Raw genomic sequence first — 57,671 nt, forward strand, 5'->3', positions numbered from 1 at the left:
GCCTGAGTTGTATAAGACTCACCTGGTTCTTGACCAGCAAAATGAGTAAATTGTCCTAGACCTTGAGCAGAAGCCTCAGCTTCGTTCACACCTACTCCTTCAGCACTACCTGGTGCTTTAGAACAAGCAGCAACTAAAACAGCACTCGCTACAAGCAGACCTAATTTACAAAATGATCCGGCTTTCATCCTCAATCTCCTTCGTTCTTTTTATTATTGATAAATTTCAAAATCCCATATAGGGCTCATGGGGGCACATTGTACAATTCTTTTTATTTTTTGGCTACAGTACTATGTGATCATAATTAACCAGATTGTAGTCTTGGTGCAGTGTCACGAGTTCGGATCTTTTGGGAGATCTCGAGCCTAGCGAGGGACCTCCATGCTGTGGCACCTTGTTTCCAACAGAGACCCCTCGCTAGACTCGCGATGATACTGCTCTAATGTTGTATATGAGATACCACAAATTGTGCGAGAATTGCAGTAAACTGTTGCGTTGCCTTATTGGCTGCGATGACACCGCCATAGGGGGTATCACTAGGACAGGGGATCTGTAAGTTGATAATCCGCGAAGCGAGCACTTTATTATCACTAACATGAGTCAAAACCATTTTGCCTGAAAATTCGAGGACACTTGGTTTTTTAAGGAAATTTTGTTCCAGTGCAAGCAATTGGGTATCCAATCGATAATCTACTCCTAAGGTATACGCATTGGATGTAACTGCTTTAAAAAGATTTGTTCGTTGTAAACTTTGTAGAATTAAAGGATATAGCATATCAGCGGGAGGATTTACCCATGCGTTGTTTGCAAAAGGCTCAAGCGCATAAGGTTTTTTAATATAAAGCATTTGTTCCGTTTGATACCCTGCAGCAGCTTCAGTTGCAGTAACCAACAAAGTAATGGGCATAGGTTTTTTGGCCAACTGTTTCGTGCTGTATGCACTTAATTGATATTGATTTTTTACAGAGACTTTTACTGGTGAGCATGCACTGAGCAACACCACGCTAAAACTCACAAGAAAAACAGTCAACTTTTTCATCATTTATTCTCCAGGCCCAGGTTGTGGCGGTTTACTTCCACGAATAACCACAGCAGGGTTCTGACGCATTTCACTGCTCACTTTTTCTAAATTTGCAGAAATGGCATTCAATCGGCGTAATAAAATTACGGCTGGTGGAAGAGCTTCTTGGGAAATTTTATCTAACGTGTTTCTTCCTGAGCCCATCGTTTTTGATACACTATTCCCGGCGTTACTTAAACTTTCTGCCATGGTATCAAACTTAGAGATTCCTACTTTTAACTCATCGAGTATATGGGGAAGATCGCGACTCGCTTTAGCCAGATTATCCATAAAAACATTAAGATTCTTGCCATTACGCTCAAGATTTTTAGAAAAATGATCAATATTAGTTAATATATGATTTATGTGTTTTGCATTTTCTTCGTTAAAGATACGTTGTGCTTCGGAACTTACAACACCTATATCTTCAGATACTTTTTTCAAAATGCTATCTAATTGATTGAAAACAGAAGGTTTTGAGGGAATAACAGGAAAAGGTTCGCCAGGCATTTTTAGAATTGGAGTCAAATCAGAAGTGCTTGCGCTCAAACCAATATAAGTAACACCAGTAATTCCTTGAGAATTTAATGTTGCATAAGTACTTGTAGTAATTGGTGTATCTTCTTCAATATCCAATAAAATTTCCACTTGTCTTGGATCGCTTTGATTTAATTTTATTTCTTTTACATATCCAACTTGCACTCCATTGAATTTTACAGGGGCATCTTTAGTTAGACCGGAAGCTGCTTCATGCATGAAAACAGTGTAAGTTGTATACTTTTTTTGATTAAAACCAACAGACAACCACAACATGGAAGACACGAGGCCCACGAGCAATATGAGTACAAATATACCTACAATGGTGTAATTGGTTTTCGATTCCAAGTATCCTGTCTCCAGTTATGCTTACATTTTACTAAAATAACCAGCAATGATTTTATTCTTATTTTTCATTAAATCATCAATTGGCTCCACACTTAAAATTTTTCCATCCCCAATAAAGGCTACGCGATCAGTAGTTCTTTTTAAAGATTCTATATCATGACTCACCATGACTATAGTCAGTTTTAAAGAGTCTCTTAAAAAAACAATCAACTCATCGAAAAGTCTTGCACTTAATGGATCCAAGCCTGTAGTTGGCTCATCCAAAAACAATAATTCCGGATCCATAGCAATGGCTCGTGCCGCTGCTGCTCTTCGTTGCATCCCTCCACTTAATTCCGAAGGCAACTTGCCCGCCGCCTCTTTGGGTAACCCTACTAAAGCGATTTTTAGCAAAGCTAATTCATACATGAATTCATAATCCAAATTAGTAAATTCTTGCATGGGAAACATGATATTTTCCAGCACATTCATTGATGAAAATAGTGCACTGTGCTGGAAAAGCATTCCCCAACGACGTCGAATCGAGAATGATTGTTGCAAATCAAGATGACGAATGTCTTGGCCAAAAACTTTAATGACGCCTGCTGTAGGCTTCATTAACATTAGCAAGCTACGTAATATCGTTGTTTTTCCGCTTCCAGAACCACCAATAATCGCTAGAATTTCCCCTTTTTCTACGGTCAAATTTACATCCGAGTGTACCCATTGCCCCCCGAGGTAATTTTTTAAACCTTTAATTTCGATAATGGGTTCACTCATCTATAAATGCATCCGGCTATAAATAACTGAATAAATTGCATCCGCAATAATAATCAGAAATAATGCCTGCACTACACTCTTAGTAGTTTGGCTCCCGATATTTTTTTCCGTTCCCGCCTCAACTCGAAACCCTTGGAAGCAACCAACCAAAGCAATTAACAATGCAAATGCTGGCGCTTTATAAAGACCTAAATTCAACTGTGAGAGCCCAACAGAGTCTCTTAATCGCTGTAAAAAATCAACAAAACTTATACCCAGTTGATTCTTGGACATAATCATTGCACCTAAAATACTAAAAATATCAGACCAAAAAATCAATAAAGGAAATGCAATCAATAATCCGATTACTTTCGGAAGCACTAATAATTCAGTAGGAGAAAGTCCCATGGTTAGCAGCGCATCGACCTCCTCATTGAGTTTCATACTGCCAATTTGGGCTGTAAACGCAGAACTGGTTCGTCCAGCAACAATAATTGCGGTAATGAGTGGTGCAAATTCACGAAAAATGGCCATGCCCGATAAATAGGCAATGAAGATGTTGGCGCCATAGGTTTGCAATTGCAATCCCATTTGGTAAGCCAAGACCACACCGATTAAAAAAGAAAGTAAGGCGAGAATAGGTAAAGCTGTGACGCCGGTAGCATGTATATTTGACATAATGCTTGGTAATTGAAATCGACGCAAATTGCCAAATGCTTCGATAATTTTAGTTGTTAAATCGCCAACTAAATTAAGAAGTCCATCAGCTTGTCGTAGTTTATTTTCTGATTCTTTGCCTAACTGATAAAATAAATTTTCTTTGGGTTCGGAGGGAATTTGATAACCTAAAAGATCTTTTTTTGATTTAATTAAATCGATGAGTTGCTGTTGGGCTTCGGTAAAATCAGTCAGTTCCACCTTATTTTCTTGTTGCTCGAGTGCATCAATGCATTTAATCAGAGCCAACCCCCCTGCACTATCAAAATGACTCATTCCTTTTCCGCTAATGATTATTTTTTCTCTTTTGGGCAACTCGCCTTCACTAAATCTTTTTAATAAATTCCCAATTTGCAAAACAGACCATGCACCCGTACAGTGAAATCTGGCAAGTTCCTTATCAAAAGTGATTTGCGCGTTGCTTTGTACCATAGTCATTTTTTTTGAAAAATAACCTCAAGAATAATATGAATGTTCTGGAAGAGCAAAAACAATTGAAGATGGTACCACAAGAACAAGTTATTCGGATAGGGTAAAAAATGCAGCCTGGGTGAGCTGGCAAAACCCAGATTTCACTACTTTATTCATTTTGCTGAGTAACCAGTTAGGAAGAATCCTAGATTTTCAAACTGCATTTTGTCATTCCCGCGTTGGGAATTTGTTCTCAATAAAGCTACGGGAATGACAATCGATCTGTTCAACAAGGTTAAGAAATTAAAGAAACAGCACTAATTGTGTTACTGAGTTCATCAATTTTCTTGCCTCCATCAGCTGCGGGTTTAAATATTGAAAATTCCCCAACACGAATTGATGAGCCAACACGATCAAGTCCTCTATTAATGAGCTTGGCCAGATCATCCAGGAATTCTTCCCACCAACCACGATGTGACTTAAGCGTTTTTACATGTTCGTTGTCTTTGCTCAGAAAGACTTGGCTTTTTGATTTAAAAGCTTTTAAATCTCCATCAGAAATGAATTGATTAACGAGTTCCGTTATTTGATCATAAATGCTTTTTGCAGCAGTCGCAGCTTGTTTATATTGCGTTACCTTATCTGGATTTTTCTTATATTGCTTCACTTTCTCTTCATATTTTTTGCACTTCGTATGAAGTGTTCTTAATTTAACAGTCACATCATGGACTAGTTGGCTACGACGTTTCCTGTTTCTCAGCTCACCATGATTTTCCTCAAGCGGTTTGTCATGCTTCTTAGCAACCGGTTCAGTTTTTTGTTGATCATCCGCAGGAACTTCCTTGCTTATTCTTTTCTTCGGTATGTCAGCCTCATCGTTCTTTATTCTAGGGTCTGCAGCTTTAGTCTGGGTTTGGAAAGACACACTGTTTTCACTTGCTAACCGCATGACTTCATTAACTTCATCCAGCTTTTCATCGCTTTTTGGAGCCCAATCTACCGATAATTTTTCAGGAGTAACTTCAGTTCTGCTTTCGTCTGCTTTTTCACGTTGCTCATGAGCGCTCGACGAGTGTTCATTTTGAATTTGTGGTGTATATCGTTGCTTTAGATTTTGAGTTAATTCATTAATCTGAACATCCAAATCACTGATAATTTTTCGATGATGTTCAGTTAAATTAACTGTTAGAGGGTTTTTTATTTTTTTCTCTTTATATTTTTCTAAAAAGCTATTTAACTCTTCTAATGATTTACACCTTTTCAATTGTCCGATGAGTATATTTCTCATGTTTTGAGCTGTGTTAAAAGCATTTTCTTCTTTTCTACTCTTTCCCATAACATCTCCCAACAATTTAACCAAATTAAATGCGTGCAATTTACTCTTAATGACAAATAATTACTAGGAAAAATAAATTAAAAAACAATGCCTTGATATAAAAAAACATTGAAAGGTCTTTTTTTAACCATAAACTCAAAGCGATTCTTTGTTTTCCGCACTTCTTACACAGCTAAGTTTCATAAAATAAAATCCTACAACTTACGTGATTTTAAAGTAGTTTGCTGTTCCCTTTTATGATAAAATTGGCTTTATTTTTTTCAAGACAGTAAAATCGGGTATGCAAGACAACTACAGCCTATTTGAACAACGCAAACGAGGCATTATAAAAACTTGCTTTAATGCCGGCTATTCAAAGGAGAAAGCATGCCTTTAACTTCTAATACTGATGAGCTTTTTCGCGGATTTTCCAAACTAACACGAGAAGAACGTTTTAAACGCTTATTAGCCTTAGGGGCAATAACATCTGAAGACATCGCATTTCTTAAAAGTGGTGGCGTCAAAGATTTGAATTTGGCAGATAAACTGATTGAAAACGTCATTGGTTATTTTCAGCTTCCTCTAGGTGTAGCCACTAATTTCAATATCAATGGTCAAGATTATGTAATTCCTATGGCTGTTGAAGAAACATCAATCATCGCGGCTTTGTCTAAGTCCGCCAAATGGATTCGACAATGCGGCGAAATAAAAACCTGGGTTCACGGCGAATGCATTTTAGGCCAAATTCAATTGGCAAAAGTGAACGATTTTTCTAAATTCTCTCAGATTTTTCATGAAAACCGCACGTACTTAATCAATAAAGCGAATAAAGATGTAGCGGACAACATGGTGAAACGTGGCGGCGGTGTTATCGATCTGCAATTACGTCAGCTCAAAAGAGAAGATAATCAGGATATGGCGGTAATTCATTTAACTATGAATAGTTGTGACGCTATGGGAGCGAACATTATTAATCAAGTACTTGAGTACTTGAAAACGCCTATAGAGCAGTTAACTGGTGAAGAAGTCACCATGTGTATTTTATCTAATTTGAATGATCAAAAGCTAACAACGGCTCAAGTAACTATCCACACCATTGAACCCGTTCTCGGTCAAAAACTGCAGGAAGCATCGCTTTTTGCTGAAATGGATCCTTATAGAGCAGCTACTCATAACAAAGGGGTAATGAATGGTATTGATCCCGTATTAATTGCGACTGGTAATGATTGGCGTGCGGTTGAAGCGGGTGTACACGCCTACGCAGCACGCGATGGCCAATACCGAGCAATTACTCGTTGGCGCTTTCACGATGGGATACTGACAGGACAGCTTACTGCACCAATTATTGTAGGGACCATTGGTGGTGTTACTTCGTTGCATCCGACTGCAAAAATGTGTTTGCGAATGATGAACATTTCTTCAGCAAATGAATTATCGCAAATCATTGCTGCAGTAGGTCTCGTACAAAATTTAGGGGCAATTAAAGCCTTATGCACCGAAGGGATTATTCAAGGCCACATGAAATTACATATTGATAACCTGCTCTTGGCTGCCGGAGCCAATGAAAATGAAATGCCCGTACTTAAAGAGCATTTGCAAAAATGGTTGGATTTGCACAAAAGAATTAGCCTAAACAATGCCCATGATTTACTGGCTAAAATCAGACAAACACCAATTGCTGTATGAAATGGCTAATTCCTGCAAAAACCTTTTTATTAGGTGAATATGCTGCTTTAGTGGAGGCCTCTGCATTTGTTATAACGACTTCTCCCTGTTTTGAACTGATGCTCCTATCGCAGAATGATTTATTGGGAATCCACCCCGAATCTCCAGCTGGGCTTTGGTGGCTAAAACAAAATTTCGAATCAGGCCTTTTATGGAATGATCCTTATGCAGGTCGAGGCGGTTTAGGTGCCTCCAGCGCCCAATTTTTGGCAAGCTACTTGGCGGGTTGTTTCTTGAATGACTCCATAGCTGATTTAAATAAGATGCTTGATGCCTATTATGAATCCTCATGGGCTGGAAAAGGTTTAAAACCAAGCGGATATGATGTAATAGCACAATCACAACAAGGGTGTGTTTATATTAATAAACAACGAAAACTAGTGAAATCCTATGGTTGGCCCTTTCACGATCTGTCTTTTTTTCTCATTCACACCGGAGTGAAACTGGCGACCCATCATCATTTGCAAGATACCACCCTGCCCGATCAGATTGATTATTTATCCTGTCTGGTAGATACAGCCCAGCAAGCATTCGAGCAAGAAGACTCCCCAAAATTGATTCAGACTATAAATGATTACCATCAAAAATTAAGCGAATTAAATTTGGTAGCGGAACACAGTTTAAAATTTATTAATGAATTTAAAAAATATCCTGAGATACAAGCAATCAAAGGCTGCGGTGCATTAGGTGCTGATGTTTTATTACTTCTTACCTCCTTGGATAAGGCTTCGATTCTTGCTGAGAAGCTAAAATTGCAGAACTGGACCATCCTGGCTACAGAAAAAAACATTTGTTTTCAAGCCCCACAAATTAAAGATCCCTTTTTTGATTAAGCTATTTTTGCTTAAAAAAAGTATTTGTGTCTCATAAAAACAACAAAATTATGAGAAACATCATAAAAAGACTTGAAATTCTGTGCTAATCCGGTATTATTCCAGCCTCTTTAGGGCCGTTAGCTCAGGTGGTAGAGCAGGAGGCTTTTAACCTCTGTGTCATAGGTTCGAATCCTATACGGCCCACCAGTTTTAGAGTACAGTTTTAAAAAATATTTTGTCCTGCGGGCCGTTAGCTCAGGTGGTAGAGCAGGAGGCTTTTAACCTCTGTGTCATAGGTTCGAATCCTATACGGCCCACCATTTCTGGTTACTAACCTTCACGTTTAACCAGAACCTAATATGACAAAATACATTAAATCCATGCCCCATTGCGCTCGTAGCTCAGCTGGATAGAGTACTTGGCTTCGAACCAAGGTGTCGGGGGTTCGAGTCCCTCCGAGCGCGCCATTTATAAGCAAGCACTTAACTCTTTTTTATGTCCAAAAAACCAGGTTACTGTGACCAAAACGTAGCTAAACACGTTCAGCCGCAGCTCTTAGAAGCGCACTTGAAAGGTGTGCATAACGCAGTACCATTTCATAATGAGGTGGTCTGATAGATCTGTACACCCCAGTTAAGAGATAATGGTTAACTGGAAAAAGTAATGCCGCTAGGAAAGAAACACCCAAAAGAATTTAAACTTGATGTGATTCGCTTGTTATTAGATCAGGGTTATGGAGTCACGAAAGCCGCGAATACTTTAGGCATCGCTCAAGCGCTATTAAGCCGTTGGATAAAAGAACATCAAGAGCAAGATAGCCAAGCCTTTCGAGGCAATGGGGAAATTAACTGCCGAGCGATTAGAAATACGCCGGCGGCAAGGAGAAAATAAATGCCTTAAAAGGAAATCTTAAAGACGGCGGCGCTCTTCTTTGCTCAAGAAACGAAATAAAATATTCGTTTGTTGCCCAAAATAAGAAGAGCTGGCCAGTTGGTGTAATGTGCCAACTATTGGGCATTACACGGCATGGATATTACAGTTATCAGCAACACCAAAGAAATAAACCTGATGCTCCTGAGTATCAGGAGATTATTGGGTAAAAAACATAGCTTAAGCCAGCCGGTATTGTTATGGAAGCCGCATGATAAAGAATGCTTTAAATGCATTAGGCTATCCAGTCGGCCGAAGACGAACTCAAAGCTTAATGAAAGAAGCTCAAGTTTTTGTTCGCTATCGAAGGAAATACAAAGTGACAACCCATAGCAACCATAAACAACCGGTTTATGAAACCGTTTTAAATAAACAGTTTGATGTTAACGAAGCAAATAAAGCGTACATATCCGACAGACAGGGGGAACTCAATATGCAAGATATCAATACCGTAACTTATTAACGAGCAAAGGCTATATTGGCAGTATGAGTAAGACCTTTCCCGCGGCTTGCCGCAAGAAGGTTCATTTGTAGCTTTTTACCAAGGTTTCATATTAAAAGGAGATGGGTGAAAATTTACTTGTTCCTCCTCCTCTTTTTCCGTCTTTTTTGGTTCTATATCCTTATTTCGCTCAATTGCCTCTTGTTTAGAGGCTTTATTAGACAACTTGGGTTCCATTGAAAGTGGATTTGGAGCAATACTATGTTCTTTTGTGACCTCATCCTTTTCTTGTGCTTTCGGACTGGGTACGGGCACCAAATTATTTGCTAGTCTTTGGATAAATGTATCGTATAAGGCTAGTGTGGGCGTGGTCATACGAAGAGAACGTATATTTCCTTTTTCATCCTGAGTAATATGTATGCAATCATCGGAAAGATGATTTTCTTCTTTAAAATCATTGAATTCTTTGATAATCGCTTGCATGAATTTTTTTAATACATGTCGTTGCTTTGGAGTTAATTCATTAGGATCATAGTGTAATTCAAACTTAAGAGTCATTGATTCACGATCACTATCAACCAACAATTTCCCATCAGCAATTAATTTTTCAATTATTTCTGGGTCAAAACCAGACTCTAAATCAAGTTCTTCTGAACCAAATACGCCTACCAATTCATCTTCAGACCCAACTACTTTACCTGATTTAGTTGGGAATTGATCTTCACCAGGACTCGCTTTTTCCTCAGATGTCTTCTTATCAGAAGTGGCACTATCATCTTCGCTACCGCCTGCGCCATGTCCGGAACAAAGGCGCTTTGGTGCGATTTCTCTAAAACAAGTCCCGCAGCGTACTTTTGCACCTTCCTCAGCAGCCTCTTTTTTTTCTGCTTCCTTTCTAAATTGTTGTAAAGCTAATGCTATAGAGGAGGTTTGGGGTTCATCTGCCGTTATGGATTCAGGTACAGGCTGATGTTTTTCTTTGTCTTTTTTCATGTGAATACTCCAGTGCAAGTTCATAATGGTTTAATCCGAATAAAGATTTACTTATCTGTTATTATATCGAGTTAAAAAAAACCAATTGTATATAAAATGTACGAATGTATCGTGTGTTTGCTTACCTACTGATATCTATTTAACACTGAACTTAAAAATCGATTCAGACTAAATTTGTTTAGAGAGTTTTCTTATTTAAAAAGGCTTAGACAGAACGCATGAAAGATAAATCAATATTGCTTGTAGAAGATAACGTTAAGTTAGCAAATTACCTCAAAGAAAGCCTACAAGAAGCAGGTTATGATGTTTCTATTGAAAAACGTGGTGATAGAGCGGTCTATCGCATCATTCGTGAGCAACCTTGCCTAGTAATATTGGATATAATGCTTCCTGGCATGAATGGAGATCAAATATGCCATACCATTAGAGATGAGTATTTGGGGAAAATACTCATGCTAACAGCAATTAATGATACTGAAAGTGAAGTATCCTCTTTAAATTTAGGAGCAGATGACTACTTAACTAAACCTGTTGCAGACGAAGTTTTGAAAGCAAGAATAGAGGCATTGTTACGTCGACCCAATTTAGTTAATAATCAAAATCAATTTCACTTTGGCAATTTTTCTATCAATTTTAGTACTAAGAGTGTTCATCTCTTTGATGAAGAAATTTCAATAAGTAGCAGTGACTTTGAAATGCTTGCTTTGTTGGTTAAGAACCATGATAGGTTGCTGAGTCGAGATAGCATTATGTATGCTCTTTCTGGGCATGAATATGATGGGGTTGATAGAGGTATCGATTTAAAAATATCACGTTTAAGAAAAGCATTGAATGATAATAATAAAAAGCCCTATCGTATAAAAACAATCCATAAAAAAGGATATATATTTGTATCAGCGGCTTGGGAATAAATATAGATCACAGCCACCAATCTAAAGTAAGACTTATCAAAAATAGTAAAAACTTCATTTGTCTCGACCTTGGGATTTTTCGTCCAGTTATGAAGTCTTCACCAAATATATCGCAAATCTATAATCATTTACCCTCGACAAAAGTATCATTTTAGAACACCTGTACAATATATATACATTTGAGCCGAGTGTTCTTGATAAAATCAACCTATTATTTTAAGTAATAGTCGAGATGAGCCATGAAAGACGCTGCAATAGAAATCTTAATATATAAACCAGATCCAGATCATCCACTGCCTGAAAATCATAGAGGTGTGGTGATAAATCCTCACTTAAAACAACGGTTCAAGCAATTTCTTCCAATTGGCGTCTATTTAGAAGGCTCTGATTTGAAGTATTATTTTTTCGATCAGTGTGATAATTCGCCAAAAATCTACAGTAGTTTGGATGAACTCAAACGAGACTTACCGGAAGAACTAGACAATATATTTGAGAAAAACCCAAAATTATTTATTATGGGCCATGCTGGTGGTGGCGAATATGGTATGGGTAATTGCCATGGCCCAAGTGAGCAGTTATATGATGATAATTTTGATAATTTGTTACATGGTTTTAAACGAGCATTGCCCGCATATCATGGTGAAGTTTTTGTGACTTTAGAAGGTTGTAACACAGACAATCAACTTAATGCTGCAGCAAACTCACAGGAAAAAACATTTTTAGAAAGAGTATCAGTGAAATATCCAGAAATCACCTTTGGTGGAACTGGACCATGGAATGCGCAAGATGTACAGACCGGCTTCCGATCCCTTTCGCCCACATCCCCTATCACATCGATGGCAGGAAATATTTGGAAGGCTGGAAACAGTGTTATTTTTCATCATGGTCAATATCAAGTTGCCGTTCGAAAATCTTTATTTGCCTCAACAGAAACAGCTAAAGAATTAAAAGTTAACACTATAGAATATGCCCGTGCAATTCTAGGTAAAGACGAAGCCGATGAACTGATAGCAAAAATCGCTTTAAATCGAGATATTCTAAACATTCAAGATTTAAAGAAAATTGATGGTTTTCCAGAATTGCGATTTGAAGGAGAAGATATTGCAAAGTTTGTTGAACAGGAAAAGCAAATATTAGGCAAAGAACAAGAAAATTATTTAAACCGTGTCCGTGATATCTTAGATCGGGCATCCCCTATAGAACAACTGACAGATAGAGATGTACTAGAACTTCTCTTAGGTTTAAAAGAACCTTCTGTATTTAAAAGTCATGAGGACTTGCTAGAGTCAATTCTGGCTAATAAAGCTTTGTTAAACCTGGCAATGGTAAGTTGTGGAAAAGTCCTTATTGGTGGCCCAAGTAATGACAGTGTCATTGCTTTATTATTAAAACATGGCGCTGATATTAATAGTGCTGATAAAAAAAGCATGACGGCTTTGCACTATGCGGTACAGAATTTCTATAATTATAGAAAAGAGCCCTTACATCTCATTAAAAAGTTATTAGAGTGTGGTGCTAGTCTTGAAGTGCGAAATGAAAAAGGACAGACTCCTATCGAGACAGCGCAAGAACATAGCAAAGATGGACGAGTAACTGCTAGTGATAAACTTCTCGCATCTTTGAAATCTAGCAATTCGCCACCAACTCCCATAGAACTAAAACAATCTGTTAGACAAATATTTCAGATGAGTCAACACAAGGCTGATGAACTACTTTCATTACCTATTGCGAAACGTGAATATAGCAAATGTAGTGAAGGCACTCTTTATATTCCTGGAGATGTAGTGGAAAAATTGCATGGAATCTTGCAATCTGCAAAGGGGAATAATGAGCAATTATCGGCGTTTGAATCAGAGCTTAGTATGGTAATCAGTGCTCTTGAAAAAGGCATTGGAACTGGAGAAGTAGTTGATGGCGAGGAAGATGAATTTATCCCTAAACGTTTTGAAAATGCAAAACTCAAGTTAACAGCGGTTATGGACGCACTGGTTGAGATGAAACAAGAGATGGATACGTCAAAAGATGCTAAAGTTGGGGACCAACTTCTAAAACTAAAATCCTAATCGCTAAGAATATATTGGAAGCACTATGGTAAATCGAGCACCTTTTAATAACGGTGATTGTGAAGCCATGACCTTCCCTCCGTGGAGATTAACAACTTTTTTAACAATAGCTAATCCTATCCCAATATGTTTATCTCCAATTTCGGCGTCTTCGGCAATCGTATATTCAGAAAAAATGTCATCCGCACCATCATCCGGCAAGCCTGGACCATCATCGTCTACGTGGATTAAAATATGACTATTATCCAGCGAAATAGTTAAAGAAATAGTGTGTGCTGCAAATTTCATGGCATTTGTAATCAAATTGGTAACAGCATGCTTTAAAATATTTTCATCTATGTATGCTTTCAAAGAATTTAACTCATTAGAATGAAATGTAATTTCAAATGTCAAGGAAGAATAAGACTCTAATAAATTTCTTAACCATTGTATTATATCGGTCTCAGACCGTTTTAATTTCAATTCGCTTGAATGCATTTTTGAGTAAATCAAAAAAGTGCTGACAAGCCCATTCATATCTGCAATATCTTCTTGGATGCTGTTCAGCTGTTTATTGAGTAGTTCATCTTCAGTGTTTTTCCTTTTAATACTATCTGTCGCCATTTGTATGGTTGATAAAGGGGTCCTAATTTCATGCGCGACAAACCGGCACATTTGTTTATGTGATTCAATCAGTTCTTTTAATTGCTCACCCATGTGGATGATATTTATATACAGTCCATATAAAACAGAGGTGGGACCTATTTTCCGATGAAAATCAAAGTTCCCTTGACTGAAATTTTTAGTTATCTGATACACCTTTTTCATATTTCTAACAAAAAGCAATGAAAAAAAGGCAATAAGAAAAATGGATATAAAAAAGAAAGTTCCTACAAAATAATACATAACATCACTGATTCTTGCCATAACTGGCAGATAGCTTAGTGGGCCAATTTTGAGTATTCCACCACTAAAATTATAGTAGAGAATAACAATTTGTGACGAGTTTTTATTTGTTTCAAATACTAAACGCTTTGTTGATAAAGAATTAATTATATTACCTGGTAAGTGTTTACTTTTAGTTTTATAAACATGAATAGGGAAACCATATATTTTTTCTAACTGTAATAGTTCATTACTCCATGTATTTTTTGATTTTGATAATAAATGTTGAACGATTTGTTTTAAAACAGGATTCATATAATTATAAATAATTTCGTCAGGATCTGAAAAATTGTAAGCTAATGCATACGGGGTATTACCAATTTTTTTATACGCAGTATGTTCTACAATTACCTCGTTTAGAAATTGATAAGTTGTACCTGATAAAAAAATGATTTCACCATGATTTAATTGATTATTCTGCGCCAGGGTGAGTTTTAGACTGTCGATTGCTATAAGATGAATAACATTATCTGTTTTTTTCTTTATTAGTGCATCCCAGTTTGATTTCGGATTATGAATTAACTCTTTTTCTAAACTAATTAAAATTCCTTGTGACATCGTTTGGCCTGCATTAATAACTATCTTTGCCTCAACTGACTTTAAATATTTAAAAAATGCTAAAACGACAATTAAAAAAATCACAAAGAATGCAGTCAAGATTTTTAAATAGATATTAAATTTCATTACCATGTACTCTAAATAATAGATGCCTATTCACAAGATAGTACTCTGGATTATCCTTGATAGTTTAAATATTTAATTCTGGCATAATTATCCTACGTTTTGTCACTCTTTATAACTCTTGTAATTAGCCTATTTAAGGCATCCAAATTATCGATATTCGTTATGGCCTCATCAAATAATGATAAAGTCTCTGGATCGTGTGTTTCTAAATACTTGAATGCTTTTTTTGGACCTTGATAACGCAATTCTTTGAACACAAAATAATCCTCTAGAATTGTGAAGATTGACCAAATATGGCGATATTTTCCTTCTAAATCTCTAGTACACGCCCTTGCCAGCATTTTTTGATACCACACTCTACGTGCTGTAATTTCATCAGGAGGGAGGGACTCAGACAATATTAAAGAAGCTGAGATTTTTTTTAATAACTCTGTGCCAAAATGGGCTTTTTCAACAACAACGATGCCATCTGACATACATAAATGTTCATCAGAAATTGAATCAAAAGCATTTTCAGGATAAACAAAAATATCATGATAAACTTGATGTGCTTCATCAAAGCGTGCAATTCGTTGCTTATCTCCTTTTTCTCTAATCCCTGCAACATCATAATCACTGGTTACTGTGAAGTCTCCTCGTGCGCGGGAGCCATATAAAATAATTGTATGGCAATGATGTAAAGAGATTAATTCATCAACAATGAATTGCAGAACAGCATCATTTTCTAATGATATTTTCTTTTGTGTCATTTCCTTACCTTCTTACTTTGTAACTACGCCATATCAAATACTTACGTTCATTTTTCAAATTTCCAAAAAGTAGATGAATTAAACGAATCACCTGGAATCTATCGGCAAAATCTAGGTAAATTTAGGATAAGATTGGTGGCCTAGTATCACCGAGAATTGGCATCGCTGCAGCCCTTACAGGATTGGGATTATTTGCATATAGTATTTATAACAATTGCCAAGCAGTCAATTCTGGATCTTTGCTGCTCTCAAACAACCTTACTCCTATATAAAAGGGACTCGCACTATAACCAGGCATTGAATCGTGAGTTTTTAATCAATAATTCACAATTCAATGCCTTACCCCATAGGTACAAAATTAGGTTGATGCATTTGACAAGAATGACAGATATGATTATGAATTATTTCCGCCTTTACTTAAGAGCTGCTCCATTTTCTTAAGATCAGCTTGTTTGTTATGAATGGATTCCCCAACTTCTTTAATCTGAGGATCATGGCTACATTTTAATAAGTAAGCCGACATTTGCATGCCGCCATGAAAGTGATCACTCATTTCTTTTAAATACATTTTATCAAATTCTTTACCTGAAACATTCATAAACGACTTCATATCCATGGGTTTCATTCCAGGAATTTGATAATTTGCTTCAGAGGTAGTGGGTAATTTACTGAGTAGCATTTTCATTTTAACAACTTCTCTATGTTGCCTTGCGAGCATTTTCTTTGAAATAGCGACTATTTTCGGATTCTGGGATTTTTTTATAGCTAACTCCATTATTTGCATCCCTTATGCGTGATGAACAATCATCATTTGTAAGAATTCTCTTTCAAGTGCCACTATTTGTTTTTCGCCTTTAGGACAATGATTTTCCTTCATAGACATTTGTCCCATATTGGATTGTTCCATTGCGAAAGCACATGAACTCATTAGCGATATTCCTAAAAGGATTGAAAACTTTTTCATTTACCTACCTCTTGAATTGAGTAAATATTTTAGAAGTATAGATCAATACTAAAAAAGAAGTTTGTTGAATAAATCATTTATTTTCAGCTAAATGCTGATCGTTTAATTTTATTTTTACTATTCTGCTACTCCTTTGCCTAACTATAAGTGTATTTTGCCTAACAAACATAAAGGCAAATATTCTGTGACCAAACGTGTCTCAACTGTAGCGTCACTATGCTGTAATAGGCCGTAGAAGGTTCCTTACGAATTTAAGGCTTCACAAGATATGATTTATAACAAATTTAAAACTAGAGCATCAGGGTTCAGACCAAGGTGTCGGGGGTTCGAGCCCCTACGATCGCGCCATTTTTAGGCTGTTCGCTCCATAAATGATCACACCTTGTCTTGCTTCCGGTAAAAAGATAAAATACGCAACGGTGACACCCTGGGACACTAAGCAAGGATTCAGGCTTAGCAGGCAACACAATTAGTAAAGTTAACATCACCACCCTGTACTCCTATGTTGCCATTCACAAAAGCCAAGCAGATCAAGCGTACCGATATTTACAAAGTGGAAAATTAAAAGAACGCAAAGTTCATGTGCGTAAAATAAATCGATTTTTTAAAACCCTGCGAAAAACTTAACACAACAATTGGAAAAAAGAGGCAATTATTATGTAAAATCCTAATAATACAGGCCTTTGGATAGAGTAGATAAATCATTATTAATATCAGGATCACTTAGATGAAAATACAAGAAGAGCTTCATGAACGTGGGGCTCTTAAAATATCAATAGCTGTTACCCTTCTCTTAGCCATGGTAGGTATTTTATTTGGGCTATTTTCGGGTTCATTGGCTATCGTCTTTGACGGTATGTTCAATATGGTGGATACCGTTATATCAATCCTAGCCTTATTTGTCGCCCGTCTTGTAACAAGTAAGGGTAATCGGAGATTTCAATATGGTTACTGGCATATTGAACCTATGGTTCTTGTTTTGAATGGTAGTATCCTAATACTTCTTTGTAGTTATGCGATGATAAATGCAATTGGTAGTTTAATGTCTGGTGGGCATGAACTGAATTTTGATTGGGCATTTGTGTTTGCTCTTTTAGTATTTTTTTTATCAACTGGCATGTATTTTTATTTGATTAAAAAAAACCGCAAAATTAAGTCTGAATTCCTGCGATTAGACATTCAAAGTTGGTTAATGTCTGCTTTGATTTCCTCATCTCTCTTATTAGCATTTGGCATCGCTGCATTGTTGCAGGGTGGGGTCTACGCATATTTTACTCCCTACATTGATCCCCTTATTTTAGCGATTCTTACTGCTTGTTTGATTTTTGTACCTATGACTGCGGTCCGGGATGCCACAAGAGACATATTTCGCATGGCACCCTTGGATCTTGATGAAAAAATAAGAGAATTTTTAGATGAGCTTATCAAACAACGTGATTTTAAAACTTATACAAGCTACGTTGCAAAAATAGGACGAGCTCAATTTATTGAAATACATATTGTAGTGCCTATCGATTACCCAATTTCAAGTATTGAAACATTGGATGAAATTCGTAATGAAATCGCGTTGGCTATTGGAGAAGACACGCCACAACGTTGGCTAACCATTGCCTTTACTGCAAATGAAAACTTGATTTAGCAACGTTTTATTCAGGCTATCCATAAGGATATATGTGAAAGTATGCTATCAAAAATTAGAGTTAATACCAAATGAGTTCATGATTTTAGTAAATGAATCTGCAGATTAAATAGCAAGCCTGGTTGCTAGCAACAAGTTTGCTTATGGAAGTTCCAGAATAAGATACAGACTATTAACCCCGCTGCATCAAATAAAAATAAATAGCTAATTTGATCTGAAGATTCTTTAATAAGAAAGATATTCTCAAAATATCAAACGATTTCAACATCTTCTGCATGAGGCCCTTTTTGTCCTTTTACTGCCTTAAACAAAACACTGCTACCTTGCGAAAGAGTTTTGAAATCAGTCGATTGAATTGTACTAAAGTGCGCAAAATAATCTTTTCCATTATTTTCAATTAAGCCAAAACCCTTGCTCTCTGACTGGCATACCTGGGTATGAGGAAATGACTTGCATGGCGGGCAAATTGGCTGAAGGCAAAAATCTTTTGGAAGATTAAAAATTGCAAGAACACCCATCAAAAGGATAATCAAGCAAGCCACAATATTAAGATGGGGATAATGAATTGCTGTTGATACTAAACCTGTCCCTATACCTTTTCCTGATTCTTCCATTTACAAAACTTAATTATTAAATAAGGAAAACATGGTGCATTAGTATGTTGCTGTTTTTATTAAACAGCAACATGCTAACCACTTCTTCCCTCCATTGATATAATGTTTTACCTAGAGTCTTTAGTGAGTCGAAAGGACTTTCCTTCAGACTGGCACGAGTTTAAGAAAGAGAGGCATTAAACGTGTACAGTGCTTTGCAGTGCGATGTTTTCGCATAAGTAATCGATGCAATCGCTGTTTAAAGTAATATATTGCCCCCTTATTTGGGGTAGAGCCTGGATTTTTTCGATCGCCTAGGACGACAACATTCTGCAGAGGATATTGTGAAGATTTTTATATAAGTAACTCGGTCGATTCTCTATCCGATTCTAGTGCTCATTAATCGCTAGCCCATCTAAAAATGAACTAATATAGAATAAAAGAGAAGTAAATTAACCTTAGGGAGCTAAAAATGAATCATTATAGATTACGAGTAACGGATAAGGAAACAATAAAAATAATTAAAGATATTGGTGGTTACGAAAACCTTCTTGAAAATGGCCAGGATACTTGGGCTAATACTGAAGTTGACGCTAGATTGAAATTAGTGCAGCAAAACATTTTTTCTAATTTTGGAAGAAACCGGGGACAACTACACCCAAGTAAAGAATGTTATAGAGGATTAAATGATATTTGGACTGACCCTAATAAAGTCGATATAAAACTTATTTGATCCTTGATTAGGATCTTCAAAGTTTTTCTAACCTACCAGGAGTTATAGGTACCCCCTATAGAGGAATAACAATGTGACTTGATTAAGCACCATACAATATATTATATTTTCTTTGTCGTTGAATTGCCTCAATATAAGTAAACATTGCCGTCACACACCAAGTTGATGTGACAAAACACCGCTTAGTCCCTATCGGTATTTGTAATATAGTTTATTAGCCAATTAGATGTTATAATTTGATTTGTATCGTTTAATTAAACCCTCTACTCTCTTCTTATTGCCTATCTAGGGAAATTCATTTTTATCCTGTAATTTCTTTATCTCACCTTATAGTCATTAGGAGCAATTAGCTATTTATATAGGATATCTATGAGCTACCAAACGTGTCATTATTGTTTAGAAATTACAAATTATTTTTCCTTGAGAGGTAAATCACGAGCTATAAATGGAAAGTTCCTTTGCTATCAACTTTGTCCATCATGCACTCAAAAATTAATTAGTATTAATAGTTTCTCTGATAAAGAAAGCCGTCAATTTTTTATAAACGCAGTAAAAGAAAACGCTCAAAAATTTCCCCTTTATGTTGATGAATAGCGTTAAAATTAAGGTAATTTAAGAGCATATTAATAGGAAGTCGTTCGAAATTCTTTTTCAATCAGATTCGTATTGTTATTAGTAATTTGACCATTGTAATTACCAAACTCTCCATCTTGCTGGGTTAGCATCCATATTAAAAGAGAGTCTAAATTATTCCCCGAGGATTGTTTAATTTCGATGTCATCAAAATATATTTTTGCGGTATAGGTAAACATTTTTTTCTCGATATGAAAGTGTATAAGCGCAGATAAGTACGAGCGAAGAAAGGTATAATATGACTAAGCGAAGAAAGAAAATAAAATGTTTATACAATCCTTTGTTATATTATAGCATATGTAGGGTGGGTTTAGGGTTTTAAACAACTCGCATGCTACAAATTAGATTGACATTTAATCTTAAAGAGTAGTATCCTAGTCTAAGCTAGAAAGTGTCTATTTTTATACTCTCCAAATCGTCGTTTTATTCATTTAATCCCTCGTTCTGTAGTTTTTTAATTCTTGACCGGTTTCCGGCTAAATTCGCCTATACAGGCATTTAAATAAATACTTAAGGATACTTATGTCTAAAACAGTAAACGGAGTGGTTAAATGGTTTAACGAATCTAAAGGATTTGGTTTTATTGAGCAAGAAGCAGGGCCGGATGTATTTGCTCACTTTAAAGAAATTTTAAGTTCTGGCTTTAAAACCCTTACAGAAGGTCAGCGAGTGCAATTCATTGTGACTGAAGGAGCAAAAGGTCTTCAAGCACAAAATATAATAGCTCTTTAATTTAAGTAGTTAGTTTTATTGAACCACTACATCTCTTTGTAGTTGTAGTGGTTACTTGAAGCAAACATCACATAAAATAAAATGCTAGGAGTTGAACAAAACGATGCGGCATTTTGAAAAAACATGATAAAACTTTACTCAAGTTATCAAAAATCATCCACTCCGTTTATTTTCAATGAGTTAGATTATTTGTATCCAGGGAGCAAATTAATGGTAAAAATGTTCGTATTTACCATCAATTGTTCAGAAGCACTTTTATTCAGCTAACGCATCATTAAATTTGATGAAAACGGTTGATAAATCAATTCCAGCTTTATTAGCGCCACAGGCTCAGACCCTTTTTTCTGATAGCATGAAATCAACCTATCAACGGCTCGATACTAGTACTCATCATCGTTATTTTATCCCATATTGATCAGAAGGAGGATGAAAATCTGGTTTAAATTCATCGACGAATTGTAAATCGGATAGCTCAGCGCAAACTTGAACTGTACCATTTTTCTCTTGTTCATAAATATCGGTTTTATAATCACACAGTTCTTTTGAACAATACCTGACGGGTCCCATACCTCCTTGCGTATAAACTTGTAATAAATAGGCGGCTTGAGGATGTTCGCTCTTGATAGAGTTACAAAGCTCTGCAATTTGAGGGATATCCGAAAATAACTTAGCCTGGGTATGATTTGCTACGAAAACCCGCCCTCCCTTATCTAGAATGTCTACAATAGCTTTTCTAAGTTCATTAGTTAAAACACCATCATCAACAACAAAACAACCAAAAACTTCTACTGTTAAATTTGGATTATTTTTAAGGGTAAAAGTATCTTCACCCTCTTCTCCTTTATTTTCAAGGTTGTGAATACCTTTAAACATATCAGTTCCACCTAAGAAATTTCCATCAATTAGAAGTGCATGAACTTTGTTTTCTTCCGCTATTCGTTTTAAATAGGTAGGTATCGCTTGTTCCTTAGTTCGTGAATAATTAGTTCCACAACCTATACTGATAAATAGAACGTTTTCCTCAATATGGCCAAGTGAGTTCAGTAAATTTTCATAAGATTTAAGTTGTGATTGAAGTTCATGTTCACTAATGTTTGGTTCATATTCCTTTATGATTTTATGATAAGCTTCAGTATCCCATTTTGTACCTGAGTTAGAATTAGACTCTTTAAAAAACATGTGCCATCTCCATAAGTTGTACTGTTTTTATTATAGTCAACAAGTTTCATCAGGCGCATCACTTTTAGTTTTGATGACAAATATATGTTTGCAGACTGTGACTTCGCAGCAAAAAAGCTTGGAATCATTATTTTCGCCTCAACCCATTGATTTTATTGCGACAGCTAGCTAACCTTGCTGCCCTTTATAGGAGCACGGTTGCTTATGACACCAGCCCAAGAATTACCCATTTCATTGAAAAATCACAGGAAGAAGTGGAGCAAATCATTGCAATAGTTCGCTCATCAAACTTACCTGAGGGCACAAAATCTTTTGTCATAGGATGTATTAGCCTGGCTCCATGGATACCGCGATGCTTGCAGCCCGAGCCTACATGGAGAAACTGCTGTCATCCAAACAAGTCGAGCCTAATGATTCCTCCACTAGGCCACCAAGCCAGTTTGCCCCGCCTGACCCTTTCTGGCAGAGCCAAAAACCACTCGCATCATACACCAACAGTTTGACTGAGGTGTGCATTCGATTGGTAAAAACAAATACGGTACAGTTGTATGGGGTATCAGGCAGCTTTTGTCGGCATAAGGCTTTTAAACCACCATTTTGCGGTACAAGCCAAATTAAATCTAAATTTTAAGCACTGTCCTACAGCTCTAGTCTCGTTGTTGAATAACGCAGTGAATAACTTTCTCCTACACATCGAGTAACATACACAGTGGAATTCTTCTTAAGAATTGAATTACTGAGGTAGAATTTCTGCATTCCACCTCAGAAAGTTAGTTTCTATTTTAATTTCCAGGAGCCAAAATAATTTGCTTATCATTGTCAGATGATGCTCCATCTTGATGCGTCTCTTCATGGGGGATATTCCTTTTGAAAAAAGAGTCAACCTTTCTCCTGAAAAAAACCACCTTGTTAACAAAACGCTGATAATCCTTACTTCTATCCTCCATGTATTCAGCCATGCGAATGGCAGTGGCTAGCTGGGCTTTAACTTTGGGATTGATGGCTTCACTGGCATTAACCTGCTTTAACACCTCCATCAGCTCTTCCGTCGATAATTCTTTTTGGAAGTCTCGTAATGCCAAAAGTCCCTTACGTATTCGCATTAAATAGCGGGTTGGTTCACCCGCTTTAAGCGCTTTTCGAATATGCTCTGTTAACAGCAGATCAAAGTTGGTATGAAACAATCTATTTTTTAATGCCGCTCTGGGAAGGTCGGACAGAACCTTCGCTAATTGCTTTAACTCCACTTCATTGGGTGGTTGCAAAGACATTTCACCGAAATCATATAAACCCAACTGATGGTTCTGATGCCGTAATTGATTACCATGACGGTCGGAATCAAAACAACCACCCTGAAGAATGTTAATAAGCTCTACCGTGATGATTGCTTTAGCAATGGCTCGACGAACTTCCTTGTCTTCCGGAGTTTGGTCAGGAAGCTCATTGAATTCGGTTCCATAAATACGCTCGATGAATCGATAGCCTTCGCCACTTTTAATCAAATGAGCCGGTTTTAGGGTAAAAGCATGAGGTTTATCATCAACGTTCACTGTAATCGAACCTGTATATAGCTTGGCTGCAATCAGGTTTTGCTGCTCACTTAACTTCCTGTCCATTTCAATTTTCGACAATTCTTTGGCTTCCTGGATAATCGATAAAATGCTGTCCCGAATAGGCTCCATATCGATATGCGAGCAAGATTCAATAGTCTTTTGCAAGTGCATAAAACCTTCTTGCGCATTTTTTGCTGCATTTTCACGCAACATCAATAGCACCACATCCTGTCCATTTTCTAACTCTGCTTCCAGAGCTAGGTTATAAGAGGCCGAGCCTAAAAGAGCTCCGACTCGTTTAATCATTTTGCGATCGTCACGGGAAACCACTTCGCGCAGGAGCCGCCATAATTGCCATCGATGGGGTGGATTGGCTCGTCCTTTCAAGTGATCCAGATCACGGCGAATAGCCTCAGGTGTATTCGGATGACTATGAACTGCTTGAGCCAGTTTCACATAGGCAGGCCCCATGTGTTCACATAGCATGGCTAGTTTTTTACCTGCACTGGGTGATTGCCTAGCCCCACTCGACTGATTTGTGGCTACTAACATTCCTGCTAACAAATGGCTGCGAATGTATTTGTCCGCTGAGTCCAGATAAGCTTTCAGCAAGGAATAAGCAAAATTTTCTTCTTTATCTGTTTCGGCATGCGGGAATAACTTATGGGCAACGTAGGAAAAGGCTTCTTGGTAGGCATCTTCCATCTCAGCAGCTGTTTTTACTTTGCTGGCCGGAATAAGCAAGTGATCCACAATTACCGCTCGCTCTTCCAGGCTTACATCCCAGAACTGCGCGTAAAAAGTCCTTAGCATGAGCGCAGTAGTCCCTGGTTTTTCATTTTCACTTTCTTCCAAATTACCAATGTAGCCCAACAGCTTTGCAAGGTCGTTTATTTTTTGATGGCTTAATAAATAACTGGAAAATTTTTCTGTTGTTTGACGACTGATAGGAGAAGAAATAAATTCCAAAAATTCCTTGATGTCGTTTTTGTCTTCGCTTAGTTTTCGAGAAGCTGCGGCGAGGCTACTAATAGAAAAATCGATCTTTTCCTGTTGATTAGTCGATAAATATTTATCAGGCTCCAACAAAATACCTAAATGTTCAGTCACTTCCCACTGTGACTCGATGCTATTGGCCAATAGTGAAAGCATTAATGTGACATCACGTTTTGCCATATTTTTATACAGATGATCAATCACAGCGATCATCTTTTCTCTGTATTTCTGAGATTGGTCATCCTGACCATATTTATTTCTTAGGTCTTTGACTAATTGCTCAATGGCTTCATTACGCAGAGAAATAGAGCTAATCGGGAGAGTGATTGCATTTTCTACAAAGAGAAGTTCTTCCAATGCCTGGATACGCTCATCGGGATCTGATATCTCTTTTATCCGTTGGATAACCAGCCGAGCAAAATGCTCTTGCACCTCTGGGGAGGGAAAGAGCAGTTGCGAATCAAACATACGATAAATAAGGATTAAATCATTAGCTGTTAAATGGTTTGTTCCACTGGTTTCTTGAGGTAAATTCCAGAGGAATGATTTAAATAGGCAAGCACGCTCGACAGGATTAGGCACAAACTGAATAGCAAGTTTGAGTAAGGCTATTGTCTCTTTGCTTAATACCTCATAATTTCCATATTGTTGGATATGTTCCTGCAAAAAGATAGCTGCTATAGAATAGACCAGCAGCCAATTCTCAATTGTTTTATTAGTTAAAGGAAGTAACTGCCCCAAACAATCAAGACTGAATGAGTCAAAAGGCAAGCGAAAAATATGAATAAATGCCTGAGGTGGAATTTCATACAAACTCATTGAGCTCGCTCTAAGAAATTTCAGTTGTTCTTCCGTGGTAAATAAATCAAATTTTTTGTCCTGAAATTGCTGATTAATAACAAATTGAACATAGGCAGCATTATAATGTAAGGTCGATTTTACTTCATTTGAAGCCTGTAACAAGTGCTCCAGATCTCGTTTATCTTCTCGTCCCAGAAAAAAGCTTTTCACAACGGCTTGCTCCTCTGGAGTTCCATTGATGGCTATATTGGTAAATTCATTCAGCAAAAATTGAATGGCTATATTGTCAATATTGCGAGCCTTATCTTCTGAAGGTTTGATTAATACGGGCCAATTCAAATCATAATATTGTTTCAATTTCTCATCAAAAGAGGCCCCACTAAAAAACATCTCGAAGTTGACGTTAAAGTTCTTAATCACCTTATCCGATAAAAACGTCAATATAGCCTCACTATAATAACCATTATAGGAATCAAGCTCTGGGGGCAATGTAGTAATAGGTTTGGTCTCATCATAATCAAGGACGAAAGACAATAGTTTTTTGTCAGGCAATAAAGACCATACGTTGTGATCACCAGTAACGCCAAGGCGCCATAGTGTCTCGGCAATAATAGAACTCTCATCTTTTTCTGCCCATGCAAGATGACTCGACCAAGGCACCTCTGTAACCTTATTTTGCGGTGCAAAAGTATTCCACTTAATATGCTGACCAATAACTGAACCAAAAAATCGTTCGTTTCCGACAGGCATGCGCTGATGGATTTCCTCAAATTGATAGCTATGAAGTCTTGCTCGTCCCTGCGGATGCTTAAGATGATCGGTGAGGTTTTCTTGTAACGCTTTGAGTGACTCAGCTGCCTCTCTCGCTTCCTCAAAACTTTTTGCTTTAACAAACGCATCAAAGGCATCGTTTAAGACCCTGAAAGGTCCAAGTGGAGGTAGTTGGACGTTACTATTCAAATAGTTTCGACCAGTGAAATGTTGATGGACAAGAGCCAGATAAATTTGTTCAAAGGCAGGGATTCGCAAGTTAAAAGCCCGTTCAATCAATTCTTCCGCTGTTTTTTTCACTTCCGCATCATTTAAATTAATGTCCATCGCATACAAAATCTGGCAGAAATCCCGAACCTTAATTCCAACACTAGAGGTTATTTCATAGGGTAATAACTCAACGGTTAGCTCTGCTAATTTGGATTTTAAAAACTTAAGTTTCGCTACGGTACTCTGACATGCATCACATTCTTTTTTAAAGAAAATTTCACGTTGAATCGGAGCGACCGCTTTTAAAATAGTATTTGGCAAAGACGAGTGTTGTTTTTCATTGCGTTCATTTTCTTTGATAGCCAACAAGGTTAACAAATTTTTAATACGTTGATGATAATCGGCCAATGCAAGTTGATAATCATGAACCAAATAAGATTGATGGACATGACTAACATCCCATTGATGTTGCTCTTGAAAGTGAATGCTTTTCCTTAAGTAACTAATACCTGCTGTTATATTATGACACTGTTCAATCGTTAGTTTATCGAGTTTGAATTGTTCACTGGCTGAAATTTTATAATAAATTCCAACCCCTTCGTGTTTCATGTAAAGTAACTCATTGGCTAAAGCGAACTCTAATTCTTCAACTGTATAAACGCCATTTTGCATTTGCTTAAGAAAATCACTGTGAATGACAACCGCGGGTTTAGGAAGTCCGGCCAGCGTATTAACCAATTTATCGCCTGTCGTTGTAATAAAAATGTCAATGGACTCTTCGAAATTAGGAGGGCGTAATTTATTAATCAGTTCATTAAGAAATGTTTTGGTTTCTTCAAGTCCTACTTCATCCAACGAGTGCAACTGATGTTCTTCCATCACCAGTGGCCTACGTTTTTCTATGTCGCCGTTCCCTGTCATCTGATAATATTTATTTGCATCCCGGATTGCAGAACGTAGGGTATAATCATCCTCCGTAAATTGGATGGACTCCCATTTTGCCCCTTTGGGATAGGAGATATAAAAATAAGGTAAGGAGTGATAGTCCTCTGTAAGACAAGCGATCCCATTCCATGGGTCTAAAAGGATCCCCTCCCATTGGCTGATGTCATTGAGAGGGCTATCGGGATTACGGTCAAGGACTAAAAAAGTATGGCCATCTGCCGGGTTACCTTCATCATCAAGATAATCAATAGTAATTTTTTCAACGGTTGTATTACTATCAATTAAATATTCATCATATAATCTTTTAAGGGCAATGGCGGTATGTTCCTCACAAAAACCCGTACTGATTTCTGGCCTATCAAAATATTCTGCGGTGGCAAATAGAGTTGATTTTTGGATTGCTTCTCTAACCTTTTTATCACTCTTTCCTTGAAGAAGTAGAGCATTTTCTCGGTTAAATTGCTTTTGAAAGGCATCTCGATGTTCGGTCAATTCAAGAGTTTTTTTAAATCGATAAGCTAATTCTTTATCGTTAATAGTTAACTCTTCTCCTTGACATAAAATTTGTATGAAAGATTCAGCATTTTTTTCAAGATAGTCATCCATTTCAGTGAGGCTAATATCACTGCTTCCTCTTCCCAGCAGTTTTAGTGTTCTTGCAATTTGTTGGCATAAAATAGAAGACTGTTTGAGAATAATTTGCTTGAAACTTTGCCTCTGATTAGGAGTTAGATTGTGCGGCGATTTTACCTGCTTATCGAGACAAAATTCCTTAAAACGCTCATTAATAGACTCAAAAATATGGTTCTCGATTTGCTTTTGTTTTACATAGCGTTCATGCTCCTCGGACTTCTTATCATGAACTTCCAGATACTCCATTTCGTATATGCACGACTCTAATTGCTCATCTCTTGGAGTTCTTGCCCTTCTGGCCTCTTCATACGCTTTTATTTTGCTACGCTCAATCTGTTCAAACTCTTCATATCGATTCGCTGGCAAAGGAATTTTTCGATTAATTGAATCTTTAATCTCAATACATTTGTTTAATAAATTTTTTCTCAGCTCTTTGTCTTTCATATGAATCCCGCTAATAGTTAGTTTGCATAGTAGTATGTTAAAAATTTCGTTACTTTAAACATAAATAAGAACCATGAATTGAATCTTGTGAAAGTATTAAGACCATTTAGCCCACCTTTTACACCATATTCTCTTTTCAGCTTATGAACCTAAATTACGCCATTCTTCAATCTTTTTGACAACTTATTGATATTGTTGTTATTTTTATACTCAATAATGTTACACGCTATATGAAAATTGACTTGAAGAAACAGGTAGCTTTTCAAAAAGACCACCAGCTATGCCGTCTTAAGTAATGTAAGTACTCTCAACAGTCCAGGTGAGACTTAACTAATTACAGACTAGGGAAAAGAATTCAAAGGTTTGGGGGTCTGGAGGAGTTGTAGCTATTCTAAGGATATCAATAACTTCCAAAGATGGAAATTGAAATGAATGTCTTTCTCGAGAAGAGAGAGTAATGCTGTTATCGATGTTCCGCTCATACATTTTTCTATTTGGAGCTGCAATCTCTGGCTTCTTACAAATAACTAGTTCAGGATTAGTGTTACTAACTCCTAAGTTGGTGGAAGCTGGATTTAAGGCCTGGAAAAATATAATATTCATTTAGAAAACATATTTGCGCGCATTTTGTTGAATTATTGCACAGAGAGGATGTTTTAACAATATCAGAAAGGCAAAAAAGTAACAATAAATATTGATAGAATAGATTAACACCCAATACTCATCAATAGGATTGACTTATAAACTTAAAAAATAGTACCCTAGCCCGAGCTAGAAAATGTCTCTTTTTATACTCTCCAAATCGTCGTTTTATTCATTTAAACCCTCGTACGGTAGTTTTTAATTCTTGACCGATTTCCGGCTAAATTCGCCTCTACAGGCATTTAAATAAATAGCATTTTTTTATTTTTTACATCTATATATCAAAGTATTTTATTCACAAAGTTTCAACTGACGGCATTTATCATAAGAGAAAAAAAGTTATGGAAAAAATTAGTTGGTAAAAACATGACGCCCAGTGAGATCATACCTAATGTCAATTAAGCACAGAGAGAAAGCTCCATGACTCAAACAGAACAGACTTCCCAAAACCTATCATTCACTCAGCTCCCTCTTCGAGAAGAATTAATAAAGAGCCTTGCTTCTTCAAATTATGAAAATATGACCTCTATTCAAATGCACAGCCTGCCCATAATTCTTCGAAATGAAGATATTATTGCTCAAGCAAAAACAGGAAGTGGAAAGACCGCTGCTTTTGCTTTGTCCTTATTAAATAATTTAAAAATTTCTTTTTTTGGAGTACAAGCCTTAGTTCTTTGCCCTACTCGTGAACTAGCCGAACAAGTAAGTCAAGCGATTCGTCGATTAGCCTGTTTCATCCCTAATGTCAAAATTATTAATTTATCTGGTGGTATACCAATGAAGCCTCAGCTTGATTCTTTACGACATGGAGCTCATATCATTGTAGGAACACCGGGAAGAGTTCTTAAGCATTTAAAAAACGTCTCTTTAGACTTATCTCAGGTAAAAACTTTGGTTTTAGATGAGGCAGACAGAATGCTGGATATGGGTTTTCTTGATGACATTAAAAACATTATTTCGGTTTGTTCCAAACAACGGCAGACTCTACTTTTTTCTGCGACTTATCCTGAAGAAATCAAACAACTTTCAAAACAATTTATGAAAGACCCCAAAGAAGTTCGTGTAGAAACCCCTCCTGAAGAAACGGATATCGAACAACATTTTTACGAAGTCTCAAAACAAGCTCAGAAATATCCCTTATTAAAATCATTACTGCTGCACTATCGCCCCGTATCAACATTAATATTCTGTAATACCAAGCAACAAACAATGGAAGTAACAGACCAACTGATACACGAAGGCTTCTGTGCCCTCGCTTTAAATGGAGATATGGAGCAAGCCGATCGTGATCTTGCTGTCTTGCGTTTTGCCAACCAAAGTTGCTCCATTCTTGTCGCCACTGATGTTGCAGCACGAGGACTTGATATAAAGGAACTTTCTGCAGTGATTAATTTTGATCTTGCTTTTGATAACGACGTCCATATTCATCGTATTGGTCGAACTGGACGAGCAGGAAGTAAAGGCATTGCCTTAAATATTACAACACCAGCAGATGCGCAACGAATTTGCGTCATTGAAGACAATCAACCGCAACCTATTCATTGGGGAAACATTGATGAACTAAAAAATAAAAGCCCTACTCTGTTAACTCCAGAAATGGTTACACTATGTCTTGCTTCCGGTAAAAAAGATAAAATTCGCCCCGGTGACATCCTTGGGGCATTAACCAAAGATGCAGGATTAGCAGGCAACACCATTGGCAAAATTAACATCACCCCCATGTACTCCTATGTTGCCATTCACAACAGCCAAGCAGATCAAGCGTACCAATATTTACAAAGTGGAAAATTAAAAGGACGAAAAGTTAATGTGCGAAAAATAAATTAATTCTAAGCCCTTTAAGGATGAATGACTTAAATAAAATATTAGAGTACTTTGGGACTCAATGTCACAAGGATTGTCTTGGGCGTAAATGAGGCTTTTTGACATCTTTATCTTCACCTAAGATCTCAAAAAGCCCTCCGTTTGATTCAGATTGAATAGGATCTATAACCTCAACATTAATGCGTGCTTCAGTTATTTGATCTTCATTTCGCTCGATGCTTCAACGCGTTTCGTACACCAGCTCCATATTCTTTATCGACTTGATCAAATAATTTAATTTGCCGCTCAATAATGAAATCAGGAACGCTCTCCATGCTTTCGGCTATGTTTGCATAGAGTCTTTGCTTTTGTTCTTGATTAAACAAATGGAATAATTTTCTTGGCTGGCTATAATCATCAGGATCCTGGTGTCGATCATATCGATCGACATCTCCGTTGATAGGCAAAGGTGGCTCGTTGTATTTCGGATCTTCCTTTGGCCCCGAAAAACTGTTCGGCTCGTAATAAGCTTCGGAGTACTCTGTATTATTATCGTAAAAGCGTAATGAACCATCCTTGTGATAATGATGTACAGGACATTTTGGGGCATTAACCGGTAATGATTCGTAATGGGTCCCTATTCGATAACGGTGTGCATCTGCATATGAAAAAATACGCGCCTGCAACATTTTATCTGGAGAAAAACCAATTCCAGGAACAATATTGGAAGGGGAAAATGCAAGTTGTTCGATTTCAGCAAAATAATTCTCAGGATTTCGATTCAGCTCTAAAACTCCCACGTCAATTAACGGAAAATCACGCTGTGACCAAACTTTGGTAAGATCGAAGGGATTGTATTCTAAACTATTCGCCTGATCTTCAGTCATAATTTGCACACAAAACCGCCATCTTGGATAATCACCTTGGGCGATGGCTTGGAATAAATCTTCCTGAGTCGACTCCCTTGTACGACCTATCACCTCAGCGGCTTGTGCATTGGTCCAATGTTTATGCCCTTGCATGGTTTTACAATGAAATTTGACCCAAAATCGCTCATTTTTTTTATTTATAAAACTGAAAGTATGAGAACCAAAACCATCCATAAAGCGAACGGATTGAGGTAACCCTCTATCTGAAAATAAAATGGTAACTTGGTGAAGACTTTCAGGCGATAAGGACCAGAAATCCCACATTGCTGTCGGTGAACGAAGATTGGTTTTGGGGTGTCTTTTTTGTGTATGAATAAAATCTGGAAATTTATAAGGGTCACGAATGAAGAATACTGGAGTATTATTACCTACAAGATCCCAATTACCTTGCTGTGTATAGAACTTTACTGAAAATCCACGCACATCTCGCTCAGCATCTGCAGCCCCCATTTCGCCAGCCACTGTTGAAAAGCGTGTAATTAATTCTGTTTTCTTTCCTACTTCTGAAAATAAATCAGCTTTTGTGTAGGCAGTGATATCATGGGTCACTGTTAAAACGCCATACGCACCCCACCCTTTAGCATGAACTACACGCTCGGGTATTCGCTCTCGATTCTGGTGCGCCAATTTTTCAATTAATTGGTAATCTTGAAGTAAAAGAGGCCCTCTGGCTCCAGCAGTTAAAGCATTTTGATTATCACCAATCGGGTTACCACCAGTAGTGGTCAAAGTGAGCTTTTTCATTTATGAGTCCTTATCTGATTATCCCGTCCGTCCGCGGTATTAATTATTTTAATTGTAAATCCACTCAAACTAATCTTTCACTCTTGTGAGTGCACTTTTTTATTTTTTAAGCTATTGCAATAATCTGATTCAGCATGATTGCATGCAGAGAGATCATTCTTCCCTTAAGAGTTACAATATTCCATAAGTACGGCATTCTGCAACTGATTTCGCTTTGCGGCACCAATAAGCGTGGGGCCTATATAGCTACCTATAACTCCTTGAGCAAAATACCCTTGCCAAAGTTTCTTCATTCACATAAATTACCAAACAATCTGATGAAAAAGGAATTTTTTTTGAAAAAAAGGATTGCAGTAATTGGCTCAGGAATTTCTGGTTTAACGAGTTCCTATGTTTTAAGCAAAAACCATGATGTTTCCTTATTTGAGGCCAACGATTATCTTGGTGGTCATACACATACTCTATCGGTCGAAACCGAAGAAACTGTGTACTCGATTGATACCGGGTTTATCGTTTTTAACAAAAGAACATACCCCAATTTTTGTAAATTGCTTGAAGAGTTAAATGTAGCAACTCAAACCAGTGAAATGAGTTTTAGTTATCGCGCCGATCATAGGGGGCTTGAGTACAGTGGTCATAATTTAAATACTCTTTTTTCAGATCGTCGAAACCTTTTTAAATTAGACTTTTATCACCTAATCAAAGACATCATTTTATTTAATGCTGATGCAAAAAAATTCTTAGCTCGAACCAATGATCTCGAAATAACCATCAATGACTTTATCAAGGAAAACAACTACTCAGAACAATTTAGAGAATGTTATCTCATTCCAATGATGGCTGCTATTTGGTCTAAAAATAAAGAAGATACCCTAAATTGTTCTGCTATCTTTATCTTACAATTTTATAACAATCATGGACTTCTTGATTTGTTTAATCGACCGCTGTGGTATGTTATCAAACAAGGCTCAAAAAACTATATTACACCGATGCTTGAGCGGCTTAAAGATCAAGTGTACTTAAACTCCAAAGTAGAGCGAATAATACGAGAAACGAATAAGATTAAGATAATAGTCAACTCTGAAGAGCACGTCTTTGATGCGGTCGTATGCGCTACTCATAGTGATCAAGCGTTAACCATGCTCGAGAAACCTACTCCTGAAGAAATCAATATTTTATCGGCAATAAAATATACTGAAAATGAAGTAGTTCTTCATAAAGACAAAAATGTAATGCCAAAAAATAAAAGGGCTTGGGCAAGTTGGAATTACCTCGATAACCAAAGCGCTGCTCCTACACTAACTTATTACATGAATCGATTGCAATCCATTCATTCCAACCATGATTTTTTTGTATCAGTTAATCTTTCGAATGAAATTGCGGAAAATCAAATAATCCAAACATTCAACTACGCGCATCCCTGCTTGACTGTGTCTGCTTTAAAAGCTCAAAAGCAAATTAATTTGATTAATGGGATGAATAATACATACTATGTTGGAAGTTATTGGGGTTATGGCTTTCATGAGGACGGGGTCAATAGTGCGATCAATACCTGTAAGCTGCTAGGAACCTAGATGATGAACCATCTCATTTTTACAGGACATGTACGACATCGCCGCTTTTTTCCAAAAAAGCATCAGTTTTCATATAAGTTATTTATGTTCTGCTTTGATTTAGCTCAGATAAATAATACCTTCAAAGACATCAAACAGGTTTCCATAGAGAAGTTTAATTGGTTTTCATTGAAACGCAAAAATTATCTTAATGAATCGACTATCCCTCTTGATGAATACGCTCGCCAATTGGTGATGAATCGATATGGAACTTACCCAAAGGGAAAAATCTATTTATTAACCCAACTGAGTTGTTTAGGATATTGCTTTAACCCCATCAGTATTTATTTTATTTTTGATGAGGCAAATCAAAATTTGGATTATTTAATTTTGGAGGTCACCAATACTCCCTGGGGAGAACGGCATAATTATGTGTTGGAGTATTCAGCCCAACCTAAAAATGAAATTTATTCGTATCAATTTCAAAAAGAACTGCATGTCTCCCCCTTTATGTCGATGAATTATTCCTATCACCTCAATTTGAAACTAAATAAAGAAAAAATTGTGGTTCATATGGAAAATCATATTGAAGGAAAAAAGGATTTTGATGCAACATTAATGTTAAAAGCCCAAGATAATTGCTCCATTAAAAAAGTATTTTGGCATTATCCTTTAATAACATACAAAGTTTCAGCAGCAATTTATTGGCAAGCATTAAAATTATGGATTAAGGGTGTTCCATTTCATGCACATCCAAGCTCTAATAAAAGGACATCGAATGGACAAAAATAATCATTTAGCTACTCAAGGCTCAAGACTTTCCAAAAAAATTTTTTTCACGTTATTAAATGGCATCACCCACGGTTCCATTAAAGTCCATGACGTGAATGGTAGCTATGTTTTTGGTAATGAAAAAGAGAAAAATGATTCAATTGCCAACATCACCATCAACCACCCCAAAGCCTATAAATCCATTCTCATGGAAGGCTCTGTTGGTGCCGGAGCAAGTTACATTGATGGTTATTGGGATACAGATGACCTACAAAAATTAATTGCGATGATTATTAAAAATGACGCCCTCTTCAATCAGATTGAGAGTCCCATCGCCCGTTTTTTTAGTTTCATGAGAACAATAAACTATAAATTAAAAATGAACTCGATTCGTCGCGCTAAGGAGAATATTCTAGCTCATTACGACTTAGGAAATGATTTTTTTAAATTAATTCTCGACCCATCGATGATGTACTCATGCGCTCTTTATAAGCCATCGGATATAAGTTTGGAGGAAGCATCTCAGAATAAAATTCGGGCCATTTGTAACGCATTGCAACTAAAACCCAGTGACCATATTTTGGAAATAGGTACCGGATGGGGTGGATTTGCATGTTTTGCCGCTAAAGAATATGGATGTAAGGTAACGACAACGACGATTTCAGAAAAACAATACCTCTATGTCAATGAAAAAATAAATCAATTGGGCTTAAATCATCAGATTAAATTATTAAAAGAGGACTACAGAAAACTGTCCGGACAATATGATAAAGTCGTTTCAATCGAGATGATTGAGGCCGTTGGGCATAAATATTTTGATACATTTTTTCAGCAATGCCATCAGCTATTAAAACCTGGAGGTTTATTTTTCTTACAGGCAATTGTAATTAATGATCAAGCCTATGAAGCAGCAAAAAATGAGGTTGATTTTATTAAGAAATACATTTTCCCTGGGGGTTGCCTGCCCTCTGTGTATTCCATAAGTAAATCAATTGCCAACAAAACAACACTGCAATTGCTTTCATTAGAAGACATAGGCCATCATTATGTCTCTACCTTGAATGATTGGCATAAAAACTTATTAACCAATAAAAACGAGATTTTAGCACAAGGATTTACTGAATCTTTTATTCGCACTTGGGAGTTCTATTTTTGTTATTGTGCTGCTGGTTTTCAGACCAATTACATCAGCGATATTCATGCCTTGTGGCGAAAAAGACGATGAATACATTACATTACCTCATTCACACAACTGCTTATTATGTTGCTTGGTTCACTTGCATCACGCTAGCTGCTCAAGGATATGCATGGATAAGCGCTCTGATTGTGGTTGCTTGTGTTATGTTGCAGTTGTACTGGCAACATCAAACGGGAAGAACGCTAGAAGGGCTATGGCTTTTATTAGTAATAGTCATCTCTATAAGTACTCTAATTGACAGTGCCCTGGTTTATAAAGGAATAGTCATTTATTCAGCAAACCCTTTTTCCCCCTATTTTACTTCCCCTTGGATGATAACAATATGGATAAGTTTTACGGTTGTTTTATATGCCACATTAAGTAACCTATTTGATCACCTATTTTTACTCGGCTTTTTGTCATGCGTAGGTTTTGCCTTGGCATTTCGCATTGGTGCAAGCTTAGGGGCTGCTTTTTTTCCTTATGGCAGCAATACGACTTGCCTTTTCATCGGGGCGGTTTGGTCAATTGTATTGCCATTTTGCGTGTACTGTTATCAAAAGATAAAGGGTGATAATTAATGTATTCTATCAGCATTGTAGTGATTTATCTTTTTTTACAAATGAGTTTTATGTGGGGTTTGTATCGTATTCTAAAGAATCCTTCTGTTGTTGATGTCTCATGGTCATTAGGATTAATGGTTTCAGGTTTAATCTATTTAGGCTTAACCCCTTTAAGTTTTCGTACTCTAATTATTGGCTCTCTTCTCATTTTATGGGCTTTACGCCTTGCATTTTATCTATGGTACACGCGAATAAGAAAAGGACATGTAGATAAGCGCTATATTGAACTCAGTACCAATTGGAAAATTAGCCCCTCTCTTGGTTTTTTTCTTAACTTTCAACTCCAGGGGCTGCTCATCCTAATCATTTCAAGTGTATTTTTACTAATTAGCAAATCAGGACTGACTCATATTACCATGATCGATATCCTTGCATTTTGCATAATTACAGTGGGAATAATGGGAGAGACTATAGCAGATTTACAATTGCAACGTTTTAAAATACGACATAAAGGGGAAGTGTGTAACAAAGGTTTATGGAATTATTCACGTCATCCTAATTATTTTTTTGATTGGTTAAGCTGGATGGGATTCGCTTTATTTGCGATACAGTCCAATAATGGATACCTAGGCTTACTTTCCCCTTTGATGCTTTATGTTATTTTTACACGTATGACAGGCCCCATGACCGAAAGAGGCTCCATAAAATCACGGGGACAAAAATATATTTATTACCAAAAGCAAACTTCAATGTTTTTTCCTTGGTTTAAGAAAAAAAGCGGTTCTGAATGAAGGCAGCAAATAAACTACTCAGTCCACATAAGACCATGCCCCAAATAAAATCGATTATTGTGATTTTCAAAGGCCAGTTCGCAAGGATTGAGTAGTTGGTGAAATCATAGATCCCATAGGTTACAAATCCCAGGATTACTCCACCAGCGAGAGCCAGCATGTAATTCCCTTGTGCGCCGGGCAAGACGAAATAAACGATCCCTAATGCGATGCACACATAAACAACTGCTGCAGCCCACCAAATAGGAGCCATGCCTGTACCCGATTTTCGTAACAACATACCGATGTTTTGGGCATAAACCGATTTCGCAATGATGCCCAACCAAATCATATCCAACACAAAGATACATACCATTGTTAAGAAAAAGAGTCCTATAAGTTTCATTGTCGTTCCCCTATGGATAGCTAGTTTTTAGCTAAATTCTGCTCTAATAAAGATTTGGGCACTGGTTTAACATCCCAGACGATACCCATGAGTTCTAAAAGTTTGATTAGGTAATAAGTGATATCAATTTCCCACCATCGAAACCCCTGACGCGCCGATGCGGGGTAATGATGGTGGTTATTATGCCAACCTTCACCAAGCGTAATGAGAGCAAAAAACAGATTATTTTTACTGTTATCCGACGTTTCATAACGTCTTGTACCATATACATGACACAGGGAATTAATGATTACGGTTGTATTAAATAATGCTACCAAGGAAACGCTGAAGCCCCAAACCAACATTTCACCGATACCGGTGTTCCATTGTGGTGCATAAGTCTGAAGAATCCAACCGGTCACAAAAAGAGCAAAAAACAATAATGCTGGCATTAGAATGTCATAACGCTCGAGAAAAACGAGTTCTGGATATTGCTCCAAATCTCTAACTCGCTCCGGATTATAATGGTAATGTTTTTTAGTAAGAAACCAACCTACATGACTCCACCAAAACCCGTGTTGTACTGGGGAGTGTGCATCCTCCGGGGTATCAGAGACCATATGGTGCTGCCTGTGATGCGCTGCCCACCAAAGAGGACCGCGTTGGGCTGAGGTTCCTGCAAGGGCTGCAAAAATGAATTGCCAAAAGCGATTGGTTTTGAATGCCTTGTGTGAGAAATATCGATGATAAAAAGCACCAATGGTAAACAAACGAAAAACATAGAGAATCACTGCGACACTCAAGGCAATCCAACTGAAATGCACATAGAAAATCAGTAAACAGCTCAGGTTAACCAAAATAAAAGGAATCGCACGAATCCAATCGATTGTATTGTTTAATGGTTCGTTAGGATTGTAGTTATTTTTGTTCACAATCCAATTCTGTATCAAAGCTCCTAAAGACTTCATCAAATTAATCCCTAATTTTTTAAATCGAAAACATACATCAATTCAATGACTAATTATTTTTGGCGTGCTTAGCCTTTGAATAAAGAGGTATGTAATCAAAAGTCTGTGGCCCACGTTCGGATCCACATTCATCGTAAGTATTATCAGCACACAGAAAAAATTCTTCTGCCCCATATTCTGCAGCGCGGGACATTGCCTCGTCAATAGAGTTGAAATGCCATAGTTCTTTTCCTTTATGAATAAATTCATCAGAATTTTTAGCAATAATTTCCACAATATATTCATGAAGTTCAATTGGTGAGTAAATCAGAGCAATGGCTTTAGAACCACTCTTGGCCTGATTAATAAAATCTTCGCGTGTTTGATGTACCATGATTCTATTCCTCATAATAGGGTATTAGCTAAATTATAGCTGCAATTTTGCTGATGCATTGACAATCACCTAATGGTAATGTCCTTCTGTTTTACCTCTAAAAAGAAAATAGGCATATAAGGTATATGCAAGCAATATGGGTAACATGATAGCCACACCGACCAATATAAATATAAGAGTCGAAGATGGGGCTGCAGCCTCCCAAATGGTAATCTGACGTGGAATCAAATAAGGATAAACACTAATAGCTATACCGATATAAGAACACAAAAAAATGATAATGCTGTAAATAAAAGGCTTGCGTTCGTCATAAGAATTTAAAGATAAGTTTCTCCAAGCTAGAAAAATGGCACATGCGGTAATTAAAGGAAGTGGACTTAACCATAAAAAATTGGGAAATTGATACCAGCGATTGAAGACTTCAGTGCTGTGCAATGGGGTCCAGATGCTAACAAATACTAAAAAGAAACTCACAGCAATCAGTAAGCCTCGGGCATAGTGGACCATTTTACTCTGAAGTTTGCCCCTGCTTTTGATAATCATCCATGTCGCGCCAAGAAGCCCATAACCACATATTAGAGCAACACCGGTAAATAAGCTAAAAGGAGTTAACCATGTGGACTGAATAATTGCCATAGTCTGAGGATTCATTGAAAACCCTTGAACAAAACATCCCAAGATGACTCCTTGAAAAAATGCAGCGGCAATCGAACCAATCGTGAATAACCAATTCCATATAGGTTTGGATTTATCCGCTTTAAATCGAAATTCAAAGCTAACTCCACGAAAAATCAAAGCGATTAACATGAACATGATAGGGATATAAAGAACGGGCAAAAGAGCCCCATAAACCAGCGGAAATCCGCCATAAAGTATGGCGCCACCAAAAACAAGCCAGGTTTCATTCCCATCCCATACTGGAGCAATTGAATTCATCATCTTATCCCTTTCGCCTTCGCTACTGGTAAAAGGAAATAAAATTCCTATCCCTAAGTCAAAACCATCTAAGATGACATACATGACAACAATAAAGGCAAGTAATACAGCAAATATAAGTGGAAGCATTATTTTTTCTCCACATTTAAATCAGTCATGTATTGAAATGCATGATCTTCGACTCGTTCTTCCTCAATGACTTCAGGACCTAAACGAATGAGTTTCAATAAATAATACAGATAAAACCCAAAGACAACTCCGTAAGCAAGAACAAGCAGAACAAAAGAGATAATCACATCTTCGACACTGATTGCAGAGACGGCATCATGGGTTTTTAATAACCCATAAACTACCCATGGCTGTCTTCCAATTTCAGCTGTGAGCCATCCGGAAATACTGGCTATAAAACCGAGCGGTGTCAGTACAAAACACCAATAGTGGAACCATTTTGCCACATAAACTTTGTTCTTGTAACGCAGAAACATTCCAACAACAGCTGTTGCGAACATCAGAAGTCCAATGCCGACCATAATTCTAAATGAGAAAAATACTGGTGCAACTCTGGGTTGTTGGTCAGGTGGCACAGAGTCTAAACCAACCATTTTTCCATCCCAATCATGCGTATTGATAAGACTTGCAAGTTTTGGAATTTCAATAGCATAGTTATTTTGTTGTTGTGCCTGAGAAGGCCAAGCAAACAATACTAAAGGAGCCCCGTTTTGAGTATGCCAAAGCCCCTCCATGGCCGCTGTTTTAAGCGGTTGATATTCTTTAACCTTGAGGCCCACAACATCACCAACACCAATTTGAACAGGAACAAGAATCAAAGCGGCCCAAAGTGCAAAAGACATCGTTTTCTTTGCTGTCTCCACTGATTTTTTGCGAAGCAAATAATAAGAGGCTACACCCATGATGACAAAGGAAGTTGTCACATAAGAGGCGAGAATCATATGGATAAAACGCGAAATAAATGATGGGTTCATCACCACTGCCCACCAGCTAGCGACTACGTACTTCCCATCAATTAACTCATACCCGCTAGGGGTTTGCATCCACGAATTTGCTGACATAATCCAAAATGCAGATATGGTTGTACCAATGGCAACAAGAAAGGTTGCAATAAAATGCAGTAGCGGTGGTACTCTTTTCCAACCAAAGAGCATGACTCCCAAAAAACCTGCTTCAAGAAAAAAGGCGGTTAGAGTTTCATAGGCGAATAATGCACCCAAGACATTGCCGAACTGGGTTATAAACGGACCAAAATTTGTTCCGATTTGATAGGCCAGGACAATGCCTGAAACAACCCCCATTCCAAAAGTAAGTGCAAAAATCTTGGTCCAAAATTTGCAAATTTCAAGATAAACTGTATTTTTGGTTTTAAGCCAAAAGAATTCCATGATGACCAAAAATAAAGCCAACCCCAAATTCAATGTTGGAAATAAAATATGAAATCCGATGCTAAAACCAAATTGGGCACGTGATAGAATTTCAACAAGCATTTGATCACTCCACTCATTACTGTCAGAGTTTTGTAATGCAGCAGCTAAAATTAAATCAAGAAGAGTAACTAAGTGATGACATATTCAATCTGCATCTAACAATGCAGCCTAACTGCATTACTGCTCCAATAGTATATTATCGTACAAGTATAATAAATTATCAAATGCATGCTTTTTATTACGCGATATTATTGATTCTCTGGATAAAACGCTGATATTTTTTAAGCATCATTTGGATAAAAAAGATTTAATAGCAACATTGACTTCGCTAGTAAGCGATAGCAAGCTGGCTCAAACTTTTTTAGGGAAAATAATTTTCAGTTTCAGGTAATTGATAAATTATCGCCAGAGCTCTCAAAATTGCGCCTTGAAAATGAGTCTTTAAAACTTCAGGTAGATCAATTTCTTGGGAAAAAGGAACAACTGATAAGGAGAACCGAAAAGAAATTAATTTCTTTTCCAAAGACCCCTAAACGTTTAAACTTTTAATGGCTTTATGGCTTAATTATTAAAGCAAGTTACTTTCACTAACCACGCGTACAGTTTTGCTTAATCCAGAAAATATTTCATTAAATTTAGTGACACCATGTAGCGTAATTAAGGTAATTGCTGGAAAAGCTAATGAAAACACCCTCACCTCATCTTTAAAACCAAAGCAGATAAATAAAGGGATTAGCGGTAAAAAAGCAGCCCAGAAGTAATTACGATATCTTTGTGGCGACTCATTCCAGGAGTGTTTAAAAAAAATAAATAAAGGTAGAGCAATGAATGGATTTTGCAGACTTGGAGTATGCACTCCTTTAGCGACTACATTATAAAATTTAAAGAAATTGGCTGGTTTCGTCCAGAACGACATATTTTCACGAAAGTGATATTCAACGAAATTTCCAATATTAGCCTCATAACCACTCATGATATAAAAACGGCTGGCAAAACAAATAAGCAACTGCAATGCCAAATCGATGATCCGTGTCTTTAAAGTAACCTGTTCTGGATGAAGAAAAAACAGGGCAAGTGGTACCAAAAAAAATGTTTCTTTATTAAATGAAAAAACCGCAATACACACCGTACACATAATTCTCTGTTGCTTCAGTACGAAATAACAGGCACAAAATATACCGAGCAATTCTATAAAATCATAATAATAACCATAATTTTGAAAGGTCAAAGGATACAATAAGCTGAAGCTAATCATACAAACTAAAGCTTCACCAAAATTCAAATGATGCATGCGTCCTAAGAGATAAACAATAAAAAGAATCCCTATGGTCGCGAAAACAATAATCAAATACATGAGATTGTAAGTGATCGCAATCACTGGGGTCCAAGAACCCATAGACAGTGTTGAAAAATAATGTGATCGGAGAGAATCTTTTCTGTTAATTGATTGAAATAACTTTTGTTGAGTATCCAAACTCAATTGCTCAGTAAACCATTTTATCCCTTTCGGTAAAAGAGAGCGATAGACAAAAGGTTTATGAGCATCTCCATTCATCATCCTTATAAGACTATTTCTGGTATCATTTTCTTTAAATCCAACTTTTAATAAGAAGCTATTGGTAATGTTTCCGCTACATATTAGTATCAATAGAACCAGAATTGAAAATCTACAGAATCTTAGATAAAAATAGTCATTGAGCAAAATATTTCTTCTCCATAAGTGAGTAATAACGGGTAATAAGGCTTATCAGAAAACTAAAGTACCCTCTTTAAAAATATGTTCATACCCAAAGGGAAATCATCAAGCATCCCGACCATTTCGGAGCCATACTTTAAATGAAAATTCCTGGCTTGAAAATCAAAAGTATCAGCCCCTATAAGATTTAACCCGCCAACCCTAGGAATAAAAGTAATATTGTGGGATAATTATTGTCCAATTTAACCAATATTCGTCTGATTGTATGAAAATAAAAGCAATTCTTTTAATGATCTCTATTTTTTTCCCTGTCGTTTTATTCGCTGGTACATCGACTTGTCCATTATCAAACGGAATCAATGTACATACCAAAACGCGAACTTTAGCTATTTGTAAAAACGGCACTGTAATTAAGACCTTTAAAGTCGCTCTCGGCTATAAAGGCGTCGGTAAAAAGAAAGCGGGTGATAATAAAACTCCCATTGGTTTATATGGGTTAGCCCATCCAAGAAAATCCAATCAATTTAAAGTCTTTATTCCAATTCTCTATCCGACTGCAAAGCAATCAGCTGCAGGATATACAGGTAGAGATGTAGGAATCCATGGGCCCACTCAGTCTTCTGGATGGTTAAGTTGGTTAAACAACTTACCTTACTCAACGCGTGGATGCATTGCTGTTGGTAAAAATACCCATATCGAGTATGTGGCTAATTGGGTAAAAGCCAATCCTGGGGCTAAGGTTTTAATTATCTAAGCCGAGATGAAATTTTATATCGTACAGTTCTGATTATTTATTTTTGATGCTAAGGTCAGTCAGAGTAACAAGGAAGTAAACCTAGAGCACATCTTAAAATATAAATAGAAGAGTACTGAGGGAACAATTTACGCCTATACCCTAGCGATAAACTTTTTCATTGAAAAAAAGAAGCAGATTAATTTATAGTTGGCCCAACATATTTTTTGGTCCCGACTCTATGCTTACCGTAAAACAATTAAAAGAACTGCTCACTGTCTATCAAAATCAAGAGGCAATTTTTTCTCCTGGCCTGGATGCGAAAACACTCAAGATTATGCAGCAAGAGTCTGCATTTACCTTTTCCTTTTTTACTCAATTAATCCAGGGGCGGGATGAGGATTCTTCTCTTGATAAAGACGCCAAAATCATCAGGAACTATTTTAAAACGCGTTGGGGATTGCTGAAAAAATCGAATCTAGCCTATACTCGCCATCCTTTTTTACCTGCTAACCAGTTCTGTCTTAAAATAGCAGAAGCCATCGCGGGTCCTAAAGAGGCAATATGTCGGATTTTAATGCCTGGTCTTGTTGGTTTCAATCGAGAAAGTGCTGATCTCAAACTTGAAACAGAACAAGAGGGACATTTTGAACTTGAAAATTATATTACCAATCAAGCTTATACCAAACTGATACCTATAGCAGAAATATTCCAAACGGCAAAAGTGAATAGCGATCTCGTGATTGCTGATTTCCAACCTCCAGCAAACCAAGTGGTCTATCAATTGGGCGGTAGAGATATGCTCAATCTAGAACAGGTTGCTGGCAAGGCCAGTGAAATATTTATTCAAGTATTAAAGAAACAACACCGTCAAAAATATGATAATAATTCAATCGGTTTTGCGCTACATCAATTAGCTTTGGAGCTCAGAAAAGCGTCAGTTGCTGATTCAGGCAGTGAGGAATGGGCGGATAACGAGGTTCTCGCCGGAGCAATTAAAACTTTTTATGAACTTTGGCGCCTGCTCTCCCAAGATCTCAGTTTACCCGAAAATACAGATTTAGATCACAAAACGCCAATTAGACAACTCAACCTTAAAAGTTTCGGCCGTGCCCATCTGACTCTTGAGAGTTACTTATTGGCTTTATTTGTTCGCCATAAGGATTGTGTGCTCACTGATGAAGAGTTTATTCGACAACAGCAAGAAGACATTTTTCCTTGCGCTCATCAAATCTCCAATTGCCTCTTTGAATTCCTTAATCAATATCCAGATCTCTATAAAGTTCCCATCAATGCTCAACCGAAAGAGGTCTTACCGTCCCTGAATCCATTGTTAGATGAGGTATTAGAAGCCTTAACACATCGTCCCCAAATGTTAGATGGTGATGATCAGGGATTGCTTGATCAATTGATTGAATTAATCCGAAAAAGTTCAGAATATCATGATATAGAAGCAGCCACTTTTATAGAACCGTTTATTCAGAGTTTTCAGGATTTCATCCTTTTGGCAGATCATCCCAAACTTTTTAAGGAAGTGGCAGCCTGTGTTCAGCCTCGTTTTGCTGACCTCAACACAGTTGCGACAATTCATAGGCTTATCCATCTGTTCACAAAAGAACAGCAACAACTCATTGTTGATGCGCAATTTAAAGCACTTATCCAAGAATATAATACTAAGGATAAATATCAAAGATTAATCGTCAAACTAGAAGAGCCAGCAAAAAGTAGTTTGAGAAAAAAATATGCAGAACAGCTGGCAGCGTCTATTACTTCCTGCCAGGACTTTTTGCAGTTAGGAGAAACTGTAAGTGCTGACTTACTTGATGAAGTGTTTGCATCCCTAGAAGATAAATATCCGGTACTGCTCAACAGTTATGATAATACATGCCAGATTCTGCAAGCACTTTTTCACTACGGCAACCAACAAAAGAAGGTTCTAGCATTTGTTAAGCCGAATTTATATCAGTGGTTAAATCCCGATAATTACACTTCATTTCATGAATTTTTACTGAGCTATGACACAGCAGTAGTACATCGTATCATGGCCGATGAGCTGAGCAGTCGCATTACCTCCTTTAAAGAATGGACTACACACTATGTCGCCTGGAGCAATCATGATGCGATTCAATCTGCTCTATTAGAACAATTTTTTTTGCAGTTTAAGGATGAAATTAAAGATGGCGATGCACTAATTTCTCTATTACAAAAAACGGGAAACAATTCTAAATTAAAAGTACTCCAGAGGTTTCTCTCTCTTATTCACTCAAAAGATCTATTCAAACAATGCTTGGCTTTGATGCCCAGTAACACACACGAACGCCTTTTATCAAAAGTTCCTTTTGATTCTTTTGTTTCTACAATTTCGGAACTGCAAGAAATTGCTGATTTGTTCGAATCTGACAAACTGCGTCAAATTATTTTTGCCCAATTCAATCCAGAAAAACTAGATTGCACAAAAGAAGAGTTTGCCTCATTAACTCAACTCAAATTCGAACTCAAAATGTTAGAAGAGTTCTCTCAAGGCTTTGATCCCCAAAAAGCAGTGACTCATTTAAAACATTACGTTGCGAGTATGTCCGGTTATGGTTATTCAATGTTTAGGGCACACCCAAATAAAAAAGTGGGAATGGCTACGCACTTAATCAACCAATTACAAAATGATAGTTTAAGTAATTTAGAAAAATTGATTGCATTACGAGAGGCTCAGCAAAAAATTGCAGATGAATATAATCGGTGGGGAACAGCTTCTAATAGTCAATTATATTCGATCATTAGTGATAGCTTGAATAAAGTGGTCGAAAGCGAAGAGAATTCTTCGGATCCTGGGCAATCGTTGGGTAGATTCCATCTATTGTGGCAGTAAAATAGTTAAAATAGTTCGATGTCGAGAGATTTATCGTTAATCATTATTTACTCATAGTATGATTATTTGTCAGAAATAGCCGCTTCTAAAATGTTAAATGTGATTTATGATATTTTCCATTAAGAAACGAGAGATGATTACCCTAATCCAATCCAATAAAATCGGATGGTTCATTCTTAATAAAGCGTTTGATTAATTGTTGCCAAAAAGGACGATATAAAATATTAAATAAAGGGTGGGAATCATCGACAGGAAAACAAGGACCATGATTTGCTTCCAATAGCCAAAGTTTATTCCCCTCTGCTTCAGCCATGAAATCAAAACCGAAGCAAGCAATTCGCGGCTGGCTATCTTGCCAAATCGGATTAAATTGATTTTTCAATGCCTTTATTAATAGTTGGCAAATAGAAATAATAGTCATCTTATAAGGTTGAAAAATGGCGATTTCATCGCTTAGGCGTTGCACTACATTAAGTCGTTCCTCACTAAGATGCTCATTGGTAAGATGACCCTCCAGTTGATTGAAGTTATCTTCTTGATACGGTTTTAAGGCAATATTCACATAGCCACTCGGAAAAAGTGCTGAGCCTGCATGTGTCGATAAGACCAACAATACTCGAATAGAAAATTTATGCCCCAAAGTGGGTCCTTGAATAAGTTGCGGCTTAACAATATAACGTTGCAAAACTTGGGCCCCTCCCATTCGCTTATGGGAAAGAAAATGTGTCTCAATGGCATTAAGATCATGAAAAATATGAATATGTTGTCCGTTATTTAACATGGACGGTTTTAATATCCAAGGCGTGTTGGCAGACCATGAGTTACTGATATTAGCCAAAACAGAAGGCCAAGTCTCATCATCGATGAAAAAGGTCTCTGGCATCAAATATTCGAGATGGTTTGCTTGAAGAAATGCCGCAAGCAGATGCTTATACTCTAAGGTTTGACTAATCAGCGGTGAAAAATGGAGCCACTTCTCATTCACTGACGCAAGCGCAGAAAACTTACTTGGCGTCCATCCTTCGGCCTTCAAGAAGCGAGCTAAATTAGCATGCGTTGGTGTTTTATCTTCTACTAAATGAAATTTTCTCATAACCTTTCATATTAATTGTTTTAATTCTGCTTTTCATAAAACAAGTATAGCCTTCATGAAACGAACCATACCCGCGTGAAGGATTCACACCTCACCATTTACATCAATCCATCCCTTTGATGACTGGTCAAATAGCCTATATAATCCTTGTTACAAAACTCAAAATCAATGGCTAAACGAGACTCAACCATTGCTATGGCTAAGGATACCCATGTTTCGATCCTCTTTAATAATTGCACTAATGACTTTTAGCATCATCACCCATGCAACCCTCCCTGCAGATCCAATTCAACATTGTTTAGATGTGAGAAGACTTGTGGATTTTACCTCAAGACAAAAAATGGCTGCCAAAGAACCCGGTGTGTTGCGGTTTAAATTTCACAAAATTTCAGCTTCAGAACTGCCGTTAGAGAACTCTGTGGGCAATATGGATGAAGTGATTCAAGCGTTAAATAATCAGATTGAAAACTGCACTAAATACCATGGTGAATTTCAAACAGTGACTATTGCTGGCCATCAGTTTAAGCGACAAGAATGGTGCCTCACTGCCAACAAAAAAATGCTAAGTCTCGCAAAAGCTGCCCAAGGCAATTTTCAAAAATATTTAGCGAGCATCAAAAATGAATTTGACTGGTATAAAAGCGATGGTTGGCCTGAAAATCATGCAGGATTTAAAAAAGGTGAATTTCAATTTACTGCCTATTATGCGCCAGCCGCTGTTGAGGCTCGCACCAAACGGGGTGGAGGATTTTTATTTCCTATCTACAGTAACCCGGGTGTTGTCAATGCAGCTTCAGAATGCAAGAAATTTAATTTGAAAGCTCCTCTTTGCGGAGTTGACCCGCTTACCAAAATACCGCGTGGATTTTGTCTGAAAAATGCCGATGGCACATATTCTATAGCGCCAGACCGCGAAGAAATTGATCATGGGGCTTTAAACCCAAAATATATAATTGGTTATGTTAAAGACCCAAATGACCCTTCTTTTTTAATGCTTCAAGGCTCTGGTTCATTAATTCTCGATGGCAAAGTATTTCGAATTAATTACGATGGCGCCAATGGCAGGCCGCGCACCATGCTGGGCCGCATAGTCCAATGTGCACAAGACCCAACCTGTGGTGGTAACCTGGATGCAATGGAACGTTGCGCTAAAGATCCTAAATGTCATGATGAAGCAAAGTTACGCTGTAACCTATCTAAGGAGATTAAACTAAGCGGCGCATCAGAAAAGCGAATTCGCCAATATCTCGATAACCCTCTAAACCGCGATAAAGCTGCTGACTTGCGAAATCGCGATCAAAGCTTTGTATTTTTTACTAAAGAAGCTGGAGGCCCATATGGTTCTGAAAATATTTCGCTCACACCACATGCTTCATGCGCAACAGATCACCGCGTAATTCCTGTTGGAATGAGTTTTATCTATAGCTGCAAAAAATCTACTTCATGGTGTGTAGCCCAAGACACAGGCGGCGCCATTGTGGGTGCTCATGTTGATGTTTATAAGGGTGAGGGCAATCAAGCCGGTGTGGAAGCCAATGCGCTCAATCACTCAGGCTCATTATTTGTGGCACTGCCAAAAAAATGAATAGAACCTCAAGCAGCCTAAATCTCATACTCTATAGCTTTCAGGGAGCACAAGGAGAGCGGCATTAAAACACGAGCCCACGCGGCCAAGCCGCTGGGCGTAGGCAAAATTGTGATCCAAGCGAGCTGCTCACAACCAAACCACTTCCTGTAACAGGTTACCCATTACACATTGATCAATTGAATAACCAATGATAATATTGATCGAATTATGCATATAAAGATCTTTATTTGGTTAACCCCACCCTCAGAACAGAGCCTGTTTGCATTCGCTCCATTTGAACAAAAAAGCAGAAATGCAAACAGGTTCTAAACATCTTAGCGAATATTTAGTATAGGAAAATTTGTTAATGCAGCCAAATCTCTCCAACAAACGAACCGAACAATTAATCTCAGACATAAGACAATTAATAGTCGCTGGTACCACTTACCTTAATTTGACCTCATGCCTTGAGCAAAAAAATGCAACAGAGGTGGTGGCTATATTAAGCCTCCTCAAAAACGCGGGAATCGTACATCTTGATCTCGGTGCAAATCAGCTTGGAGAAAAAACAGCAGCAGAACTGGTGAGCATATTCAGCGTCCTCAAAAACTCTGGAATATCCTATCTTGAACTTGCTGCAAATCAGCTTGGGGAAAAAACAACAGCGGAGCTGGTGACTATATTAAGCGTCTTCAAAAATTCTGGAATCTCCCATCTTAGCATAGGCGCAAATGGCCTTAGAGAAAAAACAGCAACAGAACTTGTTGACATATTAAATACCCTCAGAAACTCCGGGATCATTCATCTCGATTTGAGTGGGCATAGCCTAGAGCACAAGACAGAGACAGAGCTTATAGAGATATTGAGCACCCTCAAAGATTCTGGAATCTCTCGTCTTGATTTGAGATTGAATAATCTTGCGCAAAAGACAGAGAAAGAACTGATAGGCATATTGAGTGCCTCAAAAACTCTGGGGTCACCTATCTTGATTTAGGTAAAGAATGACCTTGGACAAAAGCCAGCAGCAGAACTGGTAGCTATATTGAGCACCCTCAAAGATTCCGGGATTTCCCATCTTGATTTGCGTGGAAATAATCTTGGACAAAAGACAGGAGCAGAGTTAGCTGCCCTATTGAATATCCTCAAAAAACTCGGGAATCTCTCATCTTGATTTGAGTGACAATGGCCTTGAGCAAAAGACAACAGCAGAACTGATAGCCCTATTGAGTACGCTCAAAGATTCTGGAGTCTCTCATCTTCATTTGGGTAATCTTGGGCAAAAAACAGGAGCGGAGTTAGCGGCCATATTGAATGTACTCAAAAACTCGGGAATCTCTCATCTTGATTTGGGTAGCAATAATCTTGGGCAAAAAACAGTTGCAGAACTGATAGCTATATTCAGCGCCCTCAAAGAATCAGGGATCACTCATCTTGATTTGAGCTGGAATTTCCTTGGGGAAAAGACAGCCATAGAATTAGTAGCCATATTTAGCGCCCTCAAAGATTCTGGAATCACTCATCTTGATTTGAACTTTAATGTTCTTTTTCATAAAAAGACAGCTGAAGAACTGGCGCTTATTGTTCAAGCAATACCCCAAACTATTGCAACCGTGTCTTTAACCATTGAAGAATTAAAGAAAATGAGCCCAAAACATCGTCAAGCCATTCAAACTCGCTTCCCAAAAGCAGAACAAATTATTTTAGTTGATGAAGATCACAGACAATTAAATCCCTCTTTAAGCAGAGCGGATGCTAATCTTTATGCTCGTCTTGGATTTAAGGCCAGTACTCCATCCTTATTTAATAGCGCCTCTTTCTTTGTCGCCATTAATAAAGATAAGTTTGGCTCTAAAATTGACAGCACACTCCCTCATGAGGCCATAGAAGGTGTGAATCGTTTTAGAGGTTGAGCAGGCGCAAGCTAGACGCCCCCAACATTAGGTAAAAGAACAGGCACAATATCGTCCTGTTTGTCTTACTGACAAAACACCTTGGAAAAGGATGAATCATCTAATTAACCTCTAAATTGTACACGGTGTTTGACAGACTATAAACAGACTTATCCACAGAAAATGTGAATAACTTGGAGGGTATTATTCGGATTTAAAAATAGAATAAAGCAGAGTCTGCAAGGGCATTTTATAAACTGTTGATTACTGATTCACTATTGATTGGAATAAATATCCACAGAATTGGATAATTTTGAAAAGGAATTAGGCGTTGCTATCTTATACAAATAAAAAATAAAAAAACAGTCTTGACTCAAACTATTTTTCGTCTTTATTTGATTTTGATAACTCGATGAACCGTATGCTTAAATAATTTATTAATTCAGAGAATAAAATTGTATTGGGTTGCTTCACTTGGTTGGCTATGACGAACTAATAATCATTAGACCCTGTAAAAGGGACTGCAGAACAAATCGTTAGCAACTCTTCAGGGTGTTTCGCAAGATATGTGGGCTGATGCTTTAATAAGGTTTTCTCTGAATTGTAACCCCAGGTTACAGCGATTGATTGAATATTATTTCTCTTTGCTGCCTCAATATCTCGGGTTTCATCTCCAATATAAAATACTTTGCTTTTATCAATTTTGTATTTTTTGAGCGTTTTTTTTAGTAAATGACGTTTAGAAAAACAATTCGATTCATCATGGATAAAATTAAAAAAGTGGTGAATTTGATTCATGTCCAGCCATAGAAGAACATTTTCAACTGAATTAGAAGTCAAGATACCGAGTGAGTATCCCGACTTATAAAAAGTCTCTAAGATTGTAGGAATATTAGTAATCGGCTTCATATTCACCATTTGTTCGTGTAAAAGATACCTAATCTGTCGTATTAAGGAAGGTATTTTATAAAAAGAAATCCCTAAAAAATTGATTAATTCTCTTGATGAAAGATCACGAAGGGATTCAATTTCATGCTCTTTAATCTTTCTGAAGTTGAATTGTTCAGCCAATAAGTTGGTTTTTTCAATGACGCAGTCAAAACTATCCACTAGCGTACCATCAAAATCAAAAAGTAAATGCATGAGTCAATGTCCTGATGTGGCGCGATAATTTGTAATTTATACAAGATAATAATAGATCTAATCATACCTATTAAGCAAACTTAGGAGTTAAGACTTTTACCTTCCCATGCAACAAAAAACCAACATAGATGAGAACCTTTCCCTACGTTGGTTTGAAAATTGCTATACTCAAATGAAAAGACTTGAAGATAATCTCAAACAAGTCATCACTGGCTCATTTGCGGTGGTGCTGCAATTCCTATAAACACGACCATCCCATCCCCTCCTGGATTAAAGTAATTATCACTAAAAGGAAGTGGTTTCCAGTTATTTGCAGCCCAAACATTTCCTGCTTGATCTGAAATGGCGTGAGTGAGACGCATTAAAGGATTAAAACTGGGTGGTCCACCAACACCATTAAGTGGAGTACCATCGGCGAGCAATACTTGGCTCCCAGCACTGGGTAAGGTATACCCGGTTGAAGGGGATATTGCATCACCTGTAGTTAATCCTGTCGGACACTTGGCTGTGTTAATGCCACAAAGTTTGGAAATTGAAAATTGAGGGGGGAAGCCGATGCCCTCAAAATTAGCCACCCAGATATTATCGTCACCATCCACAGTTACCCCCAAGGTCCGGACACACCACCTTGGCCGTTATATGCAACAAAGGTTCCATTGGGGGCAATTTTATAGATTGTGGAATCATTTACAGAGGCCACCCAAGCATTACCTTGCGAATCTAAAGAAACCTCCCTTGTTGAGCTACCGGCTGGTAATTGTACGTCTAAAGTTTTGATGAGTTGGGATCCGGAAATCACATATTTATTAATTACCGAACCTGGGTTGCCAGCAGAAGTTTTGCTGTTACTCACCCATGCAGAGCCATCTTGAGCAATAGCTATGTCAAAAGGTCCACTGTTTGCAGGTTCTTGATAATAAATGGCAGAATTAGGATCGCCATTTAAATAAACAACAATCCTGTCATTACCATAGCTGGCCATCCAAATATTGTTATTTTTATCTGAAACAGTACCTTGAACTCTATATAAAGCCGATATATAGCCTAGAGGACCTGAAATTGGAATGCCCGTTGAAGAAAACTGAGACACGCTCCCCTCGCCTCCTGGAGGCAAACAGGTATCACAACTCCCCCATCCAAAATTGCCTGTCCATATCGATCCACGCGTATCAATGGTAATTCCAAAAGCATTCCCTAATAGACCACCACCAAATAGAGGCGATGTGGGGGTATTATTTATTCCGTCCGCAGGTTGGCCGTTTGGCTTTAAAACAATCAGCCAGTTGGATGAGTTGGGAGTGCCTTGAATCACATTATTCGTAATCCAAGCGTAGCCGTTTTTATCAAAAACTGTTTTGGCAGGCCCACCAAAAGGAGCAGACAAACTGCCTGAATTATTAAATTTTACCGCTAAAGTCCACGCATCAGGTTTTGTTTTTAAAGAAGGTTGATAAGTAGCAAATTGATTCGATTGGACATAGATACCTAGTACATTATTCGCGGGATTATGCGCTATATTTAACAATGCATCTAAGGTATTTGTAGGGGCAAAACCATTGACTGTAGTTAATCCAAAAAGAACAGTACATGCACCTGGCAAATTTTGAACACACGATGCAGTTATATTAGATAAATTATTGAGGGAACGCATTGTATTCGTTTGATCTGCATTGGGTGATGCAGTAATCACTTGCGATAGAGTGCCTTGAATCGGTGAAACTAAATTATCATTCATGCCTGAGGCAATTTTTAATCCTAATGAGCTACCACTAATTTGCCCATTATTAAAAAATTGTGCCATTGAAAAAGCCGCGCCTACAGTCGTCAATTCGTTAATTGTAATCGCTGGAAGAAGATTTTTACCTATTATAGTCACCAGCTTGGTGTTATTTCCCTGGCGTGCAACTGCATAAAATGAAGATGTTTGGGGTATTTGTTCAGGTGGAATATAAATAAAAAATTGTCCTGCTCCATTGGTTGTCGCATTAGCAATCGGTATTGCAGACGTTGAACTGGCGCTGTAAATAGTAACATTTGCATTCGCAAGTGGAATTGCAGAAACATTCCCTGATTGCACCACCCCTTTGATTGTAGGTTCGAAGGCCCTAACATTTAAGGGTTCATTCGTCCCTGCGCATGCGGGAACATTAGGACTACAAACAAAAAGATGATTATGAGGATTAGGATCATGTGGATTAACAGCACCTGAAACTCTAAGCTCTAATGTGCAGCTCCCACCAGGTAATAAGGTAAAATTTGCACCACATAAATCAGGATAAGCTGTATCGTTGAGTACTTGGCTTACATTAGTTGGTAAATATTTAACAAATCCCCCAGGTAGCGTACGACGCGTGGCATTGGTTACGGTATAGAATGCGCTTGCAGTATTTCCTAAAACAAGTTGAGTAGGTAACACCGTACCAGCTTTGGGTACAACATTGTAGGCAACCCCATAGCTCATCGTGCTTAAGGAGGTGGCACCAATAAACAGAAATAAAGAGGACATCCTTTTATTCTTTTTCATTTTTCCTATTTCCTAAATTAAATAGCTTATTTGTACCATGGCTTCCTGCATATAAAGATGGGGTAGTGTCAAAGTACTTGTGAAAGGTATTACGTCAAGCATTCCTTCATCCAAATTCGCCTCACCTAAGCCCACATAACGATAGCCCACCCCTAAGCGCCAGTTTTTACATAGGTCCATATCGATGCCAAGACCAAGACTATAAGCAAAATTCGTTGTTTTATGATCCTCAAATTCTGGGGTAAAAGTTAGAAATGGGGGCACGCTGGTTTGATAATTTGAAGCCTGATTGAACGCAGCTCCAAGACCTAAAGATGCATAGGGATGAAAAATCGTTTTAACAGAGTGCAATAACTTGCCTTCAAAAAAAAGTTGGCTGCTTTTTATTTTATAATTGTAGGTAAACTCATCCGCTGATTGCTCATCTATGCCTTGTAATAAAATACCGCTACTAGAAAAATTATTAGGCCTATAATAACTAATACCAAGCTGCAAAGCCCACAGCGAATTAATTGGAACTTCAGTTCCAATAGCGCCTCCCCATAACGTCCGATTTGAATGGTCATGTCTGGGCGTATATTGATATGTTGTGAAATCACCATCCATATTTAAAGTTTGTGAATGTCCTGTCTTGGCAACTGCTACACCGCCCGAGAGCGTAAAAAATGGATGAAACCAATTTAAGTTTCCTTGATTCGATGGGTGAGTTATTTTAGCTTGGTCAGCATAGCTTGCATGAGCGGTCATAATCACTGAACTATAAATTATAAAAAAAGAACGTATGGCAAATGGTGAGAAACAATCCGTTTTTGTTCGTTGAAACATAAAATAATCTTCCTTTTCTCCCTAAAGTAACAAGGGAATTAAAATCCTTTCAGGCTAAGTGAATAAATAATCACTTTAATTTGCCCGACAAGATAGCTGATTTCGGTCTTTTTCTCAATGACAGAAAACCTAAATCCAGATATTCTAGATCGCGCCCTGCTTTGTCGATCAAAAAAGATTGGTTTTACAAAAAGGGAGTTGTTGTTTCTCTACAATTCATATTTTTAAAAGGAATTAACGTGACTCTTAAATCAATTTTATTCTCAGCTGCTCTTATCCTTTCATCTCAAGCGCATGCAGATAATTTATTTAAATTGACTCAAAAACCTTTGACGATTAATCAATGCCCGATCACTGCTACAGGAAATGCATTCGATCTTGCCTTGCTCAACCCTGGCTATTTTGTTGTATCAAGTGGCAAGAAAAACAGTGAACTCCTGTTTACACGTTTTGGCAGACTCTATTTAGACGCTGATGATTACCTTCGCACAGAATGGGGTGACTACCTGCTTGGAATAACAAAAAAATCTGCCCCCAAGCATTTAAATAAAATCAAAATCCCCACAAAAAATTTAGCGCCTAAAGCGACCAGCAAAATAAAAATGGGGGCTAATCTTCCTGCGATGGCAATCGAGGGTGATAGCTATGTAGCGAGTTCAATTCTTTTCGATTCTCTATCTAATACCGATGAATTAACGGTTAAATTAACAAAAACTGGGGTTGGCATGTGGAAGGCCGAAGTTTTTGTTGCCAAAGTCATGCTGGATGAAGGCACCTTAAGGTTTAATGCCAACGGTGCGTTAACAAAACAAGAGGGATTGCACCATGTTCAATGGCCAACAGACTCTGGTATTCAACAATTCAACATTGATTTTAAAGAGAGTACCCAATATGCAATCCCATTTTCTTTATTTTTTATGCATCAAGATGGCTATGGCGTGGGATTATTCACCACGGCTATGGTTACAATAAATGGCGAAATTGATTTGCTATACAGCAATGGACAATCTAAATTATTGAAGAACCAGATAGCCGTCGCATTGTTTACCAATCCAAGCTATCTAGAAAATGTGATAAGCCATTTATACAGGCCCACTGAAAAGTCAGGTCTACCAAGACTTTATTGGAAAAATAGTGAACACGCTGTACTCAGTGGCTATCTTGAAGAAGAACCTTGTATTGCTCATTAGATTTTTATTTGCTTTCTGACATTTACTTGTGATTTGTGAACGATTCGATGCAACAAGATTGTCAGAAAGCACTTTCTACGAGCTATCCCCCTCTGTAAAAGAGGCTAGAAAATAAGGAACATAAACTCCTCATAAAGGTAAAAATATGGATCCAGTGACGCATGCGGTTTTAGGGGCAGCCTGCTCTCAAGCAATTTTGTACAGGAAAGACAAACACAATGCCTGGCTTGTCGGTGGCTTAGCAGCCATGGCACCTGATTTGGATATATTCATTCGAGAATCAGGCAATCCAATGCTGTTTTTCCTCTATCACCGCCACTTCACCCATTCCCTAAGTTTTATCCCCATAGGTGCTTTAATCATTACCTTAGCTTTGCTAATTTTTAAACGCTTTCGCACTCATTGGAAATTTACTTTTTTGGCCGCTTTGATCGGTTACTCCACTCATGGCCTGTTAGACGCCTGTACGACTTATGGAACGGTTTTATTTTGGCCATTTTCTGATACCAGAGTGAGTTGGGATATTGTTTCTATTGTTGATCCCTTTATCACCATCCCCCTGGGTTTAGGATTAATCGCGGCTCTGGTCTTTAATCAAAGAAGGCCTGTCCTTATTGCTTTAGCGCTAATTAGTTTATTTATGCTATTCAATATAGAGCAACACTATCGAGCAATGACAGCAGTTCGTGAAAAACTTGCCCAATTAGGAGTAAGTACAGACAAGGCACGTGTGTTTCCCATGTTACTCAGTTCCACACAGTGGAGAGGAATTGCACTAAATAAAAAGCGTTTGTACCTCATTAATGTTTCAACCCCACTTTTAAAGGAATCAAGAAGCCAACTGGTGGCAAGTTATCCTGCTTTTTCATATCAAAAATTACCTGAATATGTAAAAAACTCATCTTCA

At 37.5% G+C, this 57,671-nt stretch carries 50 protein-coding genes, 3 tRNA genes and 3 pseudogenes (2 of these 56 only partly in view); 26 read left to right on the forward strand and 30 right to left on the reverse strand.

Features of this window, described 5'->3' with window-relative positions; translation table 11 throughout:
• From pal to EL022_RS13550, 6 genes are all read right to left on the reverse strand, one after another.
• Positions 1-188: the beginning of a peptidoglycan-associated lipoprotein Pal gene (gene pal, locus EL022_RS13525; protein WP_028380065.1), read on the reverse strand. The gene continues 340 nt to the left of window position 1, outside the view; the window shows 188 of its 528 coding nt (coding positions 1-188); the start codon lies at positions 186-188; its stop codon lies beyond the left edge, outside the window.
• Positions 189-439: 251 nt separating this feature from the next.
• The gene (locus EL022_RS13530; RefSeq protein ID WP_028380064.1) at positions 440-1,039 is read right to left on the reverse strand and encodes an ABC-type transport auxiliary lipoprotein family protein; all 600 of its coding nucleotides are present in this window, start codon (positions 1,037-1,039) and stop codon (positions 440-442) included.
• Positions 1,040-1,042: 3 nt separating this feature from the next.
• Positions 1,043-1,945 carry an MlaD family protein gene (locus EL022_RS13535; protein WP_028380063.1) on the reverse strand — a complete coding sequence of 301 codons (903 nt, stop codon included), beginning with the start codon at positions 1,943-1,945 and terminating at the stop codon, positions 1,043-1,045.
• A 21-nt stretch (positions 1,946-1,966) separates the two neighbouring features.
• Entirely contained in the window at positions 1,967-2,704 is a 738-nt protein-coding gene (locus EL022_RS13540) for an ABC transporter ATP-binding protein (RefSeq protein ID WP_028380062.1), read from the reverse strand.
• Positions 2,705-3,832 (reverse strand): MlaE family ABC transporter permease, encoded by a 1,128-nt coding sequence (locus tag EL022_RS13545; RefSeq protein ID WP_028380061.1) that lies wholly within the window; start codon positions 3,830-3,832, stop codon positions 2,705-2,707.
• A 274-nt stretch (positions 3,833-4,106) separates the two neighbouring features.
• The gene (locus tag EL022_RS13550) at positions 4,107-5,147 is read right to left on the reverse strand and encodes a hypothetical protein (RefSeq protein WP_028380060.1); all 1,041 of its coding nucleotides are present in this window, start codon (positions 5,145-5,147) and stop codon (positions 4,107-4,109) included.
• Between the two features lie 366 nt (positions 5,148-5,513).
• Here EL022_RS13550 and EL022_RS13555 point away from each other — a divergent pair, with 366 nt between their 5' ends.
• The 7 genes and pseudogenes from EL022_RS13555 to EL022_RS13585 form a co-directional block, all read left to right on the forward strand.
• Complete coding sequence (locus tag EL022_RS13555; RefSeq protein ID WP_028380059.1) at positions 5,514-6,812, forward strand: hydroxymethylglutaryl-CoA reductase, degradative; 1,299 nt, start codon at positions 5,514-5,516, stop codon at positions 6,810-6,812.
• Positions 6,809-7,684 carry a hypothetical protein gene (locus tag EL022_RS13560; RefSeq protein ID WP_028380058.1) on the forward strand — a complete coding sequence of 292 codons (876 nt, stop codon included), beginning with the start codon at positions 6,809-6,811 and terminating at the stop codon, positions 7,682-7,684. The genes EL022_RS13555 and EL022_RS13560 overlap by 4 nt, the downstream gene beginning before the upstream one ends.
• A gap of 113 nt (positions 7,685-7,797) precedes the next feature.
• Positions 7,798-7,873 (forward strand) — tRNA-Lys (locus EL022_RS13565).
• Between the two features lie 37 nt (positions 7,874-7,910).
• Positions 7,911-7,986: transfer RNA gene (locus EL022_RS13570), tRNA-Lys, on the forward strand.
• Positions 7,987-8,056: 70 nt separating this feature from the next.
• Positions 8,057-8,133: transfer RNA gene (locus tag EL022_RS13575), tRNA-Arg, on the forward strand.
• Between the two features lie 196 nt (positions 8,134-8,329).
• Positions 8,330-8,557 (forward strand): transposase, encoded by a 228-nt coding sequence (locus EL022_RS13580; RefSeq protein WP_051544400.1) that lies wholly within the window; start codon positions 8,330-8,332, stop codon positions 8,555-8,557.
• A 238-nt stretch (positions 8,558-8,795) separates the two neighbouring features.
• A pseudogene (locus tag EL022_RS13585) lies at positions 8,796-9,059 on the forward strand (IS3 family transposase); the annotation flags it as partial.
• A 75-nt stretch (positions 9,060-9,134) separates the two neighbouring features.
• Here the strand turns inward: EL022_RS13585 and EL022_RS13590 are convergent.
• Positions 9,135-10,031: a hypothetical protein gene (locus EL022_RS13590; RefSeq protein WP_028380056.1), complete on the reverse strand. Its 897-nt coding sequence runs from the start codon at positions 10,029-10,031 to the stop codon at positions 9,135-9,137.
• 218 nt (positions 10,032-10,249) lie between these two features.
• Here EL022_RS13590 and EL022_RS13595 point away from each other — a divergent pair, with 218 nt between their 5' ends.
• The gene (locus tag EL022_RS13595) at positions 10,250-10,942 is read left to right on the forward strand and encodes a response regulator (protein WP_028380055.1); all 693 of its coding nucleotides are present in this window, start codon (positions 10,250-10,252) and stop codon (positions 10,940-10,942) included.
• A 239-nt stretch (positions 10,943-11,181) separates the two neighbouring features.
• Entirely contained in the window at positions 11,182-13,005 is a 1,824-nt protein-coding gene (locus EL022_RS13600; protein ID WP_028380054.1) for an ankyrin repeat domain-containing protein, read from the forward strand.
• Positions 13,006-13,008: 3 nt separating this feature from the next.
• On the opposite strand, the gene EL022_RS13605 is transcribed toward EL022_RS13600, so the two are convergent.
• The 4 genes from EL022_RS13605 to EL022_RS16120 all read right to left on the reverse strand — a co-directional run bounded on the left by EL022_RS13605 (position 13,009) and on the right by EL022_RS16120 (position 16,290).
• Positions 13,009-14,613: a sensor histidine kinase gene (locus tag EL022_RS13605; protein WP_028380053.1), complete on the reverse strand. Its 1,605-nt coding sequence runs from the start codon at positions 14,611-14,613 to the stop codon at positions 13,009-13,011.
• A 92-nt stretch (positions 14,614-14,705) separates the two neighbouring features.
• On the reverse strand, positions 14,706-15,362 hold the full coding sequence (locus EL022_RS13610; RefSeq protein WP_028380052.1) for a nucleotidyltransferase domain-containing protein: 657 nt from the start codon (positions 15,360-15,362) through the stop codon (positions 14,706-14,708).
• Positions 15,363-15,756: 394 nt separating this feature from the next.
• Positions 15,757-16,137 carry a DUF305 domain-containing protein gene (locus EL022_RS13615; protein ID WP_028380051.1) on the reverse strand — a complete coding sequence of 127 codons (381 nt, stop codon included), beginning with the start codon at positions 16,135-16,137 and terminating at the stop codon, positions 15,757-15,759.
• 12 nt (positions 16,138-16,149) lie between these two features.
• Positions 16,150-16,290, reverse strand: a complete 141-nt coding sequence (locus EL022_RS16120; protein WP_155832642.1) for a hypothetical protein — start codon at positions 16,288-16,290, stop codon at positions 16,150-16,152.
• Between the two features lie 407 nt (positions 16,291-16,697).
• Here EL022_RS16120 and EL022_RS16715 point away from each other — a divergent pair.
• Both EL022_RS16715 and EL022_RS13625 read left to right on the forward strand, forming a co-directional pair.
• Positions 16,698-16,953: pseudogene (locus EL022_RS16715) on the forward strand (DbpA RNA binding domain-containing protein); the annotation flags it as partial.
• Positions 16,954-17,053: 100 nt separating this feature from the next.
• Complete coding sequence (locus tag EL022_RS13625; protein ID WP_028380050.1) at positions 17,054-17,965, forward strand: cation diffusion facilitator family transporter; 912 nt, start codon at positions 17,054-17,056, stop codon at positions 17,963-17,965.
• A 251-nt stretch (positions 17,966-18,216) separates the two neighbouring features.
• Here the strand turns inward: EL022_RS13625 and EL022_RS13630 are convergent, their stop codons facing one another.
• Together EL022_RS13630 and EL022_RS13640 are read right to left on the reverse strand one after the other, a co-directional pair.
• Positions 18,217-18,432, reverse strand: a complete 216-nt coding sequence (locus tag EL022_RS13630; protein WP_051544426.1) for a cold-shock protein — start codon at positions 18,430-18,432, stop codon at positions 18,217-18,219.
• A 190-nt stretch (positions 18,433-18,622) separates the two neighbouring features.
• Positions 18,623-18,846 (reverse strand): annotated as a pseudogene (locus tag EL022_RS13640) (ISL3 family transposase); the annotation flags it as partial.
• 184 nt (positions 18,847-19,030) lie between these two features.
• Here EL022_RS13640 and EL022_RS13645 point away from each other — a divergent pair.
• Positions 19,031-19,291, forward strand: coding sequence for a hypothetical protein (locus tag EL022_RS13645; protein ID WP_028380049.1), 261 nt, complete (start codon positions 19,031-19,033; stop codon positions 19,289-19,291).
• Positions 19,292-19,914: 623 nt separating this feature from the next.
• Here EL022_RS13645 and EL022_RS13655 read toward each other — a convergent pair.
• Positions 19,915-20,103 carry a hypothetical protein gene (locus EL022_RS13655; RefSeq protein ID WP_035900412.1) on the reverse strand — a complete coding sequence of 63 codons (189 nt, stop codon included), beginning with the start codon at positions 20,101-20,103 and terminating at the stop codon, positions 19,915-19,917.
• Between the two features lie 343 nt (positions 20,104-20,446).
• On the opposite strand from EL022_RS13655, the gene EL022_RS13660 reads away from it, so the two are divergent.
• Entirely contained in the window at positions 20,447-20,656 is a 210-nt protein-coding gene (locus EL022_RS13660) for a cold-shock protein (protein WP_028380046.1), read from the forward strand.
• Between the two features lie 396 nt (positions 20,657-21,052).
• Here the strand turns inward: EL022_RS13660 and EL022_RS13665 are convergent, their stop codons facing one another.
• The 3 genes from EL022_RS13665 to EL022_RS13675 form a co-directional block, all read right to left on the reverse strand.
• Positions 21,053-21,835, reverse strand: coding sequence for a hypothetical protein (locus tag EL022_RS13665; protein WP_028380045.1), 783 nt, complete (start codon positions 21,833-21,835; stop codon positions 21,053-21,055).
• A 369-nt stretch (positions 21,836-22,204) separates the two neighbouring features.
• A complete protein-coding gene (tnpB, locus tag EL022_RS16805) occupies positions 22,205-22,450 on the reverse strand; it encodes an IS66 family insertion sequence element accessory protein TnpB (protein WP_081776844.1) in 246 nt (81 codons plus the stop codon).
• Positions 22,451-22,617: 167 nt separating this feature from the next.
• Complete coding sequence (locus tag EL022_RS13675; RefSeq protein ID WP_028380043.1) at positions 22,618-28,188, reverse strand: AarF/UbiB family protein; 5,571 nt, start codon at positions 28,186-28,188, stop codon at positions 22,618-22,620.
• A 1,062-nt stretch (positions 28,189-29,250) separates the two neighbouring features.
• On the opposite strand from EL022_RS13675, the gene dbpA reads away from it, so the two are divergent.
• Positions 29,251-30,657, forward strand: a complete 1,407-nt coding sequence (gene dbpA, locus EL022_RS13680; RefSeq protein WP_028380042.1) for an ATP-dependent RNA helicase DbpA — start codon at positions 29,251-29,253, stop codon at positions 30,655-30,657.
• A 200-nt stretch (positions 30,658-30,857) separates the two neighbouring features.
• Here the strand turns inward: dbpA and EL022_RS13685 are convergent, their stop codons facing one another.
• Positions 30,858-32,306, reverse strand: coding sequence for a catalase (locus EL022_RS13685; RefSeq protein ID WP_028380041.1), 1,449 nt, complete (start codon positions 32,304-32,306; stop codon positions 30,858-30,860).
• A 164-nt stretch (positions 32,307-32,470) separates the two neighbouring features.
• The gene (locus EL022_RS16635; protein WP_277873293.1) at positions 32,471-32,599 is read right to left on the reverse strand and encodes a hypothetical protein; all 129 of its coding nucleotides are present in this window, start codon (positions 32,597-32,599) and stop codon (positions 32,471-32,473) included.
• Positions 32,600-32,641: 42 nt separating this feature from the next.
• Between EL022_RS16635 and EL022_RS13690 the strand changes: the two genes are divergently transcribed.
• From EL022_RS13690 to EL022_RS13710, 5 genes are read left to right on the forward strand one after another with little or no spacing between them, the layout of a single operon-like run.
• Positions 32,642-33,880, forward strand: a complete 1,239-nt coding sequence (locus EL022_RS13690) for an NAD(P)/FAD-dependent oxidoreductase (protein ID WP_028380040.1) — start codon at positions 32,642-32,644, stop codon at positions 33,878-33,880.
• Positions 33,881-34,651, forward strand: a complete 771-nt coding sequence (locus tag EL022_RS13695) for a DUF1365 domain-containing protein (RefSeq protein ID WP_028380039.1) — start codon at positions 33,881-33,883, stop codon at positions 34,649-34,651.
• Positions 34,638-35,855: an SAM-dependent methyltransferase gene (locus EL022_RS13700; RefSeq protein ID WP_028380038.1), complete on the forward strand. Its 1,218-nt coding sequence runs from the start codon at positions 34,638-34,640 to the stop codon at positions 35,853-35,855. The genes EL022_RS13695 and EL022_RS13700 overlap by 14 nt, the downstream gene beginning before the upstream one ends.
• Positions 35,852-36,388, forward strand: a complete 537-nt coding sequence (locus tag EL022_RS13705; protein ID WP_028380037.1) for a DUF2878 domain-containing protein — start codon at positions 35,852-35,854, stop codon at positions 36,386-36,388. Before EL022_RS13700 ends, EL022_RS13705 begins: the two co-directional genes overlap by 4 nt.
• Positions 36,388-37,161: a DUF1295 domain-containing protein gene (locus EL022_RS13710; RefSeq protein WP_028380036.1), complete on the forward strand. Its 774-nt coding sequence runs from the start codon at positions 36,388-36,390 to the stop codon at positions 37,159-37,161. Before EL022_RS13705 ends, EL022_RS13710 begins: the two co-directional genes overlap by 1 nt.
• On the opposite strand, the gene EL022_RS13715 is transcribed toward EL022_RS13710, so the two are convergent.
• The 6 genes from EL022_RS13715 to EL022_RS13740 all read right to left on the reverse strand — a co-directional run bounded on the left by EL022_RS13715 (position 37,136) and on the right by EL022_RS13740 (position 42,799).
• Positions 37,136-37,546 carry a DUF2177 family protein gene (locus EL022_RS13715; protein WP_028380035.1) on the reverse strand — a complete coding sequence of 137 codons (411 nt, stop codon included), beginning with the start codon at positions 37,544-37,546 and terminating at the stop codon, positions 37,136-37,138. The two genes, EL022_RS13710 and EL022_RS13715, sit on opposite strands and share 26 nt — an antisense overlap.
• Before the next feature lie 20 nt (positions 37,547-37,566).
• Positions 37,567-38,493 carry an acyl-CoA desaturase gene (locus EL022_RS13720; protein ID WP_028380034.1) on the reverse strand — a complete coding sequence of 309 codons (927 nt, stop codon included), beginning with the start codon at positions 38,491-38,493 and terminating at the stop codon, positions 37,567-37,569.
• A gap of 49 nt (positions 38,494-38,542) precedes the next feature.
• Positions 38,543-38,866: a hypothetical protein gene (locus tag EL022_RS13725; protein WP_028380033.1), complete on the reverse strand. Its 324-nt coding sequence runs from the start codon at positions 38,864-38,866 to the stop codon at positions 38,543-38,545.
• A 69-nt stretch (positions 38,867-38,935) separates the two neighbouring features.
• Positions 38,936-39,931: a cytochrome d ubiquinol oxidase subunit II gene (gene cydB / locus EL022_RS13730; RefSeq protein ID WP_028380032.1), complete on the reverse strand. Its 996-nt coding sequence runs from the start codon at positions 39,929-39,931 to the stop codon at positions 38,936-38,938.
• A complete protein-coding gene (locus EL022_RS13735) occupies positions 39,931-41,301 on the reverse strand; it encodes a cytochrome ubiquinol oxidase subunit I (RefSeq protein ID WP_028380031.1) in 1,371 nt (456 codons plus the stop codon). Before EL022_RS13735 ends, cydB begins: the two co-directional genes overlap by 1 nt.
• A gap of 508 nt (positions 41,302-41,809) precedes the next feature.
• Positions 41,810-42,799 (reverse strand): hypothetical protein, encoded by a 990-nt coding sequence (locus EL022_RS13740; RefSeq protein WP_126325220.1) that lies wholly within the window; start codon positions 42,797-42,799, stop codon positions 41,810-41,812.
• Positions 42,800-43,202: 403 nt separating this feature from the next.
• Between EL022_RS13740 and EL022_RS13745 the strand changes: the two genes are divergently transcribed.
• Both EL022_RS13745 and EL022_RS13750 read left to right on the forward strand, forming a co-directional pair.
• A complete protein-coding gene (locus EL022_RS13745; protein WP_028380030.1) occupies positions 43,203-43,691 on the forward strand; it encodes a L,D-transpeptidase family protein in 489 nt (162 codons plus the stop codon).
• Between the two features lie 220 nt (positions 43,692-43,911).
• Positions 43,912-46,533, forward strand: coding sequence for a hypothetical protein (locus tag EL022_RS13750; RefSeq protein ID WP_028380029.1), 2,622 nt, complete (start codon positions 43,912-43,914; stop codon positions 46,531-46,533).
• Between the two features lie 142 nt (positions 46,534-46,675).
• Here the strand turns inward: EL022_RS13750 and EL022_RS13755 are convergent, their stop codons facing one another.
• A complete protein-coding gene (locus tag EL022_RS13755; protein WP_028380028.1) occupies positions 46,676-47,626 on the reverse strand; it encodes an ATP-grasp domain-containing protein in 951 nt (316 codons plus the stop codon).
• A gap of 211 nt (positions 47,627-47,837) precedes the next feature.
• On the opposite strand from EL022_RS13755, the gene EL022_RS13760 reads away from it, so the two are divergent.
• From EL022_RS13760 to EL022_RS13770, 3 genes are all read left to right on the forward strand, one after another.
• Complete coding sequence (locus EL022_RS13760; protein ID WP_028380027.1) at positions 47,838-49,211, forward strand: MltA domain-containing protein; 1,374 nt, start codon at positions 47,838-47,840, stop codon at positions 49,209-49,211.
• A gap of 349 nt (positions 49,212-49,560) precedes the next feature.
• A complete protein-coding gene (locus tag EL022_RS13765; protein WP_126325222.1) occupies positions 49,561-50,187 on the forward strand; it encodes a leucine-rich repeat domain-containing protein in 627 nt (208 codons plus the stop codon).
• Between the two features lie 178 nt (positions 50,188-50,365).
• A complete protein-coding gene (locus tag EL022_RS13770; RefSeq protein ID WP_126325223.1) occupies positions 50,366-51,103 on the forward strand; it encodes a leucine-rich repeat domain-containing protein in 738 nt (245 codons plus the stop codon).
• 471 nt (positions 51,104-51,574) lie between these two features.
• Here EL022_RS13770 and EL022_RS13775 read toward each other — a convergent pair whose 3' ends face one another.
• From EL022_RS13775 to EL022_RS13785, 4 genes are all read right to left on the reverse strand, one after another.
• On the reverse strand, positions 51,575-52,225 hold the full coding sequence (locus EL022_RS13775) for an HAD-IA family hydrolase (RefSeq protein ID WP_028380025.1): 651 nt from the start codon (positions 52,223-52,225) through the stop codon (positions 51,575-51,577).
• A gap of 206 nt (positions 52,226-52,431) precedes the next feature.
• A complete protein-coding gene (locus EL022_RS16485) occupies positions 52,432-52,824 on the reverse strand; it encodes a hypothetical protein (protein ID WP_241972187.1) in 393 nt (130 codons plus the stop codon).
• Positions 52,825-52,826: 2 nt separating this feature from the next.
• Complete coding sequence (locus EL022_RS13780; RefSeq protein ID WP_241972188.1) at positions 52,827-54,749, reverse strand: NHL repeat-containing protein; 1,923 nt, start codon at positions 54,747-54,749, stop codon at positions 52,827-52,829.
• Between the two features lie 12 nt (positions 54,750-54,761).
• Entirely contained in the window at positions 54,762-55,574 is an 813-nt protein-coding gene (locus EL022_RS13785) for an outer membrane protein (protein WP_028380023.1), read from the reverse strand.
• A 239-nt stretch (positions 55,575-55,813) separates the two neighbouring features.
• On the opposite strand from EL022_RS13785, the gene EL022_RS13790 reads away from it, so the two are divergent.
• Both EL022_RS13790 and EL022_RS13795 read left to right on the forward strand, forming a co-directional pair.
• Positions 55,814-56,764 carry a flagellar hook-basal body complex protein gene (locus EL022_RS13790; RefSeq protein ID WP_028380022.1) on the forward strand — a complete coding sequence of 317 codons (951 nt, stop codon included), beginning with the start codon at positions 55,814-55,816 and terminating at the stop codon, positions 56,762-56,764.
• Between the two features lie 145 nt (positions 56,765-56,909).
• Positions 56,910-57,671, forward strand: the 5' portion of a protein-coding gene (locus EL022_RS13795; RefSeq protein WP_028380021.1) for a metal-dependent hydrolase. It continues 207 nt past the right edge of the window; only the first 762 of its 969 coding nucleotides appear in the window; the start codon lies at positions 56,910-56,912; the stop codon falls past the right edge of the window.

This window comes from Legionella cherrii (genome assembly GCF_900635815.1).
GTDB classification, from domain to species: domain Bacteria; phylum Pseudomonadota; class Gammaproteobacteria; order Legionellales; family Legionellaceae; genus Legionella; species Legionella cherrii.

Excerpts from the sequence above, each read along its gene's own strand:
- EL022_RS13610 (WP_028380052.1), bottom strand. The coding sequence starts at position 15,362 with ATGACACAAAAGAAAATATCATTAGAAAATGATGCTGTTCTGCAATTC.
- EL022_RS13715 (WP_028380035.1), bottom strand. The coding sequence starts at position 37,546 with ATGAAACTTATAGGACTCTTTTTCTTAACAATGGTATGTATCTTTGTG.
- EL022_RS16635 (WP_277873293.1), bottom strand. The coding sequence starts at position 32,599 with ATGAAGAAACTTTGGCAAGGGTATTTTGCTCAAGGAGTTATAGGTAGC.
- EL022_RS13740 (WP_126325220.1), bottom strand. The coding sequence starts at position 42,799 with ATGATGAATGGAGATGCTCATAAACCTTTTGTCTATCGCTCTCTTTTA.
- EL022_RS13785 (WP_028380023.1), bottom strand. The coding sequence starts at position 55,574 with ATGTTTCAACGAACAAAAACGGATTGTTTCTCACCATTTGCCATACGT.
- EL022_RS13720 (WP_028380034.1), bottom strand. The coding sequence starts at position 38,493 with ATGAAGTCTTTAGGAGCTTTGATACAGAATTGGATTGTGAACAAAAAT.
- EL022_RS13695 (WP_028380039.1), top strand. The coding sequence starts at position 33,881 with ATGATGAACCATCTCATTTTTACAGGACATGTACGACATCGCCGCTTT.
- EL022_RS13540 (WP_028380062.1), bottom strand. The coding sequence starts at position 2,704 with ATGAGTGAACCCATTATCGAAATTAAAGGTTTAAAAAATTACCTCGGG.
- dbpA (WP_028380042.1), top strand. The coding sequence starts at position 29,251 with ATGACTCAAACAGAACAGACTTCCCAAAACCTATCATTCACTCAGCTC.
- EL022_RS13725 (WP_028380033.1), bottom strand. The coding sequence starts at position 38,866 with ATGGTACATCAAACACGCGAAGATTTTATTAATCAGGCCAAGAGTGGT.
- EL022_RS13655 (WP_035900412.1), bottom strand. The coding sequence starts at position 20,103 with ATGTTTACCTATACCGCAAAAATATATTTTGATGACATCGAAATTAAA.
- EL022_RS13580 (WP_051544400.1), top strand. The coding sequence starts at position 8,330 with ATGCCGCTAGGAAAGAAACACCCAAAAGAATTTAAACTTGATGTGATT.
- EL022_RS13605 (WP_028380053.1), bottom strand. The coding sequence starts at position 14,613 with ATGAAATTTAATATCTATTTAAAAATCTTGACTGCATTCTTTGTGATT.
- EL022_RS13660 (WP_028380046.1), top strand. The coding sequence starts at position 20,447 with ATGTCTAAAACAGTAAACGGAGTGGTTAAATGGTTTAACGAATCTAAA.
- EL022_RS13615 (WP_028380051.1), bottom strand. The coding sequence starts at position 16,137 with ATGGAGTTAGCTATAAAAAAATCCCAGAATCCGAAAATAGTCGCTATT.
- EL022_RS13760 (WP_028380027.1), top strand. The coding sequence starts at position 47,838 with ATGTTTCGATCCTCTTTAATAATTGCACTAATGACTTTTAGCATCATC.
- EL022_RS13700 (WP_028380038.1), top strand. The coding sequence starts at position 34,638 with ATGGACAAAAATAATCATTTAGCTACTCAAGGCTCAAGACTTTCCAAA.
- EL022_RS13675 (WP_028380043.1), bottom strand. The coding sequence starts at position 28,188 with ATGAAAGACAAAGAGCTGAGAAAAAATTTATTAAACAAATGTATTGAG.
- EL022_RS13745 (WP_028380030.1), top strand. The coding sequence starts at position 43,203 with ATGAAAATAAAAGCAATTCTTTTAATGATCTCTATTTTTTTCCCTGTC.
- EL022_RS13735 (WP_028380031.1), bottom strand. The coding sequence starts at position 41,301 with ATGCTTGTTGAAATTCTATCACGTGCCCAATTTGGTTTTAGCATCGGA.
- EL022_RS13560 (WP_028380058.1), top strand. The coding sequence starts at position 6,809 with ATGAAATGGCTAATTCCTGCAAAAACCTTTTTATTAGGTGAATATGCT.
- EL022_RS13625 (WP_028380050.1), top strand. The coding sequence starts at position 17,054 with ATGAAAATACAAGAAGAGCTTCATGAACGTGGGGCTCTTAAAATATCA.
- EL022_RS13710 (WP_028380036.1), top strand. The coding sequence starts at position 36,388 with ATGTATTCTATCAGCATTGTAGTGATTTATCTTTTTTTACAAATGAGT.
- EL022_RS13595 (WP_028380055.1), top strand. The coding sequence starts at position 10,250 with ATGAAAGATAAATCAATATTGCTTGTAGAAGATAACGTTAAGTTAGCA.
- EL022_RS13555 (WP_028380059.1), top strand. The coding sequence starts at position 5,514 with ATGCCTTTAACTTCTAATACTGATGAGCTTTTTCGCGGATTTTCCAAA.
- EL022_RS16120 (WP_155832642.1), bottom strand. The coding sequence starts at position 16,290 with ATGAGTTCATGTGCTTTCGCAATGGAACAATCCAATATGGGACAAATG.
- EL022_RS13545 (WP_028380061.1), bottom strand. The coding sequence starts at position 3,832 with ATGGTACAAAGCAACGCGCAAATCACTTTTGATAAGGAACTTGCCAGA.
- EL022_RS13590 (WP_028380056.1), bottom strand. The coding sequence starts at position 10,031 with ATGAAAAAAGACAAAGAAAAACATCAGCCTGTACCTGAATCCATAACG.
- EL022_RS13775 (WP_028380025.1), bottom strand. The coding sequence starts at position 52,225 with ATGCATTTACTTTTTGATTTTGATGGTACGCTAGTGGATAGTTTTGAC.
- EL022_RS13665 (WP_028380045.1), bottom strand. The coding sequence starts at position 21,835 with ATGTTTTTTAAAGAGTCTAATTCTAACTCAGGTACAAAATGGGATACT.
- EL022_RS13600 (WP_028380054.1), top strand. The coding sequence starts at position 11,182 with ATGAAAGACGCTGCAATAGAAATCTTAATATATAAACCAGATCCAGAT.
- EL022_RS13750 (WP_028380029.1), top strand. The coding sequence starts at position 43,912 with ATGCTTACCGTAAAACAATTAAAAGAACTGCTCACTGTCTATCAAAAT.
- EL022_RS13685 (WP_028380041.1), bottom strand. The coding sequence starts at position 32,306 with ATGAAAAAGCTCACTTTGACCACTACTGGTGGTAACCCGATTGGTGAT.
- EL022_RS13550 (WP_028380060.1), bottom strand. The coding sequence starts at position 5,147 with ATGGGAAAGAGTAGAAAAGAAGAAAATGCTTTTAACACAGCTCAAAAC.
- EL022_RS13530 (WP_028380064.1), bottom strand. The coding sequence starts at position 1,039 with ATGAAAAAGTTGACTGTTTTTCTTGTGAGTTTTAGCGTGGTGTTGCTC.
- EL022_RS13765 (WP_126325222.1), top strand. The coding sequence starts at position 49,561 with ATGCAGCCAAATCTCTCCAACAAACGAACCGAACAATTAATCTCAGAC.
- EL022_RS13780 (WP_241972188.1), bottom strand. The coding sequence starts at position 54,749 with ATGAAAAAGAATAAAAGGATGTCCTCTTTATTTCTGTTTATTGGTGCC.
- cydB (WP_028380032.1), bottom strand. The coding sequence starts at position 39,931 with ATGCTTCCACTTATATTTGCTGTATTACTTGCCTTTATTGTTGTCATG.
- EL022_RS13645 (WP_028380049.1), top strand. The coding sequence starts at position 19,031 with ATGAATCATTATAGATTACGAGTAACGGATAAGGAAACAATAAAAATA.
- EL022_RS13705 (WP_028380037.1), top strand. The coding sequence starts at position 35,852 with ATGAATACATTACATTACCTCATTCACACAACTGCTTATTATGTTGCT.
- EL022_RS13755 (WP_028380028.1), bottom strand. The coding sequence starts at position 47,626 with ATGAGAAAATTTCATTTAGTAGAAGATAAAACACCAACGCATGCTAAT.